General features: G+C 48.8%; 42 protein-coding genes (2 of these 42 running past the window's edge). 21 read left to right on the top strand and 21 right to left on the bottom strand.

All coding sequences use genetic code 11. The features are described 5' to 3' along the window. Window positions 1–1,019, top strand: the 3' portion of a protein-coding gene (locus BQ9893_RS01695) for an isochorismate synthase (protein ID WP_075964453.1). The gene continues 106 nt to the left of window position 1, outside the view; the window shows 1,019 of its 1,125 coding nt (coding positions 107–1,125); its start codon lies beyond the left edge, outside the window; the stop codon is at window positions 1,017–1,019. Between the two features lie 117 nt (window positions 1,020–1,136). Then, entirely contained in the window at window positions 1,137–2,084 is a 948-nt protein-coding gene (cysK, locus tag BQ9893_RS01690) for a cysteine synthase A (protein WP_075964452.1), read from the top strand. A gap of 85 nt (window positions 2,085–2,169) precedes the next feature. Here cysK and BQ9893_RS01685 read toward each other — a convergent pair whose 3' ends face one another. Beyond that, entirely contained in the window at window positions 2,170–3,084 is a 915-nt protein-coding gene (locus BQ9893_RS01685) for a ThuA domain-containing protein (protein ID WP_075964451.1), read from the bottom strand. A 93-nt stretch (window positions 3,085–3,177) separates the two neighbouring features. On the opposite strand from BQ9893_RS01685, the gene BQ9893_RS01680 reads away from it, so the two are divergent. The 5 genes from BQ9893_RS01680 to BQ9893_RS01660 all read left to right on the top strand — a co-directional run bounded on the left by BQ9893_RS01680 (window position 3,178) and on the right by BQ9893_RS01660 (window position 8,523). Beyond that, on the top strand, window positions 3,178–4,038 hold the full coding sequence (locus BQ9893_RS01680) for a hypothetical protein (RefSeq protein ID WP_075964450.1): 861 nt from the start codon (window positions 3,178–3,180) through the stop codon (window positions 4,036–4,038). A gap of 53 nt (window positions 4,039–4,091) precedes the next feature. After that, window positions 4,092–5,633, top strand: coding sequence for a ClC family H(+)/Cl(-) exchange transporter (locus BQ9893_RS01675; RefSeq protein WP_075964449.1), 1,542 nt, complete (start codon window positions 4,092–4,094; stop codon window positions 5,631–5,633). Window positions 5,634–5,742: 109 nt separating this feature from the next. Beyond that, on the top strand, window positions 5,743–6,903 hold the full coding sequence (locus tag BQ9893_RS01670) for a sensor histidine kinase (RefSeq protein WP_075964448.1): 1,161 nt from the start codon (window positions 5,743–5,745) through the stop codon (window positions 6,901–6,903). Next, on the top strand, window positions 6,903–7,649 hold the full coding sequence (locus BQ9893_RS01665) for a LytR/AlgR family response regulator transcription factor (protein ID WP_208610797.1): 747 nt from the start codon (window positions 6,903–6,905) through the stop codon (window positions 7,647–7,649). Before BQ9893_RS01670 ends, BQ9893_RS01665 begins: the two co-directional genes overlap by 1 nt. Window positions 7,650–7,836: 187 nt before the next feature. Next, window positions 7,837–8,523, top strand: coding sequence for a queuosine precursor transporter (locus tag BQ9893_RS01660; RefSeq protein ID WP_075964446.1), 687 nt, complete (start codon window positions 7,837–7,839; stop codon window positions 8,521–8,523). Here the strand turns inward: BQ9893_RS01660 and BQ9893_RS01655 are convergent. From BQ9893_RS01655 to BQ9893_RS01615, 9 genes are all read right to left on the bottom strand, one after another. After that, window positions 8,518–9,150 carry an HAD family hydrolase gene (locus BQ9893_RS01655; protein ID WP_075964445.1) on the bottom strand — a complete coding sequence of 211 codons (633 nt, stop codon included), beginning with the start codon at window positions 9,148–9,150 and terminating at the stop codon, window positions 8,518–8,520. The genes BQ9893_RS01660 and BQ9893_RS01655 overlap by 6 nt on opposite strands. Window positions 9,151–9,188: 38 nt before the next feature. After that, window positions 9,189–10,517, bottom strand: coding sequence for an ABC transporter substrate-binding protein (locus BQ9893_RS01650; RefSeq protein ID WP_075964444.1), 1,329 nt, complete (start codon window positions 10,515–10,517; stop codon window positions 9,189–9,191). A 16-nt stretch (window positions 10,518–10,533) separates the two neighbouring features. Beyond that, entirely contained in the window at window positions 10,534–11,322 is a 789-nt protein-coding gene (locus BQ9893_RS01645; RefSeq protein WP_075964443.1) for an ABC transporter permease, read from the bottom strand. After that, window positions 11,319–12,092 (bottom strand): ABC transporter permease, encoded by a 774-nt coding sequence (locus tag BQ9893_RS01640; RefSeq protein WP_075964442.1) that lies wholly within the window; start codon window positions 12,090–12,092, stop codon window positions 11,319–11,321. The genes BQ9893_RS01645 and BQ9893_RS01640 overlap by 4 nt, the downstream gene beginning before the upstream one ends. Before the next feature lie 16 nt (window positions 12,093–12,108). After that, window positions 12,109–13,515 carry a polyamine ABC transporter ATP-binding protein gene (gene potA, locus BQ9893_RS01635; protein WP_075964441.1) on the bottom strand — a complete coding sequence of 469 codons (1,407 nt, stop codon included), beginning with the start codon at window positions 13,513–13,515 and terminating at the stop codon, window positions 12,109–12,111. 108 nt (window positions 13,516–13,623) lie between these two features. Beyond that, window positions 13,624–14,820 carry a uracil-xanthine permease family protein gene (locus tag BQ9893_RS01630; protein ID WP_075964440.1) on the bottom strand — a complete coding sequence of 399 codons (1,197 nt, stop codon included), beginning with the start codon at window positions 14,818–14,820 and terminating at the stop codon, window positions 13,624–13,626. 103 nt (window positions 14,821–14,923) lie between these two features. Next, entirely contained in the window at window positions 14,924–17,392 is a 2,469-nt protein-coding gene (locus tag BQ9893_RS01625) for a glycoside hydrolase family 2 protein (RefSeq protein WP_075964439.1), read from the bottom strand. Window positions 17,393–17,418: 26 nt separating this feature from the next. Then, on the bottom strand, window positions 17,419–18,576 hold the full coding sequence (locus BQ9893_RS01620) for an alginate lyase family protein (RefSeq protein WP_075964438.1): 1,158 nt from the start codon (window positions 18,574–18,576) through the stop codon (window positions 17,419–17,421). A gap of 22 nt (window positions 18,577–18,598) precedes the next feature. Beyond that, a complete protein-coding gene (locus BQ9893_RS01615) occupies window positions 18,599–19,414 on the bottom strand; it encodes a hypothetical protein (protein ID WP_075964437.1) in 816 nt (271 codons plus the stop codon). Between the two features lie 96 nt (window positions 19,415–19,510). Here BQ9893_RS01615 and BQ9893_RS01610 point away from each other — a divergent pair, with 96 nt between their 5' ends. The 4 genes from BQ9893_RS01610 to BQ9893_RS01595 all read left to right on the top strand — a co-directional run bounded on the left by BQ9893_RS01610 (window position 19,511) and on the right by BQ9893_RS01595 (window position 24,341). Further along, a complete protein-coding gene (locus BQ9893_RS01610) occupies window positions 19,511–20,443 on the top strand; it encodes a DUF362 domain-containing protein (RefSeq protein ID WP_075964436.1) in 933 nt (310 codons plus the stop codon). Further along, a complete protein-coding gene (locus tag BQ9893_RS01605) occupies window positions 20,443–22,032 on the top strand; it encodes a 4Fe-4S binding protein (RefSeq protein WP_075964435.1) in 1,590 nt (529 codons plus the stop codon). The genes BQ9893_RS01610 and BQ9893_RS01605 overlap by 1 nt, the downstream gene beginning before the upstream one ends. A gap of 80 nt (window positions 22,033–22,112) precedes the next feature. Beyond that, window positions 22,113–23,243: a tRNA guanosine(34) transglycosylase Tgt gene (gene tgt, locus BQ9893_RS01600; RefSeq protein WP_075964434.1), complete on the top strand. Its 1,131-nt coding sequence runs from the start codon at window positions 22,113–22,115 to the stop codon at window positions 23,241–23,243. 12 nt (window positions 23,244–23,255) lie between these two features. Next, entirely contained in the window at window positions 23,256–24,341 is a 1,086-nt protein-coding gene (locus BQ9893_RS01595; protein ID WP_075964433.1) for an LptF/LptG family permease, read from the top strand. Between the two features lie 408 nt (window positions 24,342–24,749). On the opposite strand, the gene BQ9893_RS01590 is transcribed toward BQ9893_RS01595, so the two are convergent. The 4 genes from BQ9893_RS01590 to BQ9893_RS01575 form a co-directional block, all read right to left on the bottom strand. Further along, window positions 24,750–26,408 (bottom strand): T9SS type A sorting domain-containing protein, encoded by a 1,659-nt coding sequence (locus tag BQ9893_RS01590; RefSeq protein WP_075964432.1) that lies wholly within the window; start codon window positions 26,406–26,408, stop codon window positions 24,750–24,752. Window positions 26,409–26,680: 272 nt separating this feature from the next. After that, window positions 26,681–28,063, bottom strand: a complete 1,383-nt coding sequence (locus BQ9893_RS01585) for a TolC family protein (RefSeq protein ID WP_075964431.1) — start codon at window positions 28,061–28,063, stop codon at window positions 26,681–26,683. After that, a complete protein-coding gene (locus BQ9893_RS01580) occupies window positions 28,063–31,191 on the bottom strand; it encodes an efflux RND transporter permease subunit (protein WP_075964430.1) in 3,129 nt (1,042 codons plus the stop codon). The genes BQ9893_RS01585 and BQ9893_RS01580 overlap by 1 nt, the downstream gene beginning before the upstream one ends. After that, window positions 31,191–32,258: an efflux RND transporter periplasmic adaptor subunit gene (locus BQ9893_RS01575; RefSeq protein WP_075964429.1), complete on the bottom strand. Its 1,068-nt coding sequence runs from the start codon at window positions 32,256–32,258 to the stop codon at window positions 31,191–31,193. Before BQ9893_RS01575 ends, BQ9893_RS01580 begins: the two co-directional genes overlap by 1 nt. A 167-nt stretch (window positions 32,259–32,425) precedes the next feature. Between BQ9893_RS01575 and BQ9893_RS01570 the strand changes: the two genes are divergently transcribed. The 9 genes from BQ9893_RS01570 (at window position 32,426) to BQ9893_RS01525 (ending at window position 48,705) form a co-directional block, all read left to right on the top strand. Then, window positions 32,426–33,286, top strand: coding sequence for an AraC family transcriptional regulator (locus BQ9893_RS01570; protein ID WP_075964428.1), 861 nt, complete (start codon window positions 32,426–32,428; stop codon window positions 33,284–33,286). A gap of 355 nt (window positions 33,287–33,641) precedes the next feature. After that, window positions 33,642–37,508: a TIM-barrel domain-containing protein gene (locus BQ9893_RS01560; protein WP_075964426.1), complete on the top strand. Its 3,867-nt coding sequence runs from the start codon at window positions 33,642–33,644 to the stop codon at window positions 37,506–37,508. 164 nt (window positions 37,509–37,672) lie between these two features. Further along, entirely contained in the window at window positions 37,673–39,337 is a 1,665-nt protein-coding gene (menD, locus tag BQ9893_RS01555) for a 2-succinyl-5-enolpyruvyl-6-hydroxy-3-cyclohexene-1-carboxylic-acid synthase (protein ID WP_075965354.1), read from the top strand. 75 nt (window positions 39,338–39,412) lie between these two features. After that, window positions 39,413–40,237 carry a 1,4-dihydroxy-2-naphthoyl-CoA synthase gene (gene menB / locus BQ9893_RS01550; RefSeq protein WP_075964425.1) on the top strand — a complete coding sequence of 275 codons (825 nt, stop codon included), beginning with the start codon at window positions 39,413–39,415 and terminating at the stop codon, window positions 40,235–40,237. Between the two features lie 19 nt (window positions 40,238–40,256). Beyond that, window positions 40,257–41,285 (top strand): o-succinylbenzoate synthase, encoded by a 1,029-nt coding sequence (locus BQ9893_RS01545; protein WP_075965353.1) that lies wholly within the window; start codon window positions 40,257–40,259, stop codon window positions 41,283–41,285. Next, a complete protein-coding gene (locus BQ9893_RS01540) occupies window positions 41,275–42,378 on the top strand; it encodes an AMP-binding protein (RefSeq protein ID WP_075964424.1) in 1,104 nt (367 codons plus the stop codon). The genes BQ9893_RS01545 and BQ9893_RS01540 overlap by 11 nt, the downstream gene beginning before the upstream one ends. Window positions 42,379–42,403: 25 nt before the next feature. Continuing rightward, window positions 42,404–44,374: a DUF3857 domain-containing protein gene (locus BQ9893_RS01535; protein ID WP_075964423.1), complete on the top strand. Its 1,971-nt coding sequence runs from the start codon at window positions 42,404–42,406 to the stop codon at window positions 44,372–44,374. 44 nt (window positions 44,375–44,418) lie between these two features. Beyond that, window positions 44,419–46,113 (top strand): DUF3857 domain-containing protein, encoded by a 1,695-nt coding sequence (locus BQ9893_RS01530; protein WP_075964422.1) that lies wholly within the window; start codon window positions 44,419–44,421, stop codon window positions 46,111–46,113. A 93-nt stretch (window positions 46,114–46,206) separates the two neighbouring features. Beyond that, on the top strand, window positions 46,207–48,705 hold the full coding sequence (locus BQ9893_RS01525; protein WP_075964421.1) for a beta-N-acetylglucosaminidase domain-containing protein: 2,499 nt from the start codon (window positions 46,207–46,209) through the stop codon (window positions 48,703–48,705). 77 nt (window positions 48,706–48,782) lie between these two features. Here the strand turns inward: BQ9893_RS01525 and BQ9893_RS01520 are convergent, their stop codons facing one another. Genes BQ9893_RS01520 through BQ9893_RS01500 form a run of 4 tightly spaced genes read right to left on the bottom strand, consistent with a single transcriptional unit; the run spans window position 48,783 to window position 52,892 of the window. Beyond that, on the bottom strand, window positions 48,783–49,760 hold the full coding sequence (locus BQ9893_RS01520; protein WP_075964420.1) for a Gfo/Idh/MocA family protein: 978 nt from the start codon (window positions 49,758–49,760) through the stop codon (window positions 48,783–48,785). Window positions 49,761–49,773: 13 nt separating this feature from the next. Continuing rightward, window positions 49,774–51,021 carry a 6-bladed beta-propeller gene (locus BQ9893_RS01515; protein WP_244155030.1) on the bottom strand — a complete coding sequence of 416 codons (1,248 nt, stop codon included), beginning with the start codon at window positions 51,019–51,021 and terminating at the stop codon, window positions 49,774–49,776. Then, on the bottom strand, window positions 51,018–52,475 hold the full coding sequence (locus BQ9893_RS01505; protein WP_244155029.1) for a M56 family metallopeptidase: 1,458 nt from the start codon (window positions 52,473–52,475) through the stop codon (window positions 51,018–51,020). Before BQ9893_RS01505 ends, BQ9893_RS01515 begins: the two co-directional genes overlap by 4 nt. A 42-nt stretch (window positions 52,476–52,517) precedes the next feature. Continuing rightward, window positions 52,518–52,892 (bottom strand): BlaI/MecI/CopY family transcriptional regulator, encoded by a 375-nt coding sequence (locus tag BQ9893_RS01500; RefSeq protein ID WP_075964419.1) that lies wholly within the window; start codon window positions 52,890–52,892, stop codon window positions 52,518–52,520. Window positions 52,893–54,233: 1,341 nt separating this feature from the next. On the opposite strand from BQ9893_RS01500, the gene BQ9893_RS01495 reads away from it, so the two are divergent. Beyond that, window positions 54,234–54,518 carry an HU family DNA-binding protein gene (locus tag BQ9893_RS01495; protein ID WP_075964418.1) on the top strand — a complete coding sequence of 95 codons (285 nt, stop codon included), beginning with the start codon at window positions 54,234–54,236 and terminating at the stop codon, window positions 54,516–54,518. A gap of 38 nt (window positions 54,519–54,556) precedes the next feature. Here the strand turns inward: BQ9893_RS01495 and BQ9893_RS01490 are convergent, their stop codons facing one another. The 3 genes from BQ9893_RS01490 to BQ9893_RS01480 form a co-directional block, all read right to left on the bottom strand. After that, window positions 54,557–56,995 (bottom strand): S9 family peptidase, encoded by a 2,439-nt coding sequence (locus BQ9893_RS01490; protein ID WP_075964417.1) that lies wholly within the window; start codon window positions 56,993–56,995, stop codon window positions 54,557–54,559. Between the two features lie 87 nt (window positions 56,996–57,082). Then, window positions 57,083–57,535: a hypothetical protein gene (locus BQ9893_RS01485; RefSeq protein ID WP_008148532.1), complete on the bottom strand. Its 453-nt coding sequence runs from the start codon at window positions 57,533–57,535 to the stop codon at window positions 57,083–57,085. Between the two features lie 77 nt (window positions 57,536–57,612). Next, a protein-coding gene (locus BQ9893_RS01480; protein WP_075964416.1) for a V-type ATP synthase subunit I crosses the window boundary here: on the bottom strand, window positions 57,613–57,671 show its 3' end. 1,762 nt of this gene lie beyond the right edge of the window; only the last 59 of its 1,821 coding nucleotides appear in the window; its start codon lies beyond the right edge, outside the window — the gene reads right to left on this strand; it ends in the stop codon at window positions 57,613–57,615.

Below are 57,671 nucleotides of genomic sequence, written 5' to 3'. Positions count from 1 at the left end.
TGCAGACCTCCGGTTCTGCACGTCTTCTCTATAACATCGAAGAGCTGGACGAACAGAGCGGTTTCGTCATCGCTCCCTTCCATGTCAGCCAACAACATCCGATCGTACTGATCCGCCCGGACATCCAGGAACTTCCGCTCGGCGAGGAAACAACTGTTTCATGCCTATGGGACAGAAGTTCCATGCCTACGGAACAAGAGTTCCATCATCGTGAAACTTTTGTTTCAAGCCGTAAAACTCCGAAGGAAGACTACAGCCGTCGTTTCAATGCCTTCATCGAACCGCTGCGCCGAAAGCAGTTCGAGAAACTCGTGCTCTCACGCAGCCAGACGATCCCGGCAGGCAAAGCGGGCTTCTCCCCTGCCGCCGCTTTCCATAAGGCAACCGGGCGATACAAATATTCGTATGTTTATCTCTGCCATACACCTGCGACAGGCACGTGGCTCGGCTGTACGCCCGAAATCATCCTCTCCGGCAAGAACGGGGAATGGCATACGGTTGCCCTTGCCGGCACTCAACCGCTCCAAAACGGAGAACTGCCGACAGAATGGGACGACAAAAACAGGGAAGAACAGGAATATGTCTCTTTCTATATCCGCAAACAACTGCAAGCATTAGGCATCAAACCGGCAGAGACAGCACCAGTCCCGGTACGCGCCGGCGAATTGTCACACCTGAAAAGCGACTTCCGTTTTCCTTTGCCCGACAACAAGAAACTCGGCGACCTGCTGAAACGGCTCCATCCCACACCTGCCGTCTGCGGGCTGCCCAAAGAAGAGACGTATCATTTTATACGGGAGAACGAAGGCCACGACCGGAGCTATTACTCGGGTTTTATCGGATGGCTGGCCCCCGAAGAGAAGAGCGACCTGTATGTAAACCTGCGCTGCATGAACATCCTTCCAGACGCTTTTGTTTTGTATGCAGGCGGAGGTATTCTCGCCTCTTCGGAAGCAGAAAGCGAATGGTTGGAAACGGAGGCGAAAATGCAAACGATGATGCGGTTGCTGGATGCATGAAAAAATATACCATATTTATGGTATTTCAGGAGACAGAAAACAGGATTACCTTTGTAGCAGACAATTGATAATAGACAATTGACAAATCAGATTTTAAATTTATAATTCTTAATTTATATGGCACACATAGCAAAAAAACTGACTGACCTCGTAGGCAATACGCCGTTGTTAGAGTTCTCAAACTTCAACGCAAGCAAAGGACTGAAAGCAAAAGTAATCGGAAAACTGGAATATTTCAATCCGGCAGGTAGCGTAAAAGACCGCATTGCTTTGGCAATGATCGAAGATGCGGAAGAAAAAGGTTTGCTGAAACCGGGAGCAACAATCATAGAGCCGACCAGTGGGAACACAGGCGTGGGACTGGCTTTCGTCTCGGCTGCCAAAGGTTATAAATTGATACTGACAATGCCCGAAACCATGAGTCTGGAACGCCGCAACCTGCTGAAAGCATTAGGTGCCAACCTGGTCCTCACTCCCGGAGCGGAAGGGATGAAAGGTGCTATCGCCAAAGCGGAAGCATTGCGTGACGAGACACCCGGCTCCATCATCTTGCAACAGTTTGAAAACCCGGCAAACCCTGCCCGACATGCAAAGACGACCGCACAGGAAATCTGGCGCGATACGGACGGCAAAGTCGACATCTTTGTCGCAGGAGTCGGAACGGGTGGTACGGTCAGCGGCGTTGGCAAAGGACTGAAAGCGCACAACCCGAATGTCAAGATCGTAGCCGTGGAACCGGCCGATTCGCCCGTGCTCTCAGGCGGAAAACCCGGACCACACAAGATACAAGGGATCGGCGCAGGCTTTATTCCTAAAACCTACGACAGCTCGGTGGTCGATGAAATCATCCAGGTAGAAGGAGACGACGCCATCCGCACATCGCGCGAACTGGCACAAAAGGAAGGCCTGTTGGTCGGCATTTCTTCCGGTGCAGCCGTATATGCCGCCCTGCAACTGGCCAAACTTCCGGAAAACGAAGGAAAGACAATCGTGGCACTATTGCCGGATACAGGCGAGAGATATTTGTCAACGGTGTTGTATGCGTTCGAGGAATATCCGCTTTAAGGACTGATAATTGACAATTGACAATTGACAATTGGAAATGTTTTGATGATCATTTCTTTAATTGTCAATTGTCAATTACCAATTGTCAATTTTCTTTATACTCTTTCCGATAAGAGCAAGCAGTCTCCGTCGGGAAATCTTTCGGGACTTTCTGGGTCACTTTTCCGGTGGCCGCCCATTCGGCGCCACGAAGCAAAAGCACCTGGAAGCCCGTACACTGCATCGCGATATTATCTTCCGGAGTAGCACCGGCATGTCCAAGCATCGTATGGAAGATGCGGGCATTCCCGTAATCGACCGTAAAGATCAGCGGTTCTTCACGACCGGAACCATTTGTTTCCTTGTCCGAATAGGCTGTATACAAAATATCCCGGATATTGCCCGGTCCCCGCATACGGTCATAAAGTTCATCTTTGGCATGACGCCATTTCAAGGGCAGGCCTTTCACGATAGGATGCACTTTGTCACGCCCGTTCAAGACATATTCGTGCTGGCGCCCGTGCGAACCGCCCGGACCGGCCGAACTGTCCTTGACCAGTTTGCCGTCCTGCCAGTACACATAAGGACCGGAATTCTCGTTACGTCCTTCCCAGCCTCCCAATGCACATATCTTGTTGAACTCCGGCCATTTGGAGAAAGCGTTGTCGGCAGCATGGTAGATGACAACGCCACCGCCGTTCTGCACATATTCCAGGAAACGACGGTTCGTCTCCTCCGGCCATGAATCGCCGTTATAGTCCAGTACCACCAATTGATAGGGGCTGAAGTCGAGCACAAAACCGGACATATCCTTGCCTTGTTCGGGAGAAACGGCAAAGTCCACTTCAAAACGGCCGGAATTTTCCAGGATTTGTTTCAGCACGTTGTGGCTCACCTGCCAGTTATGGTTGTTTTGTCCTGTGATAAGTAATGTTTTAATCGGTTTACGCGCCGAAACCGTACAGGCAAACAAGAGGGAAAAGACAACAAAAAGCAGCTTTCCAAAATGTAAATGTCTCATGGTATTCTATGGTTTAAAGATTTGTTTGAGGCAAATGTACTAAATCGATATGAAATATGTACTTTTGTGGGCTGAAGAAAAAATACATCCATAATGAAATATTTATCCCGAATACTACTGACAACATTCGTATTTGCTTTTTTCGCAACCGACAGCCATGCCGACAGCTGGCGTGACAAGACAGAACTGCTCATCTATTCCCCGCGCTATTTCGGACCGAACGCTTTCCCGATCCCGGAAATGAGAGACGGACAGGTGAGCGAACGGTACGAGGTGGAAGTACGGGGTGAATATCATTATTATACTGGCGACAAGACTTGGGACATCGTTGGACGCGCCCTGTTGCCGTTCTTCAGAGGACGTGCGGGAGTCGAAATAAACTGGTGTTTCAAGGAAAAATATAAAATGACGCCGGAGACACGTGACGAACGCTTCGCCGTGGAGACGGAAAGCCCGATCAAATATAACGGCGACGTCATTATCAGTTCCTTTTTCCAAGTCCTGAGAAGCGAAAAATGGGTGGATGCGACCATCAGTGCCAATATTAAGACAGCCAGTGGAGGCCGCCTGTGCGATGCCCGTTTTACAGATGCCGCATCCTACTGGTTCGATGTAAACGTCGGCCGGAACCTGTGGAAAAGCACTGACGGAAAGGCTTCGATCCGTATGCAGGCGCTCGTCGGGTTCTATTGCTGGATGACGAACGACATGGTGCATCGCCAGAACGACGCCATCTCCTACGGGGTCGGGTTCACCGGCAAATACAGAGGTTTCACGCTCGCCACCAACCTGGCCGGGTTCTACGGATACGAGAACAACGGCGACCGCCCCATACACTGGCGCAACAACCTCAGATACGAGATCAAGAAAAACATCATCTCTTTCCGGTATACCCACGGAATGAAAGACAATCTGTACGAGACTTATTCGTTGGGATATATCCGGTGTTTTTGATAATTGAGAATTGAAAGTTAAACCAACGGCCTTTGCTCCCTGTTTAAGGGGAGATGAAAGTTAATCGGATAGTAAAACTGAAGTTGGTAGATGCCAGACTCTATTTCGTGAGTCTGATCGTGGGGTTGCTGACCGGATTGGTGGCGGTCCCTTACCACTTTTTGCTGCAACTTTTCTTCAATATGCGGAAGAACTTCTTCCAGTCTTCACCTCCTTGGTTTTATCATATCGCCTTATTTCTTGTCCTGTGGGGAGTACTCTGCTTCATTGCCCGTATGGTCAGACGGTGGCCATACATCGGAGGCGGAGGTATTTCGCAGACACGGGCCGTTATCAACGGACGCATCGAGTATGTACATTCCTTCCGCCAACTGCTGGCTAAGTTCGCGGGCGGTGTCCTGACGCTCAGCAGCGGCCTTTCGATGGGGCGCGAAGGGCCTTCCGTACAAATGGGGTCCTATATAGGCGACCTGGTCGGCAAATGGGGACATATCCTGGGTGGTGAACGCAAGCAGCTTCTCGCCGCGGGTGCAGGTGCAGGATTGGCAGCCGCCTTTGCCGCTCCCCTTGCCGCCGCCACGCTGGTGATCGAATCGATCGAACGCTTCGATGCACCGAAAACGGCTATCACGACGATCCTGGCCGGTGTCGTCGCCGGAGCGATCGCCAGTACGATTTTCCCGATCAATCCGTATCACGACATACAGGCCATCGTACCCGACCTGCCGATAGGACTGCACCTCAAGCTGTATCTTCTGTTTGCCGTGATCGTATCGGTTTTCGGCAAATTCTATTCCCTGCTGATGCTATACGCCAAACGGATGTTCCCGGCTATCCGGCAACCGGAGCATATCAAGCTGTTAGGGCTTCTGGTCATGGCCTACCTCATTTCGCTGACCGTCACCGACCTGACCGGCGGAGGCGAACAATTTCTGATGCAGCAGGCGGAAGGCGGCAACGGTAATATCTATTGGATTGCCGGAATGATGTTCCTTCACATGGTGTTTACCGTTTTCTCCTTCTCCTCCGGATTGCCGGGCGGGAGCTTCATCCCGACACTTGTGACAGGCGGACTGATCGGCAAACTCTATGCCCTCGTCCTGGTGCAACACGGGATCATCGGGATGGCAAGCGTGAGCTATGTCATGCTGATCGGGATGGGCGCCTTCCTGGTCGCTGTCGTACGCACTCCTATCACGGCCATTATCCTGATTACGGAAATCACGGGGCATTTCGAAGTTTTCTATCCTTCCATCGTAGTAGGCGGACTCACCTATTATTTCACGGAACTGCTGGAAATAAAGCCGTTCAACGTGATGTTCTATGAAGAGATGATCAACAAACCAGTTTTCAGGGAACAGAAACGGCTGACTTTGGACGTGGAGGTGATGGCCGGAGCCTATTTTGATAGCAAAGAGGTCGACACTCTCAAACTTCCCAACCATTGCGTAATTATAAATATCCACCGCGACCGTAAAGACATCTCGCCTGCCGGACAAACCATCCTCCCCGGTGACCAGCTCACCATCGAACTGGATGCCCAAGATATAGAGAAACTGTACGAACCACTGGTGAGCATGGCCAATATCTACTAAAAATATCCCGTTTCGTCGATGAAATATCCCTATTCATTGATTTTCCATTCCAGTTTTTGACAAACACGTATCTTTGCACAAAACAATTCCGGTTTTAAAAGGATACCAAATGGAAAAACAGGAACGTAGGCTTCAACTATTAGAGAATTTCATTTACCTGATCATCTGGGTAGTGGTCTTAGTCATGCCTTTATGGGACACCGACCGATTCAAGGGTCCCTCCGAATTCGACTGGGAATCGGCTTTCCATGCCTGGAAAATGATATGCCCACTCCTCATACTGTTTTTAGTCAATAATTACATCCTGCTCCCATTCCTGCTGGTCCGTAAGAAATCGTGGCTGTACCTGTTGTTCACAATTTGCGCGATAGGGCTGACGATCATCGTCAGCATCAAAAACATGTCTGCCCAGGACATGCCCGGCAATCGTCCGCCATGGGGGAACAACAACAGGGAACAAGCGTTGGAACAACGGTCGCCGATGATCCCGGAAAAAAGGCTTCGGGCCAATCCCCAAATGCCCGGCCATCGGTTCAATCCGGACAGCCAGCCCAATCCGGGTGGTTTCCGGCTGCCTCCGTTTATAGCGCCTCACTTCCTGATCGTCATCTTGATCATCGGGGTAAACATGGCGATCAAGTTCCTGTTCAAATCCATTCGCGATGACCATCGGATGAAAAGCCTGGAAAAACAGACTTCCGAGGCGGAGCTCGCTTATCTGAAACATCAGATCAACCCGCATTTCTTCATGAACACGCTCAACAATATCCATGCCCTGATCGACATCGACAAGGAAAAGGCACAGAAGACCGTCTTGGAACTGTCCAAGATCATGCGGTATGTCCTCTACGACGCATCGCTGCCTTCCGTACCACTGGAGAAGGAGATACATTTCCTATCCAACTACATCGAGCTGATGAAGATCCGATACACGGAGCAGGTGGATATCAGGATTTCCTTGCCCGATGAAATCCCGAACACACAGATTCCGCCCCTGCTTTTCATCTCTTTCCTGGAAAATGCTTTCAAACACGGCATCAGCTACAAAAGTGAATCGTTTATCCATCTTTCCATGAAAATCAAAGATCAGGAATTAGATTGCCTGATCGTAAACAGCTACTTCGAAGAAAAGGAAACGGAAGACACGGGTATCGGTTTGGATAACACCCGGAAACGTCTTCGTTTGCTTTACGATACAAATTATACACTTCATATAGAAAATAAGGATGATCAATATCGTGTCCTTCTGATAATACCCATACAATTATGATACGATGCATAACGATAGATGATGAGCCTTTGGCGCTTATTCAACTGACAGGGTATATAGAGAAAGTCCCTTTCTTGAAACTGGTCAAGGCGTGCAACAGTGCCCTGGAAGCGCTCGACCTGTTGGCGAAAGAATCGGTAGACCTCATCTTTGCCGACATAAACATGCCTGACCTGAACGGAGTCGATTTTGTCAAATCACTGGTCAACAAACCGATTATAATCTTCACAACGGCCTATACGGAATATGCGATAGAAGGATTCAGGGTGAATGCCCTCGACTATCTGCTGAAACCTTTCGGCTACAACGAGTTTTTGAAAGCAGCCAATAAAGCGCTACATCAATACGAGCTACAGACAAAAACCCCGCAGTCTTCTTTGCAAGCCTTTCCGGAAATCCCGGCTGAAAACAGCAATAACAACTTGTTTATCAAGGCAGACTATAAGATGATCCGGCTGGATATGAATAAAATCATTTACATGGAGAGCCAGAACGAATATATCCGTATCTTCTTTGAAGACCAAAAGCCAATCATGACTTTACTAAGCATGAAGAAGCTGGAAGAACGCCTTCCTGCGGAAAGATTCATGCGCGTCCACCGCTCCTACATCATCAACTTGGAAAAGATAACGGCTGTCGCCAACAACCGTATCATATATGGCAAAGACACCTATATCCCAATCGGTAACCAATACAAAGACAAATTCAACGAATACCTTGAAAAACACTATTTAGGGAAATTATAAATTATCACCGAACACGATCATGATTGAAGGGAAGTACACGCACTTGCTTATAAGCTATTCTTAAAAGACTGATTAAGATAGTTTTCATTATCTCGCTTTTTATTTCTACCTTTGCCTGCAAAATACCAAAAACGTTCCTTTACATTATTCACCGAGTGCTTGATAAACCTCGTTAAAAACAAGAAATATGCAGAAGACATCTACCGTAACCGTTCCGTTCATGCTGTTGGGCATCCTATTCAATATCTGCCTGGTAGCTTCAAACCTGTTAGAAACCAAAGTCATACAGGTATTCGGCATCACAGCGACTGCCGGACTGATCGTTTTCCCGATCTCTTATATTATCAATGACTGTATTGCCGAAGTATGGGGATTCAAGAAGGCACGCCTGATTATCTGGAGCGGGTTCGCTTCGAATTTCCTTGTAATCGGATTTGCACAATTGGCGGTGATGTTGCCTGCCGCTCCATTCTGGGAAGGCGAAGAAGGTTTCAACTTCGTGTTCGGGATGGCACCACGTATCGCCATAGCGAGCCTGATGGCTTTTCTTGTCGGTTCGTTCCTGAATGCTTATGTGATGAGTAAGATGAAGATAGCTTCGGCCGGAAAAAATTTCTCTTTACGGGCCATCGTCTCCACTTTGGTCGGCGAGAGTGCCGATTCGATGATCTTTTTCCCGATCGCTTTCGCCGGACTGATACCGGTTGGCGAACTTTTTATCATGATCGGGACACAGGCGGCTCTGAAATCCCTCTATGAAGTAATAATCCTTCCTGTCACCATCCGTGTCGTTAACTACATCAAGAAGGTAGACGGAAATGACGTGTATGACGTGGGGACTTCATACAATATACTAAAGGTGAAAGATCTATGATTTATGATTTATATTCCCAAACAAATGTGACCAGTCTTCACGGGGTTGGGGAGTATAGGTATGGAATCCAAGCGATTCCGCTGTACGGCAATTGGGGACGGCATCGTCTATGAAAAGTGTTTCTTCAGGACGGATGTTAGCGTCTTGCAGGACATATTCGAATATTTCGGCATCAGGTTTCAACAGATGAAGGCGGTAGGAAAGATAAATGTGATTGAAAAAGTCGGAAGCATGATGGCCTTTATAGGAGAAACAGTTTTTTTCCGACCAGTTCCAATGGATCTCGTTCGTATTGCTAAGCAACATCGTATTGTAATGCTTGCGAAGGTCGAGTAAAAGCTCCAGCTTATAATCCGGGACATCACCGAGCATGGCAATCCAGGCGGCATCGATCTGTTCGTCCGTCAAAGGCTGCTGTGCCAGACGGCGGATACCGTCGCGAAACTCCGCTGTCGTGATGGAACCAAGCTCGATCTTCATAAAAAGATCCTTTTGCTGATAGTTGTTGACTATCTGCTCGCGTATATTTGTAACACCCAAACTTTCGAATGCCTCGATACATCTATTACGGGTGAGGTTGATAATCACACCGCCAAAATCTATAACCAAATTTTTTATGCCTTCCATGACCTTCTTTTAATAGAGAATTTTGATTCTAACAATTACTACCAACGACGGCGACGCCTGCGATGTCGTTGCTGCTGTTTATATTGACGTATCCTGCGATATACCAGCCAGACAAATAACACTCCGAACACGGCAAAGATCAGCAAGACGATTCCGGTATTCAGGTTATCTCCTTTCACACGGCTCCACATCTCTAAAACCAGTTCCGTCCGGTCTCCGAAATCGCGGATCATGGCGCAACGCTCCACTACCCTACGGTCGGGATATTGTACCGGATTGATCCGGATGCTATCCGCACCGTGACCGAAGAAATAACTCAGATCGGACACTTTCTCGATTGTCGAATCGATCTTGGCTTCCATGATTTCGGGAGTCGCAATGGCACTGACGTAACCAATGGCATCCATATTCCGCAAAGCGACGTCCGGACGACAAAGATAATCAATAAAATAACTGGCGGCCTTTACATTGCGGGCATATTTAGGGATCGCCCAACCATCATACCAGATATTGCTGCCTTCGCGGGGTACTTCATAGTCCAGTTCCACCCCGACAGCCTCTGCTTCGTCCATCGCCCAAACCGCATCTCCGCTCCAGGTAAAGTTGAGCCACGCTTTGCCTTTCGTCATCATCTCCTTACCGAAGTCAGCCTCCCAACCGGCAATGTTGGGTTTCATCTTTTTCAGATATTCCTCTGCCAGGGCAATCGCTTCGGGAGAGTTGTCGTTCATCAACTGTTCGACCGTTACGACACCGTCTGCCAGCTCCTTTGCATGAGCATAGATAATGGCAGTACCGTAGGCATCGCGATAGCTGTCTTTCATCAGAATCTTATTCCTGAAATGGGGATCCCAGAGACAATTCCAGCTTTCCACTTCTTCTTGGGCCACAAACTGCTTATTATACAGTATTCCCGCTGTCCCCCACATATAAGGCACGACATAGTCGCTCGTTTTCCGCCCCGGTTGGCTTAGCTTATTCAATTGCTCACGGATATAGGGAGAGACATTATCCAGATAATCCGGCGTCTTCCCGAAATTACGATCTATCGGGATAAGGAGGTTTTTCTTCAGCATCCGTTCGATGATATATTCGGACGGGCAGACCAAGTCGAAATCTTCATGCCCGCGTTCGATCTTGGTAAGCATAATTTCATTGATATCGAACACTTGGTAGATGATCCGGACATCCTCACCGGTCTGTTCCTTATACCAGGCGGGAAACTCGGCCAAGACATCTTCGTCGATATAATCCCCCCAGTTATAGACTTTCAGGATATGGCTACGTTCCTCGTCCGTACGTCCACATGAGGACATTGCACCTAAAAGGAGCATGCAGCCGGCAATTATTGTAATCAGTTTATTCATTTCCTGCTTTTCTTCATTAGCTTTTGGACTTCTCCGCCCGTTTATTAATCACAATCAAAAGGACAAGTACCGTCACGAAGATGATAGTCGACAGCGGACGCAACTCCGGTGTCAGTCCTCCTTTGCGGGCATCCGCATAAATAAAGGTCGACAGGGTTTCCAGTCCCTCATTGCCGATCGTAAAGATGGTAACGGCAAAATCGTCGATCGAAAGCGTAAAAGCCAATATAAAGCCGCTGATCATTCCCGGACGAATCTCCGGCAAGATCACCTTGCGCAACGCCTGGAAAGGAGTCGCCCCCAAATCGAGCGCCGCCTCATAAACATTTTGATTCATCTTTTTCAGACGAGGCATAACACTCAAGACCACATAAGGCGTACAGAACGTGATATGCGCCAGCACGACCGTCGTGAATCCCTGCGAAACACCAAAACTCACGAACAGCAGGAAAAGAGAGACACCCGTAATAATATCAGCATTCATCATCGGGATCGCATTAGCAAAATTCATCACCTGGCGGGCCCGTGAGCGCAGGTTGAAAATGCCTATAGCCGCAATGCTGCCTAACAGCGTGGAGACGGTCGCCGCAATCATCGCAATGGCAAACGTATTCCACAACGCGCTCACCAACGAACGTTGCACGCCTCCTGTAAACAGCGAACTATACAGTTTGGTTGAAAATCCCGTCCAGTTTCCCAAGACTTTCGCTTCGGTAAACGAGAAAATCATAATAATCAGAATCGGAGAATACAGCAGCGCCAACAGCAACCACAGATATCCTTTTGCCATCCATTTCGTCATCATATCACACCTCCCCCTTCGTTTGAAGCGTTGTCTTCCTCATTCGTAAAAAGGATGGTAACGCCGATCAGCAACAACATAATCAGAGAAAGAGCCGCGCCATAGTTCCACATGCCGTTATAGATATTTTCCTGCACAGTCGTACCGAACAGTTTGATGTTATTCATCGTCAGCAATTCGGCAATGGCAAACGTGGAAACTGTCGGCATGAAAACCATTACGATCCCGCTCATCACACCGGGCATCGAAAGAGGCAGGATCGTCTTCATAAAGACTTGAAACGGATTGGCGCCTAAGTCCTGTGCCGCCTCGATCAGGCTGCGGTCCATCTTTTGCAATGTATTATAAATAGGATAGATCATGAACGGAAGAAAGTTATACACCATACCGAAAACCAACGCCCCTTCTCCCAGCGGCAGGTTCAGGAAATCGAACAGCGCCACTGTAGCCAGTGTACGGATCAGGATATTCACCCACATCGGCAGGATGAACAACACGACCATCGTCCGGGAGGTGTTGAAGCGTTCCTGGCTCAAGATATAAGCAGCCGGATAACCCAAGATAAGACAGGCAAGTGTCGTGATAATCGCAATCCCGATCGAATAAACGAACGTGTTCATCGCTTCAGGATGCACCATGAACTTACGGAAATTAGCAAAAGTGAACGCGCCGTCGGCATCTGTAAACGCATATAATACGATCAGCAACAAGGGCATTACGACAAAAACAGCCAAAAACAGGGCATAAGGAATCGTCCAGTTCCTACGCCGCATAAAAAAAGCTGAAATCTTACTTATCACTTCCTTCCTTTTTAGTTGATTGAACAATCCGTATATTTTCGGGAGCGATCGTGATCCCGACCCGGTCGCCGTCGTCCCAGACATCATTTGTATCGACAAAGATATCTTCGTCCCAGTCGGTAAACACCGTCAGATGATAATGGTTGCCTTTGTAAAGGATAAATTTCACTTCGCCGGTCAGACGTCCGTCTTCTTCATTGTCTTCCAGGATGACGTGGTCAAAGTCCACTTCGACCTGCACGGGCGTTTCCGGCTCAATACCGGATACCTCTCGGCATTCGAACGTACAACCTAAAAATTCCACATGCGTGGCATCCACCATCTTTCCTTCGAACGTATTGCAGATACGTTCTTTTTTCATCACGTGTATATCGAATGGTTTGACCAGCAGGCCGACCTCCTGTCCGGCATCGAAGCAATGGTAGTCCTGCACCATAAACTCATAGCCTTCCGGTGTCTGCACCATCATTTCGTAGTGGACGCCCTTGAAAATAGAGGAGGTAACCGTCCCGGTCAGCATGGCGGCTTCAGACGGTTCGAAAATATAAATGTCTTCCGGGCGGAGTACGACATCCACCGGAGCCTGTTCGCCGAAACCTTCATCCACGCATTCGAACTCATGTCCGGCAAAGGATACTAATTTATCTTTGACCATCAAGCCGTTCAGGATGTTACTTTCACCGATGAAGTCGGCAACAAACGAATTGATCGGTTCGTTGTAGATATCTATAGGCGTTCCGATCTGCTGGATCTTTCCTTCGCTCATCACGACGATCGTGTCGCTCAAGGTGAGCGCTTCCTCCTGATCGTGGGTGACATAGACAAAGGTGATCCCAAGAGACTTATGCATTTCCTTCAACTCCATCTGCATATCCTTCCGCATCTTGAGGTCAAGAGCTGCCAGCGGCTCGTCCAACAGGAGTACTTCCGGCTCGTTCACAATAGCCCGGGCAATCGCAACGCGTTGTTGTTGCCCGCCGGAAAGGGAATCCACATCACGATATTCGTAATCGGTCATTCCTACCATCTTGAGAGCCTGCTTCACCTTTTTCTCGATCACGGCAGCCGGAAGTTTTTTCAGCTTCAAGCCGAAAGCGATATTATTAAAAACATTCAGATGGGGGAAAAGGGCGTATTTCTGAAATACGGTATTGACCGGACGTTTATGAGGGGGTGTTTGCGTAATTTCTTTTCCCGCAATGGTTATAATACCTTCTGAAGCTGTCTGGAATCCGGCAATCAGACGCAATAATGTCGTCTTGCCACAACCGGACGGCCCCAGAATGGTTACAAACTCGCCCTTACGGACGGACAAATTCACATCATTCAATACGGCCTTGTCTCCAAAAAATTTAGACACATGCTCCACACCGATGATGCAGTCAGATTTTTGCATAGACAAATTCCCTTTTACCAATACTAATTAAACATATTTCCGCTTCTTCACGTTAAAAGCGGCACAAAGGTAATAATTAATTGATAATTGAGAGTTGAAAATCAGAAATTACGACTGAGTCTTACTTTTCGGCAATACCAAGTTCAGAACAACGCCCAGCAAAGCCGAAAGTCCGATACCGGCCATCGTGAAACCTCCGAATTCGATAGCGGCACCACCGATACCGAAAGTTAGGATCAACGAAACGATGATCAGGTTGCGAGTGTCACCCAGATTAGTCCGATTCTGGATCAGACTGTTGATACCGACAGCGGCAATCGTTCCGAACAACAGCAACATGATACCTCCTAACACGGCGGAAGGAATCGATTTAAGCAACGCACTGATCTTTCCGAACACAGAAAACACAATACCACTTACAGCAGCAATACGGATAACGGCCGGATCCGTAATCTTCGTCAGCGAAATAGCTCCTGTCACCTCCGAATAGGTCGTAACGGGAGGCCCCCCGATCAATCCGGCAACAATACAAGCCAAGCCATCTCCCAACATCGTACGATGAAGTCCCGGATCTTTTACGAAGTCTTTCCCTGTCACTTCGTTGATAGCATACACATCGCCTATATGTTCGATCACGGGAGCAATCGTTACCGGAATCATAAAAATGATTGCTTCCCATGACAATGAAGGTTTAACAAATTGCGGAAAGGCAAACCAAGGGGCTTCGATCACCGGCTTGAAATCGACCAAGCCAAACAGGCTTGCGGTCAGATATCCGACAATGATTCCACAGAAGATAGGAATTAATTTCAACATTCCCCGTCCCAACATAGAGGCAAGGATGGCAGTAAGCAGAGCTACCAGCGCCAGCGGCCAGTTCTCCTTTGCCATATTCACACCGGAACCGGCCAACGACAGACCGATCAAGATAATAACCGGTCCGATCACCACCGGCGGAAAAAGCCGTTTGATAAAACCAATTCCTCTCCAACGGACCAACAGGCTCATCAATCCGTAGACAGCACCCACAGCCACCAAGCCGGACATCGTACCGGGCAAACCGTATAACTCGGTCGCTTTTATGATAGGAGCCACAAAAGCAAAGCTACTTCCAAGAAAAATAGGAACTTTTCCTTTCGTTACCAGATGAAAGATTAACGTACCGATCCCCGCCGTAAAGAGAGCGGTGGAAGGATCAAGGCCAACAAGCAAGGGGACAAGAACAGTCGCGCCAAACGCTACAAACAAAAACTGAACACCTACTACCGTTTTTTGGACAGGGTTCAGGGGTTTCATATTCTCCATTCGTTTTAAATTAACTTTTTGCAAATATAGTACAATCCATCAATACTTCGGTTAATTTTTACTGCGATTTTAAGAGTTAAACATAGAGCTGGATAAAGATACTCTACAACTCCAGAAATACTGTCGGAAGCCCTTCCGATTTAACGGCAACCAGGCTCTTGCCACCATTGCGCTTGACACGGATCAAGGCACGACCGTTATACGCCTGAACCTTGCGACTACCGGTTGAAGTACCTAAATTGCAGATCAGGTTGCCATCGCCGGCAATCTCGAACGCAATCTGCTTTTTGGAACTGAGACAACGGATGCCGTTTTTATCGACCAGTTGTACTTGTACCAAAGCCGTATCCCCCTCTTCTGAAAGCAGACTCACTTGGCACACGGCTTCTTTATCCCATTTTGCAGTTTGGTATTCCTGGCGAATGATGTCAGAGACTTCCTTCTTCTCCTTTTTCTTTACGCCGACAGCCCGTATTTCGTTCATGCCTTCCTTGTAAACACAGTTCCAGCGCAGACCTGCAGCCGGATAATCCTGACTATTACGCCGCTTCACGCCCTGACTCACACCGTTGACAAAAAGTTCCACTTCGTCGCAGTTGGAATACACCAGAATTTCTTTGCGGTCGTCTTTTCCACCCCAACGAACCGGCCAAGTATGACCGTAGATATGGATCATCGGCTTCTGCGTCCAGTAAGATTGGAACACGTAATAGCTTTCTTTCGGAGTAAAATCGCGTTCGACCACACCCTTTTGATTGACATAAGGAACAGGATTGTCAGGACGGACCGGAGTCGAAAAATCCTTGAAAGGCCAGTAGGCCGTACCGGTCAGCCACGGCATTGTCTCCTGCTCTTTCAGATGCCAGTCGATCAGACGAACCACATAACTTTCCGACCAGTCACCATCGCGCGAAGCACGAGGAATACCGCCATACAGGGAAGCATCACCGGCACGTTCGTCACCTCCTTTTCCGGCCTCGATGTTCTTCAGATTATAGAAAGCATCTTCCGAATGACGACGGGCATGGCTATCGCCTCCCCACTCTACATGCAGGAAATGTTTTACCTTTTGCATCTCCTGTTCGGAGATCGATTTATAGTCGGTAAAGACACCGCGATACCAACCTGCCCAGATAGAAGGCGAATAGACATCAACAATGTCATTACAGAACTCACACCGGCGGATCGCCGTCATACGCGTGTCGTCTAAACGGTGTGCCATGTCATGCAACTCTTTCATAAAAGCACGGATCGCACTCTTGTCGAACGTGCTGAAATCGTTAGGCCAGTCATTTTCATTTCCTAACCCCCAGATGATAACAGCCGGATGATTATGATGCTGATCGATCATGTTAGCGAGCATCCGGCGCGCCTGCTCCTTGTAGACATCACCACCAAGGCCTCCTCGGCACCAAGGAATTTCTTCCCATACCAGAATACCCAATTCGTCGCACAGGTCCAGGATAATTTCAGATTGCTGATAATGTCCCAATCGGATAAAGTTCACACCCATCTCTTTCATCATCCGCATCTCACAACGCATCATCTCTTCCGTCATGGCTTGTGCCACACCTGCATGATCTTCATGGCGATGTGTGCCTTGCAACAATAAACGTTTGCCGTTCAGGAAGAATGGACCTTTATCCTTAAACTCTGCGTGGCGGAAACCGAAGCGTTCTTCCGTCGTAAAAGTCTGGTCCGGTGTCTTTACGGTCAACTCACAGGTATAGAGTTGTGGCGTATCCACATCCCACAAAGCCGGATTCTTGATCTTCATTTCTGCCAAAGACAGGTTGCCCAAAGGCAATACTCCTTCGATCGTTTGTGTAAAGACCGGCTTCCGGCCGGCATCGTAGACCGATACGGTCACATCCGCTTTCTTCACATCGTCCGGATTATAAAATGCTGCCTTTACTTTCAATGTTCCTTCTTTCAGGTCGGAAGACAAAGATGGTTCCAGACGGATCGTTTCAAAAGAGACTTTCGGCAGATAGACCAGATTCAAATAGCGGTACAAGCCACCATAAACATTAAAATCAGCCAAGTCGGACGGGATCATTTCCAAATCACGAGAGTTGTCGCAACGAATCGACAGAGGCACTTTGCCTTTGAAACGCACCGCATCCTTACTTCCGAGGAATGTTTTCACTGCATCCGTAATATCGACATTCCAACTGTCGTAACCACCCACATGACTACCAACATGAGTCGTATAAATATAGACATCCGTCTTCTGTCCGGCTCCATCGAAATCGAGCACGATACGGCCGTCCGAATAAGGATTGTCTATCGTCAGCAGGGTTTTATACCAACCAGGGCCTTCGTAATAATTCGCATCCGGGTCCACGGCATCTTCCGCATTAAAACAATGAGGCAACGTGACAGGTTGCCAAATGGGAACAGTCTCCGGGCTTCCGGGAGAGGCCGGACGTACAGCCTCCCAAATCCCCCCCAAGTCGCCTTTCAGATATTCCCAGTTGTCCGTCAGCCGGATCTTCTCCATCGAAGGCACTTTGGCCACAGCCGACAAAACGGACAACCACAGTAAGCTTGAAACAAATAAAGACTTCATATTCTGATATTCAATTAAATTATATTTCACAACCACAATAACGGATGGCGGATAGGCAAGTTACGGATTACCTCATCGTTTACCGGGAAATGATCCAAACGTTTCCAAGTTTCCCAATAGGCGTTGTTCGGAGAATTGACAACACTGAACAGAAGAGCCGGCTGAGCTACCGGCCATTCATCCCAGTACATGACATCTTCGGCAAAAGGCCAACTTGACTTATCGGCGATATACGGATATAACCAGGCAACAGCTTTCTGCATATTACGGCCATCTTCAGTCGTGAACTGCCAAAGATCGTGCTGCCGGTCGGAAAGGATATGACAGATCGTAGCCATCGCATCCAGATTGAATAAGGAATAGCCGTAAGGCTTCGTCCGTTTCAGCTCAAGCGGGAAACTGCCATCTGCTGCCATCTGCGAAGGCAACAAAACCGATTCGTAACGATTCCGGCAAAATTGGAGCATGTCTTGATCACCCGTATATTTGGCAAACAGGGCAACCTGCATCACCCAACAGGTTCCATGATTGTTTTTAGCATTCATCTCGTCCACCCCGTAAGGATGCGTGGTCAGCCATTTCAGATAATCGGCAAACCAAGTTCGCGTACCGGCTGCATCTTCGGGAGAAAGAATGCCCGCCTGTTCCATCAATATAAGAGATTGTACGACTTCCAAAAGATGTATCATGTCAATAATGCCGATTCCCCGTCCCGTCGCAATTCCTTTGATTGCCTGAGCATATTGCAAGTTGGGATTCATCCGGGTTTCAGGATCGACAAACCAGGCATGGATATGCCGAACCGCTTGCCGGATATATTTCTCGTCTTTGGTCACCAACCAGGCTGAAGCCAGATCACCGACCAACGAACTAAAACGGATCATGGCGTGACGGTGCGCTACAAAATTATCAGGATTCGTTTGCCCGTCACGGCGTATATAGGCACTATCCGGACTTACAGGATTAGGCCACCAATAGTCACCCTCGGAATAGAAATCATGGATACCTCCAGCACTTCTTTCCGCTTTATAAGCGGTAATTGTCACCGGTTCTTCTACCAGAGCCTTATCACCACGAACAACAATTTCGGTCCGGAACAAATCCGTTACTTCTTCTTTTAATGAATATTCTCTCTTACATTGACAAAATGACAAAAGAATAATGAATAGTAATAGTTTATTCATAGATATAGATTGTTTTTGTTACTCATATTCGATCAGCGATATCCTCTACATCGCCTATCCCTTCCAAATAACGATCGGGAGCCAGTCCTTTGCTTTGGAGGAATCCGGCTAAGGCGCTATATGTCGGGGTGTTTTCCGGCTGATTCACCAAAGCGATCCGGCGGAGACAGTCGAACGGGATCGCATAATCCACGTAAGGAAGCAGGTTACCATCCATAAAATCATATCCGGCCTCTTCCGGACTACAAAATTGCACAAGCCCCCATTCCTGTTCGGAAGCCCAACGAGGTTCCCGTACTTCCAGGCAGGCATTGCAAAGCATCGAGAAGAGACGTGAATCCCGCTTGAACCCGGTATGCTCTTCATCGTAAAAGAAATTGTCATACTCCTGCCGCATCTGAGAGACAAACGTGTTCAGGTTCTCCTCCTCATCATACTTGCAGCAGAGCAAGTATTTATTCTCCGACAAGCTATACTCACCCAGCGCCCCATAATCGAAAGCCAACCGCAGACAGGGAGCATTCTTTTCCTTCACTCCTGAAGGTATTTCCGGATTCCGGTAAAGGGAAAGTGCGTACATTTCCATCTCCGGCCCGATAAGCATCCGCCGGTTCTCCCTGAAAAACGGGATATTTTGCTTACTAAACTCTTGCTTGATGCCATTTTGCTCTTCATGCACCACAATCGAACGGCGAAGCAAGGATAAACCGTATCCGATTACCTCGTCCGGTTTGGCGTACAGCAAATTAGGGATACGCAGGGTAAATGTACCCGGTATCTTTGACTCTTTACATCCACGGACAAAGGATTCTATTGAAACATAGGAATATAAATTCATTTTTATGTTTTTTTGGAGGTCAAATATACAATTTATATTAGAGATTATCTACCTTTGTTAAAACTTTTACAAACAACATAAAACCAATAAAATAAGATGAAACGTCGTGATTTCCTTAAGACCAGTGTCGTAGCCGGTGCAGCCTTATCTCTGAACTTTGAAGGATTACAGGCCGCTCTATCCTCGAATACAGTAGCAGTAGAACAAGCCCCCGACCTGGTAGCAGTGATGGGCGGTGAACCGGAAGTCATGCTCGACAAAGCGTTAGAAGCGCTTGGCGGCATCGGCAAGTATATCAAGAAAGGACAAAAAGTCGTTATCAAACCCAATATCGGATGGGACCGTACGCCGGAACTGGCCGGGAATACGAATCCGGAATTGATAAAAGCCCTCGTAAAGAAATGTTTCGAAGCAGGAGCTGAAAAGGTGACGGTATTCGACCACACGTGCGACAATTGGCAGAAATGCTACGAAACGAGCGGTATCGCTGCCGCCGTAAAGGAAGCAGGCGGTATCATGATGCCGGGTAACGACGAAAAATATTTCAAGGAAGTAGCCATTCCCGGTGGCGTGACGCTGAAAAAGGCCAAGATACACGAGTCGCTGATCGATGCGGATGCCTGGATCAATGTCCCCATCCTGAAGAACCACGGGGGAGCCAAGCTGTCATGCGCGATGAAGAACATGATGGGGATCGTCTGGGACCGTCGCTTCTTCCACCAGAACGACTTGCAGCAATGTATCGCCGACATCTGCACCTGGCAGAAGAAACCGGTACTGAACATCGTAGACGCTTACCGCATGATGCATCAGAACGGCCCGCAGGGAAAAAGCGCAGCCGACGTGGCTACATTGAAATCGATGATCGTCTCTCCGAATATCGTCGCCGTCGACACGGCCGCCCTCGCATTGTTCAACCAAGTAAAGAAACTGGATATGGCAGCCGTCGGTCATCTGAGCAAAGGCGAAGCGCTTAAATTAGGTTCTACCGATCTGAAGAAAATAAACATCAAACGTATTAAAATCTGATGAAGAAACGGAATTATCTAAAGGGATTGAGAGTTTTGCTCGCAATCCTCTTTTTTGTACCCATACTTTTGTTTTTTGTAGACTTTTCGGGAGTTTTGCCGAACAGCGTACACCGCTTGCTGCACCTGCAACTGATGCCGGCCTTGTTAGGCGGGATGGTCGGCCTGATCGTGTTCCATTTCTTGTTGGCACTGGTATTCGGACGCATTTATTGTTCCACGATATGTCCGGCAGGCGTATTCCAGGATATCATCAACCGTCTGTTTTGCATCGGCAAGAAAAAGAAGAAAGGAAGCCGCCGTTTTACGTATCACAAGCCGATGAACCGGCTGCGCTACGTGCTGCTGGCAATTACGGCGGTCATGGCTGTTTTCGGCTTTAGCGGATTGTGCCTGCTCCTGGACCCTTACAGCAACTTCGGGCGTATTGCGGCAAGCCTGTTCCGTCCGGTCGTGATGTGGGGAAACAACATACTCGCCGACCAGCTGATGAAAGTAGACAACTACTCGTTGTTCCAGGTGACGATCAGCACCGTGACGGTTTCCGGCCTGATCGCGGCAACCATCGCGTTGCTTGTTTTCATTGTCATGACGGTTTTCCGCGGACGCCTGTTCTGTAACACGGTCTGCCCTGTCGGAGCGTTGTTGAGTCTTTTCTCGCGCTACTCGTTCTTCCATATAACATTCGACAAGGAAGCCTGTACGCATTGCGGAAACTGCGAACACACCTGCAAGGCGGAAGCAATCGACAGCAAAAACCTGACGGTCGACACGTCTCGCTGCGTTGATTGCTTCAACTGTGTTTCTTCCTGTGCCAAAGGAGGTTTGCAATATCGTTTGCAATTTCCAGGCAAGAAGCAAGAAGTAGCGCCAGTAAACAATCCGCCCGCACAGGAATCACAATCCGGCCAGCCTGACACCAAGGGACGCCGTACATTCCTGGCCACAAGTGCAACCGTTGCCGCCTCACTGCCGATCGTGTCTGCGATTGCCGAAGGAGGAAAAGGGAAAATGAAGAGAAAAGGCCGGAAGAAATGGCCTCCCGTCACGCCTCCGGGTTCCATCAGCCTGGAACGTTTCAAAGATAAATGTACGGGATGCCAGATATGCGTAGTCCGCTGTCCGAGCCAGGTTTTGCGCCCCACAGGGTTGGAATACGGTTTGGATTATATGTTGAAACCGCGTTTGGCCTATATCAGCAGTTATTGCAATTACGAATGCACGGTCTGTTCCGACGTCTGTCCCACCGGAGCGATCAAGCCTCTGACCGTCGAAGAGAAGACGACGACGCAGGTCGGCATCGCCACTTTCTTCAAAGGCCGTTGTGTCGTCAATACGGAAGAGAAAGACTGCGGAGCCTGTGCAGAGCATTGCCCGACCCAAGCCGTGCACATGGTCCCCTACAAAGGGACGCTGACAATCCCGCAGGTCAATCCCGACCTCTGTATCGGATGCGGCGGATGCGAATCGATCTGCCCTGTACGTCCGATGCGTGCCATCATCGTCAAGTCGAACGTCGAGCACAAATTCGTCGAGAAGCCAAAAGAAGAAGAGATCAAAGAGGTCGAGGTCGACGATTTCGGCTTCTGATCAAAGGACATTCCACTATAACAGACTATATTATGAGGCCTTATTTGTGAAAGTAAGGCCTTTTCTTTATCTTTGCAGCCATGAAATTCGAATTACAACATAACGACACAAAATCAAATGCAAGGGCGGGGCGGATTACCACTGATCATGGAGTAATCGAAACGCCTATTTTTATGCCGGTCGGTACGCAAGGCACGGTCAAAGGCGTACACATGACCGAGTTGGAAGAAGACATCAACGCACAAATCATTTTAGGTAACACATATCATTTGTATCTCCGCCCCGGACTGGAAATATTGGAACAGGCAGGCGGATTGCACAAATTCAATACATGGAGCCGGCCGATCCTGACGGATAGCGGTGGTTTCCAGGTTTTCTCTCTTTCCGAAAACCGCAAACTGCATGAGGAAGGCGCCATGTTCCGTTCGCATATCGACGGCTCCAAGCATCTGTTTACCCCGGAAAAGGTAATGGATATACAACGTATCATCGGGGCGGATATCATTATGGCATTCGATGAATGCTGTCCGGGCAATGCCGACTACGAGTATGCGAAAAAGTCTCTCGGCCTGACGGAACGTTGGCTAGACCGTTGTTTCGAACGTTTCAACTCTACGGAGCCGAAATACGGTTACCAACAAAGCCTTTTCCCGATTGTACAAGGCTGTGTCTACCCGGAACTGCGTCGAAAAGCGGCCGAGAATGTAGCTGAAAAGGAAGCCGACGGCAATGCGATCGGCGGCCTGGCTGTAGGCGAACCGACCGAGAAGATGTATGAGATGATCGAAATAGTCAACGAAATCCTGCCGAAAGACAAGCCTCGCTACCTGATGGGAGTCGGTACGCCGATCAATATATTAGAGGGGATCGAACGGGGTATCGATATGTTCGACTGCATCATGCCGACGCGCAACGGGCGCAACGGACAGATATTTACTCGTTTCGGCACAATCAATATGCGCAACAAGAAATGGGAGAACGACTTCTCTCCTATCGATCCGGACGCTCATTCGGCTATTGATACGCGCTACAGCAAGGCGTATCTGCATCATCTGATCAAGGTGAACGAAATGTTAGGGCTTCAACTGGCTTCGATCCATAACCTTGCGTTTTACCTGTGGCTCGTAAAAGAGGCACGCAAACATATCATTGCCGGCGATTTCACGACCTGGAAGAGTGAAATGGTCCGTCAGTTATCAAACCGGTTATAAGCAAACTGTCACATGAAATTCAAACTGAAACGGATAGACTGGTACATCATCAAGCAGTTCTTAGGTACTTACATCTTTGCGATTGCCCTGATTATCGCCATCTCGGTTGTCTTCGACATAAACGAGAAGATCGACAAGTTCCTGAGTCCGGACGTGCCGTTGAAAGCGATCGTCTTCGACTATTACATGAACTTCATCCCGTATTTCGCGAATCTGTTCAGTCCGTTGTTTACTTTCATTGCCGTTATCTTCTTCACCTCGAAGTTGGCAGACAATTCGGAAGTGATCGCCATGCTGGCGAGCGGGATGAGCTTCCGGCGTCTGATGTTGCCCTATGCGATTTCGGCAGGGATCATCGCACTCAGCACGTTTGCGCTGAACGCTTATATCATTCCGCCTGCCAACGCCACGCGTATCGACTTTCAAAACAAATATATCAAGAACAAGAAGGTAGACTATGTCCGCTCCGCCCAATTGGAGATCGAGCCGGGCGTGATCGCCTATTTCGACCGCTACGATGCGCGTTCCGGGATGGGATACCATTTCTCTTTGGAACACTTCGAGGACAAGAAGATGATTTCACGCCTCACGGCAAACTCCATCAAATATGATTCGCTTTACAACTGGACTCTGATCGACTACATGATCCGCGACTTCGACGGAATGCGCGAGCATATCACCGAAGGGAACCGCATGGACACCACCTTGACGATCATCCCTTCGGACTTCCTGATATCCGTCAATGACTGCGAGACGATGACTTCGCCCGAGCTGTCCACCTATATCGACCGCCAGAAGAAACGGGGAATCGGCAATATCCAGACGTTCCAGATCGAATACCACAAACGTTTTGCCGCCATCATGGCCGCCTTCATCCTGACCTCCATCGGTGCCTCGCTCTCTTCCCGCAAGATCAAAGGAGGCATGGGGTTGAACATCGGTATCGGACTGGCCTTGAGTTTCTCTTACATCCTCTTCACCACCGTCACCTCGACCTTCGCCATCAACGGCAACCTCAGTCCCGCTATGGCAGCCTGGATTCCGAATATATTGTATACGTTTATCGCGATTTACTTGTATCAAAAAGCACCGAGGTAAATACATAAAGCGCAGCTAACGTTTCTATGCTTCAAGGATTGGCTCACCCACCTACTAACTCATTTCAGGCCACAAACTAAGTCGAAACACCCGAAGAACTAAATGAAAACATATAACAAAGTATCGATTAGTAGTTACTACCAACCGACTATATGTAGTACTACCTATGGACAATAGGTAGTAACTACTTATCCACGATTGGTAGTACTACATAACAATAATATATCATATGCTTTGAATTAGTTTACCATGACTTTCGAAATAGTTTCTGCCATGCACCGGATCAAATGCAGAAAAGCACCGGTTTAAAGAGAGAAGCGAAAGACAAAGGGAAAAAATTAACGCCGGTTATTTCCGAGGAAACAACCGGCGTCACTTTTTTAAATATTCCAGACTAATACCTTATAATCAACGAACGAATTTCACAGACTGGCTAACGCCATTTTCCGTTACGACAATTACATATACGCCTTTTGCCAAAGAAGAGGTTGAAATATAAGCATTGTCACCCGAAACAGTTCCGTTAGCGACCGTAGCACCGCTCATATTGACGATACGATAAGCAGCTTTTCCGCTATTATCGATATAGATCCCACCTTCGACCGGCGTTACCTTTACGGTATTGATCGTGATATCATCGTTGCTTGTTACGATACCGGCGATGTTGGAAGTGAAATATGCACTACCCACAGCAGCCGGAGAACCAGCCGGGATCAGATCAACTCTGATCACATTGTTGGTCAGATTGGCGGTTGCTTTCACATTCATTTCTGTCAGGGTTGCATCTCCTGTTTCGGAATAGCTATACGATTTGATATTGATATCAGCAATAGCATCCGTACCGACAAGAGACGGTGTAACTTCGATTTCCATCGTTGTTGCCTTTTCTTCGTTTGTGATATTACCATCACCATTCAAATCTTTTGCCGATTCGATCAGCATCTTATACCAAGCTGCATGACCTTCTGTAGCCAGTTCGGAAACAACGCGGTTAATAACAGATTTCACAGCCGAATGAGTGCTTGCCACTGCCGCATTCTTGGTATAATCGCTCATCGTAACGATTGTTCTATCAGCGAATGTAGAATCGGTTTTTGCTTCATCCGTATAAACAAAATTATCAATCGTCAATACCAAATCCTCTGTGGTCTTCTGTTCCATATCGAACCAAAGTTTGCTCCATTTCTCTGCTTTTGCATTTTTATAAGAAGTAAGAGCAATATTTTTAATAAACATATCACTAGTGAAATCAAGGGCAACAGCAGCATCTCCCATCGGGATTCTTGTTGTTGCATCGGCTGTCGGTATACCATACAAAGAAGCCGGAATCACACCTGTTCCAATTTGTGAAAAACCTAAAGTAATCAAATAGTTCATTTCAGGCAATTCAGGTAATGTAGCTACAGTTTTTAAAAGACCCCATATATCCTGTAATCCTTCTCCGATTTCTACATTAAATTCAAAATCAAAAGATTCATTCTGAGCGATGGTCAGTCCTATTAACTGATATGTTGTATCTTCACCCCACAATGTAATAACCATATCCATGTCAAGAAGAGCCTTGGGATTTTCATTGGCAACAATCTTGATTTCTGCTATATTTTGAAAAGTGGGAAGAATTGAATTAGATGTTACTTTGATCAAACGCGGTATCTCGATGCTACCTGAAAGCCCTGCTATATCTATAGGCATATCTATTTTTTTGTAATCACCAAACAAAACTTTTACGTTCGTCATAAGCTGAGAGACATCAGGAGCCAATGCAGCAACATTCACAATTATACTATCCGGTTTCACACTATAAGGCGTTGGAGAATCCGAACGCAGGCCACTCTGAGCATTAAATACCGGCAAACTCTGTATAAAATCCGAATTCAGTTGCGGTCGTGCCAATCCCAGGATATCGAGACCTGTTTGCTCTTTGATCTGTTCGAATACGACCGGTAATACTTCTTTTTGAATTTCTATTTTCTGAGCTTCACTCAACTGCACCGTCTGTGCAGAAGTGGAAAAGGAAGACGCTATAAGAGATAACGCCAGACTAATCGATGTAAAAACTTTTTTCATAAATCTCTCTTTTTAGATTAAACAAAACTTTTTGTTTCATTAATGGCAACAAAACTATGTAATTGACTTGACTTATGCAAGACAAATAAGTTAAAGCAATTATTCAAAATCAGATTATCGGCATTATCTAAAAAACAGACAACTCTATCTAAAAAAACAGACAAGGCCCAACCGGTTTCACAACTCCGTTCGCATCATTTTACGAACGACTGCTACCTGACAAAGTCGCCTTTGCCAGAATAGCTGGGCCGGTTGAGCCTTGATCTGTTTTACTATTTTTCTTTCGACACGCGAGCTGTGGAATCATACAACGCCCCTGCCGCTTTCAGATATCCGACATAATTCAGATAGAGCTGGAAATGGGCATCGACCTGCGTTTCATAAGCCTGCTGCCACAAAGCCTGCGCTTCGAGATAGTCCGACAGCGTCTCCAGACCCACATCATACTGGCTTTTGCTGATTCTCATATTCTCTTCTGCCTGGAGGAGCGAACGATCGGAAAGCTCGCTTTCCAAACGCGCCTCATCGAGGTTGTTGGCAGCCTGTGTCAGCTCCAACATCATCTGTTCGTTCATGTTTTCCTGTTCCAGGCGCGATTGCAGCAGCTTAGCTTTTGCGGCACGCACCTTATTGCTCCGTTCGCCGAAATGGAAAAGCGGGATGCTCACGTTCAGCAAGACGGAGAAACTCCCTTTGTCCATCAACGTCTGGTCGTTCAGCTCAAAGCCATGCACATAATCATAAGCTCCCATGATACCGACTTTGGGCAACAGCTCGCTACGGTTCAGCCGGACCTGCTGCCCGGCGATCTCGACCTGCTTGTTCAGGATCGCATATTCGGGGCGGGCGCTGATATCGGAGACTTGGACATCCAGTCCCTTTTCAACCACCGGATAATCGCCGGAAATGCGGATGTCGGAGATAAGCGGTTTCCCGATCAGATGGCAAAGGTTCATGGTCGCCAACCGAAGTGCATTCTCAGCCTTACGGATGGAAAGTTCGCTTTCGTTCAGCTTCACCTGCACTTTCAGTACATCGTTCTGCGGTTTCAAACCATGCTTGTAAGCGCTTTCGATATTCGACAGCAGTTCCCGGAGCACGGCGTTGTATTTGTCCGCCACGATCTTCATCTCTTGCGCTTTCACGACCAAAGCATAAGCCTTGTCCGTTTTGAGGATCACTTCCGTTGCCGTCAGCACCTCGTTCATCTCGGCCATCTCCTTTCCTAAGACAGACATCCGGTAGGCCGACCGGATCTTGCCACCCATATAAAGCGGCTGTTCCACTTTGACGCCACCCATATAGACCGTACCGACCTTATACTTCAAATCGATACCGGGAAAGTAAGCAAAACTTCCCGTCGGCAAAGACTGCCCGGTCCCATCGGGAAAGACAGGCAGAAAACCACCACCGGAACTATATCCGCCGTCGGCCGTACTGTAAAGACCCATTCCGCTGGCAGTGAAGTTCGGGAAGAAATTTCCCTTATAGCTTCTCATCGTGTACAAGGCGCTTTCGGTCTGCTTCACCGATGCCGCCATTTCCTTATTATATTGCAACGCCATTTCCCGGCACTGCTGCAAGCTCAACGTCTCTTGTGCAAAAAGAGATGCCGGACAGAGAATAGACAACAGGATAATAGATATTTTCTTCATCAGTCTACATGTTTAATGTGAAAGAATAACGCGTATAGGACAGGAATAAAAATAAGCGTGATCACCGTACCGAACAACAATCCGCCCATGATGGACGCTGCAAGCGAACCGAACATGGCGTCGGTCAGCAACGGGATCATCCCCAAGATCGTAGTCAGGGCCGCCATCATCACCGGACGCAGACGGCTCTGGGCACTGTCGATCAACGCGGTGACCGGTTCCGTTCCCTGTCCTATCTGCAAGGTGATCTCATCCATCAGCACGATACCGTTCTTTATGATCATTCCTATCAGTCCCAATGTCCCGACAATAGCCACAAAGTTGAACGTCTTGCCGGTTATCAGCATCGTCATCACCACCCCGACAAATACCATCGGGATACTACAGAAGATAATGGCCGGCTTGCGGTAATCCTTGAACAGCATGATCAGGATCGCGATCATCAGGATAATGGCCAACGGGAAGTTCTTGAACAGATACTTCATGGACTGGTCGCTGGCGTTCTTCTCACCCTGCCATTGCAGCGAATAACCTTCGGGAAGTTCGAGCTGCTCCAACTTCTCCGCAACCGCCTGCCGTGCCTTTTCCGTCTCGACACCCGGAACGGGAGAACATTGCACGCGCTGGCTGCGCTGTCCGTTATAGCGAGGTACGACCGGATCTTCCCAACGCACGTCGATACCTTTGCTGATCTGTTTCAGCGGCGTACTGCCCATCAGGCTTTCGATCAGTTCCTCCTTCGAGAGTGTACCGGCTTTCAGTTTCACCATGTTTTCTTCGTTCAGCAGGCCGTTCAGCGTAGGAAGCGTCGAAAAGACCTGCGTGTTTCCCAAGTCTTCGATCGGTTCTCCCTGTTCGTCCAGACATTTCAGGTAGATGTTGTTCTTATGGATGCCCTCGTAGAAAGAGCCGATAGGAATACCGCCCGTAGCCGTCAGCAACGAAAGACTCACGTCGTTACGGCTCAATCCCAACGCACGGGCAGCCGGCTGATCGTACTCGATAGTCAGAACCGGGACCTGCGGCTCCCAGTCGGTCGTAATCAGGCAGACTTCCGGCGTATTCTCCATAATATACCGTGCACTGTCGGCCAAACGGTGCAGGACGGCAGGATCGGGTCCCAAGAACTGGGCCTCGATAGGATATTTCTTAAACATCAGGTTATAACGTTTCAGCTTGACGTAAGCATCCGGATACTGCTGTGTCAGATAGTTCTGTATCTCGTCGATGTTCTTGACCAAATCATCGGGAGATGTAAAGTCGATGATCAGTTCCCCGTAGGCCAATGAAGGATTGGCAATGCTTCGCACCAGGTTGTAACGTCCCGGCGTCCCGCCGATGGAGGTAGTCACATTCGTGATCTCCTTCCGGGTTTTCAGGTAGTTTTCAATTTCTTTCAGGTCATGTGCCACACGGGTGGAATTATTACCCTCCGGAAGTTTGTATTCCATATACAGCTGGTCGTACACCATATCGGGGAAGAATCCCTGGCGCAGGAACCGGTAGCTGTAGGCAGACAAGAGCAACAGAGCGACCATCGTCAGCGTGAAGCCGAGGCGGTGCGACAATCCGAAGCGCAAAGCGGCTCGCAAGGCGGCATATATCTTACCTTTATATATACGTTTGCCGGAATCATTGTTTTCCACCGCCGGATGCAACCGCCGATTTGCCATCAACGGGACATGGAGCAAGGCCAACACCCAGCTCAACAACAGTGAAACGGCCAGTACGATAAACAGGTCACGCGTATAAACGCCTGCCGTATCCGGCGACATATAAATCGGCAGAAAGGCAATGATGGCGATCAGGGTCGCCCCTAACAACGGCATCGCCGTCTGTCGTCCGATAGCGGTCATCGCCTCCATCCTGTCTTTCCCGGCTTTCAGGTCCACCAATATGCCGTCGATGATCACGATGGCGTTGTCCACCAGCATCCCCATCGCCAACACGAAAGCCGCCAGAGAGACACGTTGCATCGTTCCTCCGGCAAATTGCAGGAAAAGGAATGATCCGAAAACAGTCACCACCAAACTGATACCGATAATCAGCCCGCTCTTGAAGCCCATCGCCAACATCAAGATCAGCACAACGATGACGACGGATTCGATCAGGTTGATGACAAACGTCCCAAGCGAATCTCCCACACGTTCGGGCTGATAGAATATTTTATGGCATTCCACTCCGGCAGGCAGGCGGTTGTCTTTCAAATCTGCCAGCTTCGTTTCTACGGCTTTGCCGACCTTCACGATATCCGAACCGCTCGATGCGGCTATCAAAAGGCCGATCGAACGTTCCTGGTTATAGAACAGTTCGTTACGGGTAGGATCCTCATAACCCTTCTCGATCAAGGCTATGTCGCGCAAACGCAACTGGTCGTTGTCATGCCCCTGGATAAGCATTTTGCCGATATCGTCTACCGTCTTGAAACGGTCGTTCACCGTCACACGGATGCGGTTGTCTCCGTTATCATAATAACCGCTGTAGGTCGTCTCGTTCTGCCCGTTCAAAGTGGCCAGCACTTCTGCCGGCTTCACGCCGAGATTGGCCATACGGTCCTGCAGGAGGGAGATATTGATACATTCGGAGCGTTTCCCGTATATATCCACCCGGTCCACTCCTTCTATTTCGATTACTTCCCGTTTGATCAGTTCGGCATAATCGGCCATCTCGCGATCGGACAGGCCGTCACCCGTCAATGCGTAGAACATACCGAACACTTTGCCGAAATCGTCCTGGACAATCGGCGTGTTGACTCCGGAAGGAAGCGTGGCGGAAGCATCGTTCACTTTCCGCCTGAGGAGGTCCCAATGCTGTTCCACGTCGTCATCCTTGACGGTCGTCAGCAGCTCGACCTGGATCAAGGACAGATCATTGAACGAATAGCTTTCGACATTATTTACATCGTCCATCTTACGAATGCTCTTTTCGAGCACATCCGTCACTTCCAATTCCACCTGGTGTGCCGAAGCTCCCGGATAGACAGTTGCCACCATCGCCAACTTCACCTTGATTTCCGGATCTTCCAGCTTACTCATCTGATAGCAGGACAAAGCTCCGCCTGCCAGCAAAACCGCAACCAGAAAATAGATCAGGTTCCGGTTCTGAAATCCCCATTTGCTTATATCCATCACAACAGTCCTCCTACATTCGTTTTAGAACCGGAAGCCAAAGGCCGGACACTTTCTCCTTCTTCAATATGATGCACACCGGAAGCGACCACTGTTTCACCGACTTTCAGCGTATCGGAGACCACTACCGCACGTCCGTCGGACAACAGGCGCAACACTTTCACTTCGCTGCTATGCACTTTTCCCGCAGACGGATCATATACGAACACATATGTTTTGCCATCCTTTTGCAGGAGTCCTCCGCTCGGAACAGAAACCGGCTGTGCTTCGTCCTCATTGCAATAGATCGTGACCATCGTATTCATTCCCGGTGAAGGAAGCGGCAACTTGCCCGGAACCATTTGCAGGCGCATCGTGTACAACTGGTTCGCATTGGCTTTCGGAGTGACGCTAATCAATTTCAACGGATAGGTTTCTCCCGGATAGAGGTCGAACGTACAGTGGTAACCGTCGAACCGGTCCCGCCGGATATAGTCGGCTGCCGGAAGGTTGATTTCCACCTCCGGAATGCCGGCGCTGACCATCGAGATCACGGGCATGCCTGCTCCGATCGTCTCGTGTGCATCGAACAGTTTTTTCTGCACGAAACCGCTGAAAGGGGCATACAGCCGGGTGTATTCCAACTGGTCTTTATGATGCTGATATTTGGCTGTGATCTGTTTCAGGCCGTACACGGCTTTATCGTTGACGTTGGGTGTGGTCCCGTTTTCTTTATAAAGCGCCATGACACGTTCGGCCTCTGCCTTGACCTGTTTGTATTCGGCTTCCGTCGCATCCAGCTGTACCTGATAATCCGTCGGATCCAACTCGGCCAGCAACTGTCCTTCCCGTACACGGGCACCGTCTTCTACATATATTTTACGAATTGTTCCGCTCACCCGGAAAGCCAAACTGATGTCTTGTGCTGCTTTCACTTTACCCGGAAACTGGAGCGCCGTCTGACCACTGGCGGAAACAACCGTGTCGATCTTGACTGTCTGAGACTCTTTTGGGCCTTTCTCCGGCCGGGCACAAGAAATAAATAAAAACAAGGGAATACCCGCTAAAATGAAATAAATTCGTTTCATAATTTAAGTGTATTTATTTAGCGGCAAAATTATCCAGGCAAAACAACCTCAAAAAGGTCAATATGAATAATAAATTGTTCCATTTGTATATTTTTTTTGAAAAAGAGAACGTAAATATTCTGCAAATTATATTTTCTTTGTAGGAAAATCCTAATTCGATAGTAAAGATGTCCAACCAACAACTGCCTTTTTGCTTTACGCTGCTTTCCAGCAACGCTTCACCAACGTTCCGGAATGGCCAAATCATTTCGACGCTCAACAAATGCGGCCTTTTCCTTTGCCATCGCGGACAGATCGAAATTTCGTTGGAAAACGAACCTTTTCAGATCAGGCATGGAGACATCTACATCTACCAACCGTCCACTTTGGTACGCCTTCTGCACAAAAGCGAAGATGCGGAAGGGATGATTATCGAGGTCGATTTGGATTATGTCATCCCGATTGTCAATAAAGTGATAAATGTCGAGAACCTGCTTTTCATGCGGAAACATCCGTGTGTCTCGTTGTCCGAAGAGCAATATGCACACATCACAAAACTGCTTGAAGATTTGGAGAACCGGATCAAAAAGGAGGACAAAGCCGATATGAACATACAGCGACAACGCCTGATGCAGGAACTGATCAAGTCGATAGGGCAGACATTCTGTTACGAATTACTGAACATTTATTTCACCAAACTGCCGTTACAGCCGTTGCCGCAAGACAAAAAAGACCAGATATTTCAGAATTTCATGTTGTCTCTTTTCCGCTCCTACCGCAAGGAACGCGATGTTAACTACTACGCAAGGAAGCAACATATTTCTCCCCGCTACTTCTCAAGCATCATCAAGGAAAAATCAGGCAGCAGCGCTTCCTACTGGATTGTCCAGATGGTCATTACGGAAGCGAAACAGTTACTTGAAAGCTCGGACCTGAGTATAAAAGAGATTGCCGCACAGCTTAATTTCCCCACCCAGTCCTTTTTCGGGAAATACTTCAAACAATATGTCGGGATGTCACCCAAAGACTATCGCAAGTGTTGCTTCTGACCTGCCGGTTATTAAAAAAATACAATATTCCCCTTTAAAACAGCCTTTTTAGACAACACTGATAATCAGCGTTATAGTTTATGCAAGATTATTAAAAAATATTACCCTATAGGGAAAATTCATTTTTATGGGTATGAAAATCGATTTTCATGCCTGTGTGTTTCGAAATAAACCAACAGGTATTTCGGCCAATTATTACAATAACAATAAGAATGCGGGAACTTGTAGCGGATCCCCGGAAAACAAAAAAATCGGTTTTGGCGCAGTTGGTTTGTTTTCCCATAATAACATCGAAATATTTTATGTACTTTTGTCTCAGAATATAAAAATCTAAATAATTCAATCAAAAATCAACATGAAACGCTTAATGGCTAATCATAAACAGAGACAAGCGATCCTGATCGCTCTCGCGGCGCCATTGATGTTTTCTCCTGCCCCATTAATGGCTGAGACCGGAACCTCCGATCCTACAGTTGCCATCGCCCGGCAGGCGCAAACGATCGTCAGTGTGCAACAAATCAACCCGACTACGGTCGACGTCGTGTTCTCCAACAATCAGCGGATGACATTCGATTTCTACGGAGACAACATCTTCCGCATGTTCCAAGACAACAGCGGCGGCATCCTTCGTGATCCGGAAGCAAAACCGGAGGCACGGATTCTGGTGGATAATCCCCGCCGCCCGATTTCCCAACTGGACATCCAGGACGAGAACGGACAAGTGACCATCACGACCGGCAGAGTCAGGCTTCAATTGGACAAATCGACTGCCTTGCTGAAAGTCACCGATCTTGCCACAAACAAAATCGTTTTCGAAGAGACGAAACCTGTGGTTTACGAAAAGGGCAAAACAATCCTGACGCTGAAAGAAAACCCCGATGAATATTTCTACGGCGGCGGCGTACAGAACGGACGTTTCTCACATAAGGGAAAAGCCATAGCCATCGAAAACCAGAACAGTTGGACCGACGGCGGTGTGGCCTCTCCGACTCCTTACTATTGGTCGACAAACGGCTACGGTTTCATGTGGTATACCTTCAAACAGGGGAAATATGATTTCGGTGCAGCCGAAAAAGGAACGGTAATACTATCCCACGACACAGACTATCTGGATGCCTTCTATATGGTCAACGACAGCCCGGTCGCCCTCTTGAACGATTTTTACCAACTGACCGGTAATCCGGTACTGCTGCCCAAATTCGGATTCTATCAGGGACATCTGAACGCATACAACCGCGACTACTGGGTGGAAGACGAAAAGGGCATCCTCTTCGAAGACGGCAAGCGCTACAAGGAAAGCCAGAAAGACAATGGCGGTATCAAGGAATCGCTGAACGGAGAAAAGAACAACTACCAGTTCTCTGCCCGCGCCGTGATCGACCGTTACAAGAATCATGATATGCCGTTAGGCTGGTTGTTGCCGAACGACGGCTACGGAGCCGGCTACGGACAGACCGAGACATTGGACGGTAATATTCAAAACCTAAAGAACCTCGCCGACTACGCCCACAAAAACGGTGTCGAGATCGGGCTTTGGACACAATCCGACCTGCATCCGAAAGACAGCATCAGCGCCTTGTTGCAGCGTGACATCGTAAAGGAGGTGCGCGATGCCGGTGTACGGGTCCTGAAAACAGACGTGGCATGGGTCGGCTGGGGCTACTCGTTCGGCCTGAACGGTGTCGCCGACGTCGGATACATCATGCCGTATTACGGAAACGACGCTCGTCCGTTCATCATCTCTCTCGACGGTTGGGCCGGCACGCAGCGTTATGCCGGCATCTGGTCGGGCGACCAGACAGGCGGACAATGGGAATATATCCGTTTCCACATCCCGACTTACATCGGTTCGGGGCTTTCCGGACAGCCGAACATCACGTCCGACATGGACGGTATCTTCGGAGGCAAGAACCCGGCGATGAATACCCGCGATTTCCAGTGGAAAACCTGGACACCAATGGAGCTGAATATGGACGGCTGGGGATCGAACGAGAAATATCCGCACGCCTTGGGCGAACCGGCAACTTCCATCAACCGCTCGTATCTGAAGATGAAATCCAGCCTGATGCCGTATGCCTACAGCATCGCCCGCGAAGCGGTAGACGGCATGCCGATGATACGCGCCATGTTCCTTGAAGATCCGAACCCTTACACGTATGGTAAGGCTACACAATACCAGTTCATGTACGGACCGTACTTCCTCGTCGCCCCGATCTACCAAGAGACGCAAGCGGACGAGAAAGGCAACGACATCCGCGACGGCATCTACCTGCCTGAAGGCGAATGGTTCGACTATTTCACCGGCGAGAAATACACAGGCGGCTGCGTGGTCAACAACTTCGCTTCTCCGCTTTGGAAACTTCCGGTATTCGTGAAAGCCGGTGCGATCATCCCGATGACGAACCCGAATAATAATGTAGCGGAAATCGACAAGAGCCTGCGCATCTATGAGCTTTACCCGTCCGGTTATAGCGAGTTCACCGAATATGACGACGATGGCAGGACACAGGCTTATCTGAACGGCAAAGGGACAACCACACGGATCAAAATCGAAAACGACGACCCGTCAAAAGTCTCGATCACCATCCTTCCGACAACAGGCGATTTCGACGGCTTCGTGAAAGACAAGGCTACCGAACTGCGTATCAACCTCTCGGAAATGCCGAAGAAGATCACTGCCAAAGTCGGTTCTTCCAAAGTGAAACTGGCAGCCGCTCGTTCGATGGACGAATACCTGAACGGCACGAACATCTATTTCTACGATGCGGCTCCGAACCTGAACAAGTTCGCCACCAAAGGAAGCGAATTCAAAAAGGTGACGATCACCAAGAACCCGCAGTTGTTGGTCAAACTGGCTCCGACAGACATCGTCCTGAACGAAACGGTTGTCACCCTCGACGGCTACCGGTTCGACATGCCCGACACCCACCGCGTCTCTACCGGCTCTCTGGCCGCTCCGACAGCACAGGTGACTGCCGAAAACACGGAAGCCTACACGCTGAAACCGACCTGGAACAAAGTCTCCGGCGCCGACTTCTACGAAATAGAATTTAACGACATGCTCTACACGCAGATCAAGAATACCGAACTCCTGTTCGACAATCTTTCTGCCGAAACAGACTATTCGTTCAAGATCCGTTCCGTCAACAAGGACGGTTATTCCGACTGGTCTGCTTTCTCCGTCAAGACCAAGTCCAACCCGTTGGAGTTTGCCATCAAAGGCATCCGCGGAGAGGTGACAGCCGAAGAACAGGAAGGCTTCGAAATCTTCCGGCTGTTCGACTTTGCCGAGTTGGGCGATATGTTCCATACGAAATACCGCAAGAATGCGATGCCGTTCGACATGATCATCGACCTGCGCACCATCAACCAACTGGATAAGTTCCATTATCTGTGTCGCCAGGACGGAGGCAACGGTACGATCCTTGCCGGCGACGTGGCCTACAGCATGGATAAGGAAAACTGGACGGCGGTCGATTCGTTCCGCTGGGAACGCAATGGCGATGTGAAAGTATTCACATTCAAAGATCAGCCGAAAGCCCGCTACATCAAGTTGCATATCACGGAAGGCGTCGGCAACTACGCTTCCGGCCGCGAATTGTATGTATTCAAGGTTCCGGGAACGGAAAGCTATTTGCCGGGTGACATCAACAACGACAAGAAGATCGATGCGAACGACCTGACCTCGTACATGAACTACACGGGGCTGCGCCGCGGCGACAGCGATTTTGATTATGTCAGTGCAGGCGATATCAACCAAAACGGCCTGATCGATGCTTACGACATATCGGTCGTGGCAACCCAATTGGAAGACGGTATCGAGAATCCGGGTACGGACCGCGTAGCCGGAACGCTCTCCCTCTCCACCCCGAAGCAGACATACAATGCCGGCGAAACAGTCGAAATCACCGTCAAAGGCGACAGTATCAAAGCCGTCAACGCCTTGAGTTTCGCATTGCCTTACGACCAACGGGATTATGATTTTGTCGGTATCGAAGCGAAAAACCTCGGTACGATGGAGAACCTGACATACGACCGCCTGCACACCAACGGCCAAAAGGCGCTCTATCCTACTTTCGTCAATCTCGGTGACAAAAAGACGCTCGAAGGTTCTGATGCCCTCTTTACCATCAAACTGAAAGCAAAACGCAAAGTCAAATTCAACCTGAAAGCAACCGACGGCATCCTGGTTGACAAGAACCTGAATATGCAGAAGTTCTGACACAAAGAATTTTTGAAATAAACAAAAGCAGAAAGGCTTCGCCTGCCGGATCGTTCCGGGGCGAAGCCTTTTTCGTTAAGATTATGAATGTTTTCTGCCCCACAGATGTTATCTTTGCAGAAAAAGCGATCGAACCATCGCATGACAATGCAAACAAATACATTATGTACTCAGATAAGAAAAACATCCTGCAGCTCGTAGCTTTGCTCATCGAGCATAACGTCAAGAAAATCGTTTTGTGCCCCGGTAGCCGTAACTCCCCTATCGTACATACGATTGCCAACCATCCGTTCTTCTCCTGCTATCCGGTGACAGACGAACGGAGCGCGGCTTTCTTCGCGATCGGGCTGGCATTGCATGGCGGCAGCCCGGCGGCAGTCTGCTGCACATCGGGCAGTGCGTTACTTAATATTCATCCTGCCGTATCGGAAGCCTTCTACCAGCAAGTGCCGTTGGTCGTGATCTCGGCAGACCGTCCCGGAGCGTGGATCGGGCAGATGGACGGGCAGACACTTCCTCAACCCGGTGTCTTCGGCCCGCTTGTCAAAAAATCCGTCAACCTGCCGGAGATACATACCGACGAAGACGAATGGTATTGCAACCGTCTTATCAACGAAGCCCTGCTCGAACTGAACCATCACGGGAAAGGACCGGTGCATATCAACGTGCCGATCTCGGAACCGCTGTTCCGTTTCACCGCGGAAGAACTGCCGAAGGTGCGCGTCATCACCCGCTATCAAGGGTTAAACGTTTACGACCGTGAATATACCGGGCTGATCGAACGGCTGAACAACTACAACCGCCGTATGATCGTTGCCGGACAAATGAACCTGATTTATCTTTTTGAAAAGAAATATTCCAAACTGCTGTATAAACATTTCGCCTGGCTTACCGAGCATACGGGTAACAAGACCGTTCCCGGCATCCCGGTAAAGAATTTCGATGCTGCACTCTATGCCCTGCCGGAAGAAAAATTAGAGAAGATGGTTCCCGACCTGCTGATCACGTACGGCGGACATATCGTGTCGAAACGCCTCAAACAGTTTCTCCGCAAGCACCCGCCTCGCGAACACTGGCACGTTTCGCTCGACGGAGAAGTGGCGGACCTTTACGGTTCTCTGACAACCGTTATCGAGATGGACCCGTTCGAATTTCTCGAAAAGATCGCTTACCTGTTGGAAAACCGGACAACGGAGTTTCCACGTATTTGGGAGAATAACACCCGCGACCTGCCGCAACCGGAATTCGGCTATTCGGAAATGGCAGCCATCGGAGCATTGATCCAATCGCTTCCGACACCTGCGTCCTTGCATTTAGGTAACAGCTCGACCATACGTTACGCTCAGTTATACACACTCCCCGAAGATGTCGAAGTTTGCTGCAACCGGGGGACGAGCGGCATAGAAGGATCGCTTTCGACCGCCATCGGTTACTCCGTTTGTTCGGACAAACTGAACTTTGTGGTGATCGGAGACCTGAGTTTCTTTTATGACATGAACGCACTTTGGAACACCAACTTCGGCTGTAACCTGCGCATTCTGCTGCTCAATAACGGAGGCGGCGAAATATTCCAGGCGCTCCCCGGACTGAAAATGGAAGATAAGACACACCGCTTCGTGACCGCCACCCACAAGACTTCAGCCAAAGGATGGGCCGAAGAGCGGGGATTCGACTACTTTTCCGTCCATAACGACGGTGAACTGACGGATGCGATGGCTGTTTTCACCCAGTCTACCCCCCACAACCGGCCAATGCTGATGGAGGTATTCACGGATGCGTCTGAAGATGTACGGCTACTCAAAGAATATTATCACCAATTAAAAAAATAAGAACAATACGGCTACAATCATGGCCGGCATTTCAACAGTCAATAACTCATAATTTATAAATACAAGATTCATCATATGGGAATGAAAAGAGAATGGGAAACCATCAAAGAATATGAAGAAATCCTGTTTGATTTCTACAACGGGATCGCCCGCATCACCATCAACCGCGAACGCTATCGCAACGCTTTCACCCCGACTACGACAACGGAAATGAGCGATGCCCTCTATATCTGCCGCGAACGGCCGGATATCAATGTCGTCGTACTGACAGGAGCCGGAGACACGGCTTTCTGTGCCGGAGGCGACATGCATGTGAAAGGTCATGGCGGCTACATCGGCAAAGATGGTGTGGCACGGTTGAATGTGCTCGATGTACAAAAGCAAATCCGCTCGATTCCGAAACCGGTGATCGCTGCCGTAAACGGTTTTGCGATCGGTGGCGGGCATGTGTTGCATGTAGTCTGCGACCTGACGATTGCTTCTGAAAACGCGATATTCGGACAGACAGGTCCTCGCGTGGGGAGTTTCGATGCCGGGTTCGGTTCATCCTATTTAGCTCGTATCGTCGGCCAGAAGAAAGCACGTGAGATTTGGTTTCTTTGCCGCAAATACAATGCACAGGAGGCACTCGACATGGGCCTCGTGAACAAGGTCGTACCTTTGGACAAACTTGAAGACGAATATGTCGGATGGGCCGAGGAAATGATGCTGCTCAGCCCGCTTGCCCTCCGCATGATCAAGGCCGGCCTCAACGCCGAACTGGACGGTCAGGCCGGAATCCAAGAACTGGCAGGTGACGCCACCATGCTCTACTATATGACCGACGAAGCTCAGGAAGGAGGTAAAGCGTTCCTCGAAAAACGTCGCCCTCGTTTCGAAGATTATCCGAAATTCCCATAATCCCGAAGTCACGATGGCAATGCACTATCACATAGAGATCCGCCCTAAGACCTTGTACTTTAAAAAGCCGGCAGGGACTTCGCGCGGAACCTACACGGAGAGGAAGAGCTGGTACATCTGCCTCACCGCAGAGGAGACACCCGGTCGCCAGGGAATAGGCGAATGCGCCCCGCTGCCGAAACTGAGTTGTGACGATGTCCCCGGATATGAAGAAGTCTTGGCCAAGGCTTGCCAAAACTACACCCGCACAGGCAGAATCAACGTGGACGAACTGCGCGACTACCCATCCATCCTGTTCGGTCTGGAGACTGCCATCCGCCACTTTGAAGCTGGCTCCTTTGCCTTATGGGACACTCCTTTTTCGCGTGGCGAGACGGGTATTCCGATCAACGGACTGGTCTGGATGGGGAGCTATGAGGAGATGTTGAAGCAGGCGGCAGACAAAATCAAGTCCGGCTTTCGTTGCATCAAGCTGAAGATCGGGGCGATCGATTTCGATAAAGAACTGGAAATACTTCGCATCATCCGCAAACAATTTTCGTCCGATGAAATAGAACTGCGTGTCGATGCCAACGGCGCTTTCTCTCCCAATGAAGCCATGACGAAGTTGAACCGCCTGGCAGAACTGGACTTGCACTCGATCGAACAGCCGATCCGTGCCGGACAGTGGGATGAGATGGCCTTGTTAGCCGCTTCTTCTCCGGTTCCCATCGCACTCGACGAAGAACTGATCGGTTGCAACACACCGGAGAAGAAAAAAGAATTGCTTTCTTTCATCAATCCGCAATATATCATCCTGAAACCGTCCCTTCACGGAGGCCTGTACGGCTGTGGCGAATGGATCAAGGAAGCTCAGGAGCGGCAGATCGGCTGGTGGATCACTTCGGCTTTGGAATCGAACATCGGACTGAACGCCATCGCTCAATGGTGCGCGACTTTCGACAATCCGCTTCCGCAAGGGTTAGGAACCGGTGGCCTCTTCACCAACAACATCGACATGCCGTTGTCAATCGACAATGGACAACTAATAATTGACAATGGACAATGAACAATTGATAAACAGAAACTACCCCGATAATTGCCAATTATCCTCTTTTTTGAGCGACTGGGAGTCTGACTCTCCTTACTTGGAGGTACAGACTTCCGGTTCGACCGGTACACCCAAACGAATCACGGTCCGCAAGGAACAGATGGTAAACAGCGCCCGTCTCACCTGCGATTATTTAGGATTACGACAAGGGGATAAGGCGCTCCTTTGCATGCCGCTCCGGTACATTGCCGGAAAGATGATGGTCGTCCGGTCACTCGTGGCAGGATTGGACCTGATCGTGCGCGAACCTTCCGGACATCCGATGGCAGACATCGACATGCCACTCCGGTTCGCCGCCATGATCCCGTTGCAAGTATACAACACACTGCAAGTACCGGAAGAACGGGAGCGCCTCTGCCAAACCGATATCCTGATCATCGGCGGTGGCTCCATAGACCGCGAACTGGAAGCCCGGATACAAGAATTGCCTATCCGTGCCTACTCGACCTATGGAATGACGGAAACACTTTCGCATATCGCCCTCCGGAGGTTGAACGGACCGGAAGCATCGCCTTATTACACGCCTTTCCCGTCTGTCAAGTTATCACTTTCGACTGACGGGACACTGGTGATAGACGCTCCGCTCGTCGCCGACGGGACACTCGTCACGAACGATGTCACCGAGTTACTCCCGGACGGCCGTTTCCGCATCTTGGGAAGGAAAGACAACATCATCAACAGCGGAGGTATAAAAATACAAACAGAAACAGTGGAGGAAGCCCTGCGTTCTGTTATTTCTGCTAACTTTGCCATAACATCCGTTCCAGACCCGAAATTCGGAGAGGCGATGACCTTATTGGTCTCCGCAAAGAACAACCGTTTTCCGGATAAGGAAACAGCCTCTTCTTTCACCGGAGAACAATCTTCCCCCTTACCGGGAGACAATCTCTTCTCTGAATCAGGGGAAAAGATATTTGAGATATTACCCAAATACCAGCGTCCGAAGCATATCCTCCGGGTCGAAGCAATCCCACTCACCGACAGTGGTAAGATCGACAGGGTGGCATGCCGGGAACTGGCAAAGCAATTGACAAGGGAGAATCGACAATGAACAATTTTAAAAAACTCTATATTTTATGAAGTACTTATCAATCTTAGCCACCGCCCTTCTCGCCACGGCGTCTGCCTACGGACAAAATGGGGAAAGTTGCCGGATGGCACCCGATCCGACTCTACAAAAGCCGGAATTATATGCAGGTTACGATTGTGTAAACCTGCTCGACAGCACCTCCGTGACCGTACAGCCTACCGGCTCCGGCTCCTTCGCTGTCTGCAAGATCATCAAAGTCATGAACACGCGCGGAGCTGTCGCCAATCGCATCCTTAAATACGATTACGACCCGCTGACGGCACATGCGGAGTTCCATCGCGTCACCATCTACAAGGCAAACGGCGACGTGGTCAACCTCGACATTACCCGGCAGCAGGACTACGCCGCTCCTGCCCGTGCCATCTACTGGGGAGCCCGTCAGATCATGATGGAAGTCGGCCGTCTCGATCCGGGTGATATCATCGACTACCAGATCGACAAGAAAGGTTTCACCTATGCCTTGCTGACTTCTGCCACAGCAGGCGATGACGAATCCCGTTTCATCCCACCCATGCGTGGACAATTCTATGATATCGTACCTTTCTGGGCGACCGAACCGACCGTCCGCAAAGTATATAAGGTAAATATCCCGATGGAGAAAGAGATGCAGTTCCAGTTCTATCAAGGTGAATGTACCTCCTCCATGCGTTATGAGGACGGCCGGAAAGCCTATACGTTCGTCAGCACGGACATCATGCCGACCCGGCGCGAACCGAACATGGTAGACCTGTTCGACGCCGCTCCGAAGCTGATGATGTCATCCACACCACGATGGCAAGACAAATCTCTTTGGTTCAATAAAGTAAACGAGGACTACGGTAGTTTCAACGCTATTCCCGAAGCCCAAAAGAAAGTGGACGAGCTGATCAAAGGCAAAAAGACGGAAATGGAAAAGATCGCCGTTCTCACTCATTGGGTTGCCGACAATATCCGTTACTCCGGCATTTCGATGGGCAAAGGTGAAGGCTACACGCTGCACAATCTGAAAATGAACTATACGGACCGTTGCGGTGTCTGTAAAGATATTGCCGGAACCTTGATCGCATTCCTGCGCATGGCTGGCTTCGAAGCCTATCCGGCCATGACGATGGCTGGCAGCCGTGTGGAAAGCATTCCGGCCGACCACTTCAACCACTGTGTCGCCGTCGTGAAACTTTCCAGCGGAACCTATATGCCGCTCGATCCGACCTGGGTTCCTTTCTGCCGCGAATTGTGGAGTAGCGCCGAACAACAACAGAACTATTTGCCGGGAGTTCCCGAAGCTTCCGACCTTTGCCTCACACCGGTTTCCGCACCTGAAAACCATTACGTCCGCATCAAAGCCGACAACCGCCTGGATGCAAAAGGCACGTTGACCGGACAGTTCACGATCACGGCCGAAGGGCAGTCGGACAGCAATATCCGCCGCATCTTCACCACCGGCTGGCAATCTCAGTGGCAAGCTGCATTGGAAAACCAACTTCTTGCCGTTTCGCCTAAAGCCCGTCTTATCGGCGTGGATTATGGCAAAGACCCGAAAAACTACCAGGCTGCACCGATCAAAATGACATTCCGTTATGAGATTCCCGGTTATGCCCTTCCGGGAGAAGGAGAGATGCTGTTCAAGCCGATGGTGATGAACAATCTTTACAACCAGGTAAAAAGCTATCTGCGCATCAACACCGACCTCGAAGAACGCCGGTATGGTTTCAAGGATGCCTGTTCACGTCTGGTCGAACTGGACGAAACGATCCAACTCCCCGCAGGCTATAAGTTAGCGAGTGACGGAAAAGAAGACAACACGCAAAGTTCTGCCGCCGACTTCGAAGGTTCTCTCCGCCAGGAAGGCAACAAAGTAGTGTTGCACCAAAAGTTAGCGCTGAAGAAACGCGTGTATGAGGCAGGCGACTGGAACGGATTCCGGGATGCTGTGAATGCACATAAGTCATTCGGGGATTATATCGTCATAAAACGATAAGTTCTCCCTCTTCATGAATCATAAATTATAAATCATAAAATCAAATGATACAAAACAAATATAAACTTGCTTTCCTACTTTGCCTGCTGCTAATGGCCACGACAGCCTTCGGAGCATCGGAAGCAGAATACAAGAAACTGGCAAAGACCTGGACACTCAATGCCGATGGCAGCCAGGAGTTCCGCTATGACATGGAACTGACACTTTTCACTCACACGGCCATGAACGGCACCTACGGAGAAAGTTTCATCGTGTACAATCCGCAATACCAAGAACTGAAGATCAACTCGTCTTACACCAAACAGAAAGACGGCACGATCATCAAGACACCGGACAACGCCTTCGTGGAAGTTCTTCCCCGCAACGCGGCTGATGCTCCGGCTTACAATCATCTGAAAGAAGTGGTTGTCGTCCATACGGGCCTGGAACTGGGAGCGACTATCTATCTCGACTACACGGTCACATCCAAACCGGGCTATCTGCCGGAGGTGGATGTTTTCGAAGAACTGCTCCAATCCTCTCCCGTCAAGGAATACACCCTGACGATCGTGACACCCGAAGCCAAAGAACTTGCCTACACGTTGGCAAACAATCCGGCAAAAGCTTCCGTCAAACAATCCGCCGGAACCCGTACGACGAGCTGGACATTGCGTAACCTGCCGGCTTCTTCCCGCGCCCCGTTCGTCTCTGTCCGGAATGGCGACGTTCCTTTTCTCGCCGCCACGACCTACGCATCCGAAGGTGAAGCTTTGGCAACCCTGCTCAAACAGTTCAATCCGTCCGGCGACCCACAACTCACGACTTTGGCAGAGAGCCTGACCGAAGGGAAAGACAAGGATGAAGACAAACTGAAAGCAATCCTCGAATACACAACCAGCCATATTGCCAACAATATGCTGACACTGGACCAGACCGGCTATCGCCTCCGTCCAGCCGATGCAGTCATGAGCTCTGCTTACGGAACCGAAGCCGAAAAAGCCAACTTGCTCACAGGCCTGTTAAATGGAGCCGGTTTCAAGGCCGAACCGATGGTGACTTACCAAGCTCATGCAGACAAAGGGTTGGCACTGAAAGCGGTCGACCAGTTGCTCGTCTCCTGTATGGTGAACGGTGAATCGTATCTGTTCTCCACTTATTCGACCGGCCGTCCGCAAACGGTGAACTTCGACAGGACTCCGCTTTTCAGCCTGCAAACAGGAAAGCCTGTAGCCGTGGCCGTTCCACAGGATTACCAGATCAAGAGTGACATCACGATCAGTTTCAAAGATGGAAAAATGACGACATCCGCTAAAGAATCTGTTGGCAAAGCGTTGATGCCTTATTTCACGACAGGAAACAACGAGAGCAACCAGACGGCTCCTTTGGAAGTGAAAAACGGGTATGCTACGATCTCGCTTCCGGATGCCGGATATGGTTTTTCCCATCTGCCTTATGGTAACCTGAACAGCCAGAGGAAAGAAAACCTGCTGATCCCACGCCCTGTCAGCGAAGTCTATGTATACACGATCGAATGTCCGGAGAACATGGAACTGCGCACACCGGAAACCGACAAGACGATCAGCAATGCCGCCGGCAACCTGACCATCACCGTCAAGAAAAACGGACGCACGGCAACTATCACCCGCAACCTGAAACTGAACAAGCAACTTTATACACCTGCCGAATATAAGGATCTGCGCCTGCTTCTGACAGAATGGAGCGACGTGAACGGAAAGACGTTGTTGTTTTCGGTACGGTAAATGATGATTTATAATTTACCGGTGTGCAACTAAATGAATTGTTTCATACCGGTAAATCTTCTTTCATTAATTAATCACCTAAATAACTCAAAAATGAAACTACTAAATCTAACCGCCGCCCTCTTTTTAGGAGGTGTCCTGCAAGCACAAAATTCCTTGCCGGCTATCCATCCGCATCCACAGGAAGTCACATTGTCGACCAAGCGGTTGATAGCGCCTCATGGTTTTATCCTTTCGGGCATGCAGCATCCGGATGAAGACGCCATGCGACTGATCAAACAAACCTTGCCGGTGACAGACAATCCCGAAGCGCTACCACTCAAAATCACGTTGATGGAAGACCAGGTTCCAGAATTGAAACGTTCAGGGGCCTATCTATTAATTATCACACCCAAAGAAATCGACATCGCCGTTTCCGACAATCGAGGTCTTTTCTACGCGGCACAGACATTGCAACAACTGGCACAAACCGACGGGCAAGGTAATACGGCACTTCCGCTCGGTGCTATCAAAGACTATCCCGACATCGCATACCGCGGAACCGTCGAAGGCTTCTACGGCGATCCGTGGAGTCATGCCGACCGAATCGAACAGCTTCGTTTTTATGGCAAGATGAAGATGAATACTTATATCTACGGACCGAAGGACGATCCCTACCACAGCTCCCCGAATTGGCGCAAACCTTATCCGGAAAAGGAAGCGACACAGATCAAGGACTTGGTAAAGGAGGCCGCCGCCAACAAGGTGGATTTCGTCTGGGCGATCCATCCGGGCCTGGACATCAAATGGACGGATGAAGACCGGATGAATGTGCTGAACAAGTTCGGAATGATGTACGATTTGGGAGTCCGCTCTTTCGCGGTCTTCTTCGATGATATTTCCGGAGAGGGAGCAAAGGCTGACAAACAAGCCGACCTGCTCAACTTCCTGCAAAAAGAATTTATCGAGAAAAAAGAAGGCGTCAGCCCGCTGATCATGTGTCCGACTGAATATAACCGGGCCTGGGCGGGAAGCGACTACCTGGATGTGTTGGGCAGAACGCTCGACCCGGCCATCCACGTGATGTGGACCGGTAACAGTGTGATCCACGATATCACACTCGAAGGGCAGGAATGGGTGAACAAGCGCATCCAGCGCCCGTCATATGTCTGGTGGAATTTTCCGGTAAGCGACTATTGCCGCGATCATCTGCTGATGGGACCGTCTTACGGACTCGATCCGAATGCGGCGTATGCCATGTCCGGTTTCGTAGCCAACCCGATGGAACGGGCGGAAGCTTCCAAAGTAGCCCTTTACGGAGTTGCCGATTATGCATGGAACATGAAAGCCTATAACCCTGAAAGCGATTTCGTAGAAGCCTGCCGTTATGTTTTGCCGGAAGCGCCCGAAGCATTCCGGACGTTCTGCGAGAACAATTGCGATCCGGGACCGAACGGCCACCGTTACCGCCGCGACGAGTCTGTCCGTAACGCCGGCTATGCCGGAGCATTTCTCAATGACTTCCGCCAGCACAACTATAATGCAGATGCCGCCGACCAGATGAACCGATTGTTCGCTGAAATCATAGCCGCTCCGGCCGCCATCGGAACAAGCCGCAACACGGCGCTGATAGACGAAATCAGACCATGGCTGATGCAATTCCACCTGTTGGGGAAGGCCGGACAAGCTGCTATCCGTACCGCCGAAGCCGGACAAGGCGAGGACCGTGTCACTACCTGGCAATCGTATCTGTCGCTCACATCGTTGCTCGACAGCATGCGCATGATCGACCGGACCTACAATCAAAATCCGTACCAGAAAGGGGTGAAAGTCGGCTCGCGTGTCCTGACTCCGTTCGTACAGGAGATACATTCAGGGGTCGAAAGTAACCTGCTGTTCTCAGACCAGGCAGATGCCACCGCCACCCGGATGAGCAAGGCTTCTATCCTGACGGATATCGAACAATTGAAATATCAGCCGTTGAAGGAAGGCAAGGATCAGATCGGATACAACCGCCTGAACGAGGTACTGCGCATCGAACCGGGACAATCCTTCGGCCTCACTTGGGAGTTGCAGAAAGAGGCTACCTCTTTCAATTTCAGCCTGCCGAAGAGTGAAAACAACGGACGGGTATTCGAATGGTCCGCCGACGGAAAACAATGGACGGCTATTGCAGATATACCCACCGACCAGGCTCGCTTCAAACTGGAAAAGATCGCTCCCGAAGCACGTTATATCCGTATGCGGAATGCAACGGACAAGCAGATGCAAATCTACCTGTATGAATTTGCCGTGACAACGAAGGGAGACACCTCCATCGACCCTGTCCGACTGATGTATGACAAGAATCTGGAATCTGTCAATACATTGCCCGCTGGTTCACACATCACGATCGATAAGGGGAAAAGCGGTTCGCTCGAACTGTATCTGTCCGGTTCCCCTCGTAGCCAAGTTGTAGTGGAAGGCACTCCCTTGAAAGGAAAAGTGAAACAGGTGCTCTATTCCGGCCCGGCAAATTACATCAAATTGAAAAAGGAAGCCTTGGAAAGTGTAAAGACATTAGTAGTACATAATGCAGGATCATCTCCTGTCAACATCCACGAGATCAATTGACAATTAACAATGGACAATTGACGATTAGGTCTCAAAGACATTTAATTGTCAATTGTCCATTGTTAATTGTCAATTGTTCAATCCATCGGAAACCGCACGCCCCATTCAGACCGAAGGTCATCCAACATCTGCATGACATGCAAAGTTTCCATATGCGGCATATAAGGCGTTTCGATCTTTCCCTCGCGGATCGCGTCGATAGAGGCTTGCACCTGATACTCGAACCCCGTTATCTGCGGCGGGCAGGTGTAGCGAGCCACTTCCTCGTGGCTCGTCGAATAGACGATTGCCTGTTGTGGGTTGTTGATATTGTCGACGATTATATATCCCTTATCTCCCGAAATAACTCCCTGCCTGTCGTTCGCACAAAAAGCGGTCATTTGCAAAACGGCCATCCGGTGGTTCCGATACACAAAAGTAATGCTGCTCTGCAAATCCACTCCAGTCTCACCTTTCACGCAAGCAGAAGTGATACCCGTAATCTCCGAGCCGAAAAGCATCCTTGCAAAGTTGATCGGATAAACGCCGATATCCAGCAAAGCACCGCCACAAAGTTCCGGTTTGGCGATGCGCTCCTTTTCGGCAATCGGATAGCCGATATTGGCCGTCAGCATCATCACACGCCCGATCGTACCGCCGTCGACCAGTTCACGGATCGTCCTGGAGAAAGGCATATAACGTGTCCAGATTGCTTCAGTCAAGAAAACCTTTTTCTCTTTGGACAAGCGTATCAACGCTTCCGCTTGCTCCGCATTGGCGGTGAATGCTTTTTCACATAGGACAGGCTTACCTTTTTCGAGGCACATCCGTGCTTGTTCAAAATGATGTGAATGAGGAGTGGCGATATAAATCAACTGCACTTCGGGATCATCCGCCAATTCCTCGTATGATCCGTAAGCCCGTGTAAAACCCCATTCACGGGCAAAGCCTTCGGCATTTTCCAAATTACGAGAAGCGACCGCATACGGTTCAACCCCTTCCATATCGCGCAACGTATGCGCCATTTTGCGGGCGATATGCCCGGCTCCAATAATTCCGACTTTAAAGTTTTCCATAATACTACATTTATTATTCCATGATTACCACTACCGGATTATCTTCCTCACCGACTTTCTTCAAGGCGGCTACTTCGGCGGGGATATCCGTTTTACCGGCGTTATCTTCGAACCAGGTTACGACCTCTTCCGAAGGGAGAATGGCGGCAAATTCGCCGGAAGCAGAAACAGAGACGGGCTGCAAGGGAAGGAAGCCATTCGTATCGTCGGTTATTTTATCATCGAAAGGACAGACTTTGACGGTTCCGTCCGCTTTCCGGTAAAGAGCATTATAGGTCTTCTGCTTGTCGTTATAGACATTTGTCATAAAACGGAAAAGGACCACCTCTTTGTTTTCCATGAACTTTGTTGGATAGATAGCGTCTTTCTTATCTTCGAAACGTTCGTTATAAGTCCATCCATGAACCCCCAAATCCAATACACGCGCAGGTTGCAACTCCTTCACGGCCGACACCCGATAGATCGTATCGTTGTAAGACTTGCGAAAATAGAGATCTTTGTCCGCATGCCAGAAACAGCTGTTACCAAGCGGATAAACGGCAGACTTATCGTCTTTATATTTTATGATCATCATACCGTCTCCGCCATCTCTCAAAACCGAGATGGAAGCGATGTCGTTCGGAGTGATCGCCCCGTCTCCCTCTTGCTCCGTCAGCAATGATTCTACACGGACAACCTCTTCTCCACGAAACAAAGCGATACGGGCCGGCAGGCTATCGGTAGCAGAATAATAGCCGGCGATAATATCCGCGTCCAAGTAATCGAACGCCGCTGTTGCCGGGAATTGTCCGGCAGGAATCGGAGGAGTCCAGATCTGATCGAATTTACCGTCCGCCCCATAAACAACGATTTTATTTTTCCATCCGGGAAAACTCAATTTGTCGGTATACGGGTTCTGCCATCCTCCGTGAACATTCGAATAGCCTTCGGGATCTTCGCCCACATGCCCTATCGAACGGATAAAACGGCCTGTCTTCTTATCGAACAACTGGCAACGGTTCCGTCCGGATGTCACCACAATCCAATCATTCAGAACGGTAGCATATGCCCCCTGTCCGACCTGGCAACTATCGGTCGTTTCCAATGCAACATAACGTATTTTCTTAAAACAATCGGAAGTCTTCAACTCCGTCTGATTGTCAAAAGCCGCTCCCAAAGGGATCACTTCGATTTTTGCTTTTTCAGCCTCGCCTCCGCCACAAGCGCAAAAGGCCAGGCAAGTCACCACGACGACCGGTAATAAACTTTTTTTCATCTTCATATATCTTTTCTTTTCAACTCTATTTCCATCACGCTTCTATCCTTAAACTTTTTCCCGTATTTCCGAAGTGCCAATTCCTGATTCAGGATGTTCATCGAACGGATCCTTTCCGTCTCGATCTTTTCGAACTCACTATACGGCATCTCCTTCCCATCGACGATAACAACAGGATCCAACGTGGGAGCAAGGCCTCCGATACGGGGAGCAGGTCGAAGTTTGATATCCGTCCCCGGAAGTGGCAGGAAAAGCCTGTTTCCTGCTGTATCACGCGGTTTGTCCAATAGCTTGTCCCTCCGCTTCGTTGTGATGAGCAACACGCCGTGTTTCCCCTTCTTCCCGTAGACACTGGTTGCTCCTTCCTCTTTCAGGACCGTTATGCTACCGATCAAAGCAGGGTCGAGTTGTTTCAAGTCCAAATCAGGCATTTCCATTCCGTCCAACACATAGAGTGGCTTTTCCTGTTCCTCCGTTATTTGTTGCGAGGGGATTGTATCCGGTTGCCGAATTACCTCTTCTTCCACTTCGCTCTGGGACCGGGAATAAAAATCGGAGAGGTTGATTTCTGAAATTTCATCTAACCGTACGGATACCTCAGGGCGGGCAAAAGCAACAACGGCAACGGTTGCAAGCGGAAGCACATAGAGGTACTTCAGGCGAGCCCAGGGATTTGATTTTTGTTTTAACATCATGGCAATTCGTTTTTTAAGTTTACTATGGTTGAAATTATTGGCCATAGAGGTGAAACGTTGTACACCGACCGCTTTCTTTATTAATAATAATTGATAATGCTTTGCATCCACACCATGCGCAATCACACACTCGTCCGCCTCATATTCGTGCACGTTCTGCAACTCTTGTTTTAGCAACCAGGCGGCGGGATTGAACCAATGCAGGACAACACAACATCCGGCAAGCCACATATCCAACGAATGGTAAGCCCTGATATGTGCATGTTCGTGTGCCAAGATTTCAGCCCCGCTCTCTTCCATGTCAATGTGGGAAATGACAATATATTTCATCCAGCTGAAAGGCGGGATCGTCCGGTCGGTCACGACAAGCCGCGTTCCATCCTCCAGCATGGTCATCTCGCCCGAGCGAATCAGATGGACAATCAGCCAAACAGAATAGAGGAACCGCCCCGTAAAAAAGAGGCATCCGCTGGCATAGACCACAAACAGAGCCACTAACCAAAACGAAAGGCCACTCTCTACCTCCACGGGAGTCCCAGCCATTTGCAATAACCGCCCGATATCCGACACCGTAGGCTGCACGATGGCCGGTTCATCCGTTGCAAACCGCATAAAAGGAACCGCCATAGAAAAAGCTATCACGCCGAGAAGCGCCATCCGGTTGAAACGGTGGAACGTATCCCGACTCAAAAGCAGGCGATAGAACAGGTAGAACACCGCCAGGCAACAGGTAGATTTCATTATGAAGACTAAAAATGTTCCCACGTTGAAAGAATTAAAGATTAATAATAAAAATCCTTCACTCTCTTAATTATCAATTGTCAATTGTCCTTTGTCAATTGATTCTATCAGTTCCTTCAGTTCCTCCACAGATATTTCCTCTTCCTTCACCAATGAAGAGATAACACCAAGATAGGAGTTGTTGAAATACTTGGCAATGACATTCTTCAACGTGCCTCGGCTATAGTCTGCTTCCGTCACGGTGGCATAGTATTGGTAGGTGTTACCAAACGTGTTATGTGCCAAAAAACCTTTCTCCTCCAATCCGCGTACAATTGTGGAAAGGGTATTGAAATGCGGCTTTGGTTCGTCATAAAATTCGAGCAGTTGCTTGACGAACAAAGGGCCTTTCGTCCAGAAATAACCCATGATTTCTTCTTCTCTTGCGGTCAGTCGTTTCATGATATTTTATTTATTCGGAGCAAATATAACTAAAATATTTAGTTTGCAAACTATTTAAATTAGTTTATAAACTACTTTTCTTAGTGAGTCGATAGGAACACAGGTATTTCCCTGTCCTAACCAAACCCAACAATCCGATATGAACAACCCGACAAACACCAATCGTTTCATGATAAGAATTATTAAAATATCCATTGATAACATTTTTTAATAAGCCATATCCATTCTTCCTTTTCCACATTGTTTACCTCTCTCCCATGCCTTCATCCATCTCAGGAACAACCTCAGAGGAGACCACCGTTCCAGCCAGTTGCAAATCCGATAGTGCCAAAAATAAAATCGTAATTCTCCATAATAATCAAGTAAAATTTTTACGAAGAAAGACTTTCCGTTTCCATCTTGTTTCCTTTTTTACCTGCCACTCCTCCGCCACACCCCTCTCCTTGTCCGCGAAACTTTTAAAGTCCAGATACGGATTGTCACAAACTTTCCATCGGCTTTCGGAGTCGTAAACAAATTAAAACGTCACTTGATTTTTGAATGCAAAATCGTATCTTTCAGTCACAAATCCCGAACATCTCATTGAAAAGGCGGTCAGGTATGGAGATAAAAAGCCAATTCATCGGAGTAGGAATCTAGACATTATTATTGCTATAGGGAATTGGAAATTATAAATTCACGCCCTTATTAAATTCTCAAAACCTGTGAATAAATAAGAGCTTTTTTAATGAAATGAATCGGGTTTTTCATAGATGTTTCCTATCTTTGTGGTGGTAATTGAACCTTGAAGCGTCAAGGAAACATTATCTATGATTTATATAAAAAGCGTTTTGGTTTATCCTTAAGTAGAAATCTAGACAATTTCAAGCCATAGAAGGGTCATAAACAAAAATGCTCATGTTTTGATTATATACCTACGTATATAGCATAAGGGCGTGAGCAAACTGTTGTATAGTACTGCATGGCGGGTTGTCTAGAACCTCTACTTAAGTCCGAACAACAGTCCTCACGCTTTTTCATTTTATAATACGCCTGACTTCGGAGGACTACCGGGCAATTTAACAAAGGGGCCTATGAATTAACAAGACAATATTTTTTCCACTTATAAGCGTTTTAGTATTATCCCTAAGTAGAAATCTAGACAATTTCAAGCCATCCGGGAAAGTAGCGAAACAATCAGTTCCAAACGTTTTATCGTATCTGTAAAGCGTGGGCTATGTTTATCGCTAATCAGGATTAGCGATAGTATTAAAGACAACAGTCCCGCGCTTTTCATCTTAGACAAATCCGCCCAGGGACAGGGTTCGGAAAGAAAAACAATAACGATAAAACAACTATTATATGACTACAAAAAGAGCACTAATTAAGGAATTGGCACAACGGATGGAATGTACGGACGTTGCCGCAAAGAAATTTCTGAATTCATATATCGAACTGATTACTGAAAAACTCGCAAAGGGAGAAGGTGTGAGCATTCATTATTTTGGCAAATTGGTTCCTCATTATCAGACAGAGCGCCCGGGGCGTAACCTTCGTACAGGCGAAGAATGTAAGATACGCGCCCGCACATCAGTAAAATTCAAGGCCAGTGAAATCCTGATTCATAAATTGAATACTGGGAAATAAAACAAAAAGGCGGTGTTTTGACACACCGCCTTTTTGTTTTATCGTTTCGGGATATCTACCGATATTTCTTGTTCGCCCAGCAGATTGCGGGAGAAATAGTCGACCATACGCCAATAGAAATATTCGTCCATGTCGCCGAAACCGTGGCGTTGTTGCGGTAAAAGCAACATATCGAAGCGTTTGCCTGCACGGATCAAGGCGTCTACCACACGGAGCGTATTGCCCGGATGAACATTGTTGTCGATATCGCCATGTACAAGCATCAGATGTCCTTTCAGCCTGTTTGCGATCTCCTCGTTCGTCTTGATGTTATAGACGAAAGTCGTATCCCCCTTTTCGCTGACCACTTCCTTCACGCCATGATGCGTTTCACTCCACCAACGGTTATAAATGCGGTTGTCATGGTTTCCGGCACACGAAACGGCAACCTTGAAGAAATCCGGATATTGCAGAATAGCTGCCGTAGACATGAATCCGCCACCCGAATGGCCATGAATACCGACACGGTTGATATCGATGAATGAATAGCGGTTGGCCAATTGTTCGATAGCCGCCTTCTGATCCGCCAATCCATAATCGCGCAAATTACCATAGCCGAAGTTATGATACCATTTTGAACGGCTCGGATGTCCGCCCCGGTTTCCGACCGTGATCACAATGAAGCCTGCCTGTGCCAGACGGTCCGTACGTACACTCATACGGCTGAACGGATAAACGGTAGCTTCGACCTGCGGCCCCGGATAGACATAATCGATGATCGGATACAGGGCCGTCGAATCGAAATTGAAGGGTTTATACATCACACCGTAGAGGTCGGTCACGCCATCTGCCGCCTTCACCTTAAAAGGTTCGGGAAACTGGTAACCGGCAGCCAGCAACCCTGAAAAGTCGCTCTCTTCGAGCGTCATCAGCTTCCGGCCGTTGCTATCCATCAAATCCGTACGTGGGATAGTGTTCACGCGCGAATAGTTGTTGACCACGAAGGCCGCGTTGTCATCCATGCTGACCGTGTGGAAATAGTCGCCCGGAGTGACCTGTTGCAAACCGTTTCCATCGAGGCCCACACGATACAGGTGTTCGTAGTAGGGATTTTCATCTTTATCTTTCCCGTTAGCCAAGAAGTAAACGACACGTTTGGCTTCGTCCACCTTCACGATCTGATCCACATGCCAAGGACCACGTGTGATACGATTCTTCAGGTTACCCTCGCCATCATAGAGATAGAGGTGCGCCCAGCCGTCGCGTTCGCTCCACTGGATCAGTTCCTTGCCATTACCGATGGTAGCCAATGGACGGACTTCCTGATATGTGTTCATACGTTCTTCGATAATCGGACGGATCGAATCCTGGCCGACCGTATACGAACAGATATCGATGCGGTGCAGATCGCGGCTCGAACGGGTGACGAAGAAACGGTCATTGTCGCCCAGCCAGACATTCGCCACCTCCTTCCGGTCACGGTCTTTCTGTTCCCACGGCCGACGTGCCAAGCGCAACGTCTGGTCTTTGAATGCCGACGTGCGGATTTCCTTGTAGCTGTTGTCGTTCATATCGAACAAGAACAGGTGTTCGACGGGGGCTTCCTTCTCACCGGGCATCTGGTACTTATAGGTTTCCAGTGTCGGACGGGGCGAAGCCATAGAGTTGATCACCCAAAGGTCTTTCACGGCACGCTCGTCTTCAACCGTCACGGCAAAATAACGGGAATCAGGCGACCAGACGATCCCCCAAACACCTTTCCTCTTGCCGTTGCAAAGCGTGTCGGTGTTCAGCAAGCTATAAGGTTGGCCGAATCCGAAGTCTTTCACACCGAAAGTAGTGAGTTGTATGTCTGTAACCGTGCTATCCTTATCGTCTTTCTTCAATTTCTCGTAGTCCTCGCGAGACATCCGGTAGAGGTTCAGGTCTTTTGCATACACGACCGTTTTGCCGTCGGGCGAAAACGAGGCCCAGTCCGGATATTTCGTTTCTTTCTTCTTGTCCTCGAGCCAGGTCAATTTACGCGTGGGATAGTCGTAGGAGAAAAAGAATATCTCTTTCTTCGGGCCTTTGTCCTTGTCGGTCGTGTCCTTTTTGGCATCTTGCGAAGAGGTGATCTGGAAAGTGAAAGTACGTCCGTCCTCCCCTGCTTCGAGTTTCTGGATGGGTAGCTGCTGGGCGGTAAACGGGTCTTTGACGATCTCGGTTATCTGTGCAGCAATATCGTCCAGGTCGAAAAGCGGACGCTTCGTCTTTGCCACCGGGTCGACGACATACCAGGCTTTGCCGTTACCGGTCTTATATTCGTACCAGAAGCTATTGCCTTTCTGAAACCAATGCGGATCGACGGATGTGGAAAAAAGCATTGTGTTCAGTTTTTCTTTCGTAAAACGTTCCGCCTGAACGTATCCGGATAACCGCTCTGCATCCTGCCCTTGAGCCTCCGTTCCGCAGAACATCCCGACACAAAGCGTCATTAATAGTAATTGTTTCTTCATCTGACGTTATTTTATATATACAAATAAAAAAGGCTGCATATAAAATATTGACATTATATGCCGCCTTTTTCGTTGTTCTTATTCAAATTATACCGGAAGAGTGCCACCGATCAGGATAACAACCAGCAAAGCCAAGATTGCATACAATTCGGGGAATACGGCCATCACCATAGTAGCACCGAACACATTGTGACCGGCTCCTACACCAGCTATACCATTTGCACAAACTTCTGCCTGACGGATAGCAGAGAACAGACCGGCAAAACCCAGTACCAAACCGGCTCCGAATACGGCTGTCGCATTCAACATCGTGATGCTATCAACCAAGAATTTCTGCATCATGAAGTAACCTACGAATCCATACAACCCTTGAGAAGAGGGCAACGCACTTAATGCGATGTAAGTACCCAGTGCATCGGGATTTTTCTTCATTGCTCCAACAACGGCGTTACCGCAGATTGTTACACCATAACTACTGCCGATAAAAGTCAGCCCTGTCATCAACGCAATACCCAGATAAGCTAATAAAATTGGTTCCATAATGAAAATTGTTTTTAATTTATTCTTTTGTTATTATTTGATTTTTCTTTGAGAGGGAAATGTTTCCCTTTTGTTATTTATACTTTTTTGAACGGCTTGTACTCTTTTCCGCCACCTTCGAATTCCGCATTCTTAT

Origin of the sequence: Parabacteroides massiliensis (assembly GCF_900155425.1) — a bacterium.
Lineage (GTDB): Bacteria > Bacteroidota > Bacteroidia > Bacteroidales > Tannerellaceae > Parabacteroides > Parabacteroides massiliensis.
Note: the sequence above shows the minus strand (reverse complement) of the source record. Positions and strands in the feature narration are given on the sequence as shown.

Excerpts from the sequence above, each read along its gene's own strand:
- BQ9893_RS01560 (WP_075964426.1), top strand. The coding sequence starts at position 33,642 with ATGAAACGCTTAATGGCTAATCATAAACAGAGACAAGCGATCCTGATC.
- BQ9893_RS01485 (WP_008148532.1), bottom strand. The coding sequence starts at position 57,535 with ATGGAACCAATTTTATTAGCTTATCTGGGTATTGCGTTGATGACAGGG.
- BQ9893_RS01585 (WP_075964431.1), bottom strand. The coding sequence starts at position 28,063 with ATGAAGAAAATATCTATTATCCTGTTGTCTATTCTCTGTCCGGCATCT.
- BQ9893_RS01605 (WP_075964435.1), top strand. The coding sequence starts at position 20,443 with ATGAAGAAACGGAATTATCTAAAGGGATTGAGAGTTTTGCTCGCAATC.
- BQ9893_RS01615 (WP_075964437.1), bottom strand. The coding sequence starts at position 19,414 with ATGAATTTATATTCCTATGTTTCAATAGAATCCTTTGTCCGTGGATGT.
- menD (WP_075965354.1), top strand. The coding sequence starts at position 37,673 with ATGTACTCAGATAAGAAAAACATCCTGCAGCTCGTAGCTTTGCTCATC.
- BQ9893_RS01625 (WP_075964439.1), bottom strand. The coding sequence starts at position 17,392 with ATGAAGTCTTTATTTGTTTCAAGCTTACTGTGGTTGTCCGTTTTGTCG.
- cysK (WP_075964452.1), top strand. The coding sequence starts at position 1,137 with ATGGCACACATAGCAAAAAAACTGACTGACCTCGTAGGCAATACGCCG.
- BQ9893_RS01660 (WP_075964446.1), top strand. The coding sequence starts at position 7,837 with ATGCAGAAGACATCTACCGTAACCGTTCCGTTCATGCTGTTGGGCATC.
- BQ9893_RS01655 (WP_075964445.1), bottom strand. The coding sequence starts at position 9,150 with ATGGAAGGCATAAAAAATTTGGTTATAGATTTTGGCGGTGTGATTATC.
- BQ9893_RS01650 (WP_075964444.1), bottom strand. The coding sequence starts at position 10,517 with ATGAATAAACTGATTACAATAATTGCCGGCTGCATGCTCCTTTTAGGT.
- BQ9893_RS01535 (WP_075964423.1), top strand. The coding sequence starts at position 42,404 with ATGAAGTACTTATCAATCTTAGCCACCGCCCTTCTCGCCACGGCGTCT.
- BQ9893_RS01685 (WP_075964451.1), bottom strand. The coding sequence starts at position 3,084 with ATGAGACATTTACATTTTGGAAAGCTGCTTTTTGTTGTCTTTTCCCTC.
- BQ9893_RS01580 (WP_075964430.1), bottom strand. The coding sequence starts at position 31,191 with ATGGATATAAGCAAATGGGGATTTCAGAACCGGAACCTGATCTATTTT.
- BQ9893_RS01515 (WP_244155030.1), bottom strand. The coding sequence starts at position 51,021 with ATGAAGATGAAAAAAAGTTTATTACCGGTCGTCGTGGTGACTTGCCTG.
- BQ9893_RS01575 (WP_075964429.1), bottom strand. The coding sequence starts at position 32,258 with ATGAAACGAATTTATTTCATTTTAGCGGGTATTCCCTTGTTTTTATTT.
- BQ9893_RS01645 (WP_075964443.1), bottom strand. The coding sequence starts at position 11,322 with ATGATGACGAAATGGATGGCAAAAGGATATCTGTGGTTGCTGTTGGCG.
- BQ9893_RS01570 (WP_075964428.1), top strand. The coding sequence starts at position 32,426 with ATGTCCAACCAACAACTGCCTTTTTGCTTTACGCTGCTTTCCAGCAAC.
- BQ9893_RS01680 (WP_075964450.1), top strand. The coding sequence starts at position 3,178 with ATGAAATATTTATCCCGAATACTACTGACAACATTCGTATTTGCTTTT.
- BQ9893_RS01540 (WP_075964424.1), top strand. The coding sequence starts at position 41,275 with ATGGACAATGAACAATTGATAAACAGAAACTACCCCGATAATTGCCAA.
- BQ9893_RS01545 (WP_075965353.1), top strand. The coding sequence starts at position 40,257 with ATGCACTATCACATAGAGATCCGCCCTAAGACCTTGTACTTTAAAAAG.
- tgt (WP_075964434.1), top strand. The coding sequence starts at position 22,113 with ATGAAATTCGAATTACAACATAACGACACAAAATCAAATGCAAGGGCG.
- BQ9893_RS01490 (WP_075964417.1), bottom strand. The coding sequence starts at position 56,995 with ATGAAGAAACAATTACTATTAATGACGCTTTGTGTCGGGATGTTCTGC.
- BQ9893_RS01670 (WP_075964448.1), top strand. The coding sequence starts at position 5,743 with ATGGAAAAACAGGAACGTAGGCTTCAACTATTAGAGAATTTCATTTAC.
- BQ9893_RS01495 (WP_075964418.1), top strand. The coding sequence starts at position 54,234 with ATGACTACAAAAAGAGCACTAATTAAGGAATTGGCACAACGGATGGAA.
- BQ9893_RS01620 (WP_075964438.1), bottom strand. The coding sequence starts at position 18,576 with ATGAATAAACTATTACTATTCATTATTCTTTTGTCATTTTGTCAATGT.
- BQ9893_RS01525 (WP_075964421.1), top strand. The coding sequence starts at position 46,207 with ATGAAACTACTAAATCTAACCGCCGCCCTCTTTTTAGGAGGTGTCCTG.
- menB (WP_075964425.1), top strand. The coding sequence starts at position 39,413 with ATGGGAATGAAAAGAGAATGGGAAACCATCAAAGAATATGAAGAAATC.
- BQ9893_RS01640 (WP_075964442.1), bottom strand. The coding sequence starts at position 12,092 with ATGCGGCGTAGGAACTGGACGATTCCTTATGCCCTGTTTTTGGCTGTT.
- BQ9893_RS01520 (WP_075964420.1), bottom strand. The coding sequence starts at position 49,760 with ATGGAAAACTTTAAAGTCGGAATTATTGGAGCCGGGCATATCGCCCGC.
- BQ9893_RS01500 (WP_075964419.1), bottom strand. The coding sequence starts at position 52,892 with ATGAAACGACTGACCGCAAGAGAAGAAGAAATCATGGGTTATTTCTGG.
- BQ9893_RS01675 (WP_075964449.1), top strand. The coding sequence starts at position 4,092 with ATGAAAGTTAATCGGATAGTAAAACTGAAGTTGGTAGATGCCAGACTC.
- BQ9893_RS01530 (WP_075964422.1), top strand. The coding sequence starts at position 44,419 with ATGATACAAAACAAATATAAACTTGCTTTCCTACTTTGCCTGCTGCTA.
- BQ9893_RS01590 (WP_075964432.1), bottom strand. The coding sequence starts at position 26,408 with ATGAAAAAAGTTTTTACATCGATTAGTCTGGCGTTATCTCTTATAGCG.
- BQ9893_RS01595 (WP_075964433.1), top strand. The coding sequence starts at position 23,256 with ATGAAATTCAAACTGAAACGGATAGACTGGTACATCATCAAGCAGTTC.
- BQ9893_RS01610 (WP_075964436.1), top strand. The coding sequence starts at position 19,511 with ATGAAACGTCGTGATTTCCTTAAGACCAGTGTCGTAGCCGGTGCAGCC.
- potA (WP_075964441.1), bottom strand. The coding sequence starts at position 13,515 with ATGCAAAAATCTGACTGCATCATCGGTGTGGAGCATGTGTCTAAATTT.
- BQ9893_RS01630 (WP_075964440.1), bottom strand. The coding sequence starts at position 14,820 with ATGGAGAATATGAAACCCCTGAACCCTGTCCAAAAAACGGTAGTAGGT.